Origin of the sequence: Pseudomonas sp. FP2338, from assembly GCF_030687515.1 — a bacterium.
Classification (GTDB): Bacteria; Pseudomonadota; Gammaproteobacteria; order Pseudomonadales; family Pseudomonadaceae; genus Aquipseudomonas; species Aquipseudomonas salomonii.
Genome location: NZ_CP117436.1, coordinates 6,191,298 through 6,247,007, shown reverse-complemented (window position 1 = coordinate 6,247,007; position 55,710 = coordinate 6,191,298). Strand labels below are relative to the sequence as shown.

The window sequence follows — 55,710 nt, the reverse complement described above, 5'->3', positions numbered from 1 at the left end:
CAACGATATAACGGCCCGGCTCGAACATCAGGGTGAGGCCACGGCCTTCGGTGCGCTCGCGCACAGCCTTGATGTAATCGGCGATCAGTGGCGGCTCTTCATCGCGATAACGCACACCCACGCCGCCGCCAAGGTCGATGTGTTGCAGGTAGATGCCGCACTCACCAAGGCGTTCGGTCAGTGCCAACAGGCGGTCGAGCGCATCGAGAAACGGCGGCAGGGTGGTCAGTTGCGAGCCGATATGGCAGTCGACACCCAGCACTTCCAGGTTCGGCAGCTGTGCGGCACGGATGTACACGTCCTCGGCGTCGGCAATGGCGATGCCGAACTTGTTCTCTTTGAGACCGGTGGAGATGTACGGGTGCGTGCCGGCATCGACGTCCGGGTTGACGCGCAGGGAGATCGGCGCGCGAACGCCCATCTCGGCGGCGACCACTTGCAGGCGCTCCAGCTCGTCGGTGGATTCGACGTTGAAGCAATGCACGCCCACTTCGAGGGCGCGACGCATGTCTTCGCGGCTCTTGCCGACGCCGGAGAAGACGATCTTGTCGGCCTGGCCGCCGGCGGCCAGAACACGTTCCAGTTCGCCGCGGGAAACGATGTCAAAACCAGCGCCAAGACGCGCCAGGACATTCAGTACACCCAGGTTGGAGTTGGCCTTGACCGCGTAGCACACCCTGTGTGGAACGCCTTCCAGTGGGTCGGTGAACGAGCGGTATTGAGCTTCGATGTGCGCACGCGAGTACACATAGGTCGGGGTGCCAAACTGCTCGGCAATCGCGGACAGCGCCACGCCTTCCGCGAACAGCTCGCCGTCCCGGTAGTTAAAAGCGTCCATGATGTTCCCTTAGTAAGTGTCGTGCTTATGCGCTTTTGCAGCTTTTTGCGACGACTGTGCCTGGTCGTTCGGGTCTTTGCTGTCATCGGGCAGGTACAGCGGGCCTTTTTGACCACAGGCACTAACGAGGCAAGCGACCGCGACGAGCGCAGCAAGGGAAGAGATCAGGCGCTTCATGGCGAAATCCTTGAATATGCATTAATTGCGCCCGAGTATACCGACCACCCGCCAGCTTGCCTATGCGCCGTAATACCCGTCCGGCGGGGGTTTGCCGAGCATGCCGCGATTCGGCCTACGCTAAATGAGGATATTTCACGCGGTTGCGGGTGATGAAATCGGTATCCTTTGCAATCATCATGGCGCGTCCGTATCGTGCGCCGCTTGAGCGTGACCAGACACTTTTCGAGGTTCCCACAATGAGTTTGACCGAAGCCCGTTTTCACGACCTGGTGGATTCGACCCAGCAGGCGCTGGAAGATATTTTCGACGACAGCGGCCTGGATGTGGACCTGGAAAACTCGGCTGGCGTGCTGACCGTCAAGTTTGAAAACGGCACCCAGCTGATATTCAGCCGCCAGGAGCCGCTGCGTCAGCTGTGGCTGGCGGCGCGTTCGGGTGGTTTTCACTTCGACTACAACGAAGAAGACAACAACTGGCAGTGCGATACCAGCGATGAGCTGTTAAGCGAAATGCTTGCACGCCTGGTCCAGGAACAAGCCGGCGCTGACCTGGACTTCGACGAGATCTGATCGTGACCCAGCCTGCACCTGTACGCCCGCCCAAGCCGCTGTTCAGCAATGTCAGCCCGGCGGTGCCGTCACCTTGTATCAGTTTGTGTCGCCTGGACGAGCAGAAAGTCTGCCTCGGCTGCTACCGGCACGTGGAAGACATCCGTGAATGGCGCTCCGCCGACGATGCCCGGCGCCGGGTGATCTGCGCCGAGGCCGAGCAGCGCAGGGCGCGCGCCTGAGGCCGTCTTGTTTATTTGTGACGCTGTGGTAGTGTCCGGGTACGCCTCAACTCATCGAGGCCCGTGAGAACCCCGCCTTTTCCTGGCGGGGTTTTGCTTTTTTGTGCAGAAAAAAGGAGTCTGCCTGAATCATGACCGCACCTTCCATCATTCTTACCCGTCTTGACGTGCAGCGTCTTGAGCAACTGATCGACCGCATGGACGAGACTCAACCGGGTGTTGTCGCGCTGCAAGCCGAGCTCGACCGTGCCGAAGAAGTGGTTGGCCACGATGAAGTGCCTGCAAGTGTCGTGACCATGAACTCCAGCGTACATTGCCGTGAGCAAGGCAGCGGCAAGGACTACCACCTGACCCTGGTTTACCCCAAGGATGCCAATGCCGACGAAGGTAAAATTTCGATCCTGGCTCCGGTAGGCAGCGCCTTGCTTGGCCTGCAAGTGGGCCAGCACATCGACTGGCCGGCGCCGGGCGGCAAAACCCTCAAGCTTGAATTGCTCAGCGTTGAAGGCCAGCCCAAAGATGGCGGCGCATTTTCCATCTAACAAGAGCCGCTTTAAATCTGGCTCAGCGCCGCATTCAGTGACAACTCCAGCTCGGCCTTGTAACGCAGATACAAGTTGCTCGGGCTTTGCACATCACCGAGCAGGCCCGACAGGTCCAGGTCGGTGATGTAGCAGCGGTAACGCTCGGTCTCCCGGCGTTGCCCGACGATTTCCTGGGCGACTATGGCAAACAGTTGGTCGCCGAACTCCAACTCGGAAAACTCCCGTTGATTGCAGTACAGCGTGATGCCGACCTGGCCGGGTGCGGCTTTGCCGATAATCGCTTGCACGTCATAAAACGGCTTGTTGGCCGGGTTCTGCGGCGCCGGTCGAGGCTCAATGCCGCGCGCGCGTTGATTGCCCGGCGGCAACAGTTGGTAATACAAAATCTGCACTTCACCCAGCGGCTGTTGTGCGTCCAGCGGCGCCAGCGCTTCGCGGCGATAGATGATCGATTGCAGGAAGCGCTGCAGTGGCGCCAGCAGGCTTTGCTCATCATGAAACGGCAAGCGTTGCTGCCACAGCGCGTTGAACTCATCCAGCACATACAGCTGGGCGAAGCCTTCATTGACCCGGTAGAACACCTGCACACAATCAGCCATGCCCATGGGCAGCAGCAGGGCCAATTCGTGGTCTTCCAGGGCCATGGCGTCCAGGTGCAACGGGCTGTAGCTGGCCAGCTCTTCGCTGAGGTAGGCGATCAGCGCATCCTGGTTGGGTAGTGGCACGTGAGTGGCCTGGCCCGGCGTCAGTTCCATCACGTGATAGTGCTGCTGCACCTGCAGCAGGTAGCGATGATTGGACTGGCTAAGCAGCAGGTTCTGCACGGTATCGAAGATTTCTTCCACGCGCTGGGCAATGAACTGCGCACGGTTGTGGCAGAAGCAGCGCACCCGCAGGCGTGGCAGGTGGTTCGGCGGCAGCTGATTGAGGTAGTCGCGCAGGCAGTCGAGCAGTGCGTGAGGGCCGTCGTAGCGGCTGACCAATACCTCGTTCCAACTGTTGAGCGTGACCTGATCCAGCGTCAGCACCAGGTTGTCGCGCACACCGGCGTAGCTCAGGGAGTCAGTGCGCTCGGTGGTCATCAGGATATTCAAGTCGCGGTGATGCTTGAGCGGGTCGACGCCGACGTTGATCAGCAACAGCACCTCTTCCGGTACCGCCGAGCGCAGCAGGCGGTCTTCATCGACGCTGGCCAGGGGCAGGGCGATAGTCTGTTGCAGGCAGCCCAACAGGTTGAACAGCTCGAATTCGGTCATGTCGCTGACGCCTGGGTGCAAGGCCAGGCGTGTGCTGCTGTCGATCACACCGTTGCGATGGCACCAGGTGAGCATTTCCAGCAGATCGCGGCTGCGCTTGATCGGCGCGAAGTGCTCCCATTCCAGTGCCGTGAGGTTGCCGTTGTACAAGCCCCAGTGGTGCTGACCGGGTTCCTTGCGGTTGGGCGATTGCACCAGGGTCAGGGTGTCTTCGGCCAGGTCCGGGGCGATGCCGGGGTTGATGAACTCGACCTTGCCGGCCTTGCGCTCAAACGCGGCATACAGGCGCCGACCCAGTACATTGAGGTCGCGCTTGTTGATCAGGCTGACGGTCTGCTCGGTGCGGGCGAATTGGGTGAGAAAGCGGTAGCTGTAATTGAGTTCGCTGACCAGTGCGCGGCGCTCCGAGGCGACCTGGCGCACTTTCCACTGGCTGCGGCTGTCGAGTAAGGCCAGCTGGCGCTGGTCCCAACCCCATTCATGGGCCAGGCGCTCCAACAATAGCCGCTGCCAGCTGGTGCTGCGCTGGCCGGCGCTGAGCTTGCGATTGACCTTCAGGTACAGCGCACGGCGCACCAGTTCCAGGCGTTCGGGTTCATTGCGGGCCTTGAGGTATTCCTCGATACGGCGGTAGACCACGATGTAGGGGTCCAGCTCATCCAGGTCCATCTGATTGGCAAACACCGCACGTTTGAAGCGCAGGCTCAAGCAGTGCACGTTGGGGTGCTCGCTGGCGTACACCTCGGTCAGCAGCAGCTTGAGCACCGATTTGTAAGGCGACTCGATGCCCTTGAACAGTTGCCACAACCCGGCGCCGATAAATTCGCCCGGCGGGATGTGCGCCAGGTGGCCGAGGTCCAGGGTTTCATCCGCGCGGATAAAACGTTTGGAGATCAGCGCGTGGGTGAATTCGGCGTAGCGGGTTTCTTCATAGACCGGCACCAGCCACCAGATTGGCGTGCGCCCGGCGAGCCAGATGGCGGTGCGGTAGAACTCATCCAGCAACAGGTAATGCTGAGTCGTGCCGCAATCGTCGGAGCTCAGTTGGGTGTCGCGCTCGCCTGAAACAAAGCGCGTCGGCTCGATCAGGAAGAAATGCGCCTCGGCTCCCATGGTCAGAGCCCAGGCTTCCAGCAACTGGCATTTTTTGCGCAGCTCGGCGAGTTCGCTCTCGCCAAGGTCCGCAGCGTGGCAGACCCACACGTCCATGTCGCTCTGGTCCGCCTGGGCCAAGGTGCCGAGGCTGCCCATCAGGAACAAACCATGGATCGGCTGCGGCGGGTTGCCATGGCGCGGCTTATAGGAGAACGAGCGGGTCAGGCGCTGGGCTTCTGTGAGGGCCTGGGCGTCGGGTTCGAAGTTTGACAGACCCGCCGGCGTGCTGCCCGAGACATAGCCGGGCAACAGCGGGTGGTTGACGTGAAAAAACAACGGCAGCAGGGTCAGCACGCTCTGTTGGCGTGGCGTCAGCCCTTCGACGGCCCGGGCCATGCGGCCTGCATTGAGGGCCATGAAGCGCGCGCGCAACTGGGCCAGCACCTTGCGGTCGATGCCTTCGTCCAGGTCGGGGCGGATTTCATGGGTGCGGGTCATGTCTGAGTCGTTGGCTCGCAGAGCCCGACGTGGGCGGCCGTGTAGGAGTTTACAGCCAGAAGCGCAGGAGGTTTAGATGATATGTGGCTTTTTGGCGTCAGAATTTTGTGCCGCCCACAGTAACGCCCTCAGAGTCCGCAGCAGGCGGACTCCATGGGCGAAAGTAAGGTGTCAGGCAGCTTCTTTGGTGTTAGCGGTAGTCAAGATGGTCAGCAGGGTTTGCGCTTGTTCTGCGGCGTCCCGGCCAAGGCTGGTCAGGTAGCCTCCGTCCGGCTGGTCGATAAGGCCTTTGGCATGAAGGCGTTTGGCAGCGGCGATGGCAGTAGACGCGGCGGTCTGGTGGACTTTCAGACCTTCCTTGGTGCTGTCCAGATTGAAGAGTGCAAGGATTTCCAGTTCGGCAACCAACTCAGGGGTATACGACATAAGGACTCCAGACTTTCTAAGAATTTATTAGAGGCTAGCAGGCCATAAGGTGAACGCACTTTGCCGAACTGTCCAGTGTGTTGCCGCTTGTTGGATTTATTGCTTTTCGGGCGGCAATTCCGGCAGAGCACGCAGTGCAGTTTCATACCATTCGGTATTGAAAGCACGGTCCTCTTCCAGCAGCGCGTCGATCTCCACTGCAAGCACGTGGGCCATCAGTTGCAGGATCTCTTCACGTTCGTAGCCCACCAGGGTCAGCTTGTTGAAGGTGGCCTTGGCCGCTGGCGGGGTTTCGCTTTCGATCTGGTTCTCGATGGCTTCGATCAGGGTGGTTTCGGCGAATTCTTCTTCGTCGTTGTCGATATCGGTCGGCTCGCTCATGGCAGGCTCCTCAAGGAAAGGGCGCCAGTCTACCGCCATTCAGGCAACTGATGCTGCTGGTCAGGCGGCCTGCAAGGATCTATAACGCTTGCAGCCAACCCCACACCCGGCATGGAGGCATTCGCAATGCTCAAGCTTTACGGATTTTCGGTCAGCAACTACTACAACATGGTCAAACTGGCGTTGCTGGAGAAAGGCCTGCTATTCGAAGAAGTGCCGTTTTACGCAGGCCAAACCCCTGAAGCCCTGGCCGTCAGCCCGCGCGGCAAGGTGCCGGTGCTGGGGGTCAAACAAGGCTTTATCAACGAAACCAGCGTGATCCTCGAGTACATCGAGCAAACCCAGGAAGGCCCGTCGTTGCTGCCCGCCGACCCGTATCAGCGCGCCCAGGTGCTGGCGTTGTGCCGGGAGATCGAGCTGTACATCGAGTTACCCGCCCGCGCGTGTTTTGCCGAGGCGTTCTTTGGTATGCCGGTGTCGGACGCGATCAAGGAAAAAACCAAGACTGAGTTGTTGCTTGGGGTGGCTTCTTTGGGCCGGCACGGCAAGTTCGCGCCCTATGTGGCGGGAGAGCGCTTCACGATTGCCGATCTGTATTTCATGTACAGCGTGAACCTCGCCTGCGCGGTGGGCGAGAAACTGTTTGGTCTGGATTTGCTGGCAGATTTGCCGAAGGCCAAGGCGTTGCTCGAGCGCCTGCATGAGATGCCCAACGCCAAGAGGGTGGCGGCGGACAGGGAGGCAGCGATGCCTGCATTTATGGCGATGATTGCGGCCAAGAAGTAGATATTTGGCGGCAGGGATGACGCCATCGCGGGCAAGCCCGCTCCCACATTTTGAATTGTGAACCCATTCAAGTGTGGGAGCTGGCTTGCCTGCGATGCTTTTAGCTTTTAGCGGCTGGCGAGCAGTTCTTGGCCGCGCACAACGGCTGCCTTGACCTGCGCCGGCGCAGTGCCGCCCACGTGGTTACGGGCATTCACCGAGCCTTCCAGGGTCAGCACGGCGAACACGTCCTGTTCGATCTGGTCGCTGAACTGACGCAGTTCTTCCAGGCTCATTTCCGCCAGGTCCTTGCCGGTGTCCACGCCGTATTTAACAGCATGGCCGACGATTTCGTGGCAGTCACGGAATGGCAGACCACGACGCACCAGGTAGTCCGCCAGGTCGGTGGCGGTGGAGAAACCGCGCAGCGCCGCTTCACGCATGATCGCGTGCTTGGGCTTGATCGCCGGGATCATGTCGGCAAACGCACGCAACGAGTCACGCAGGGTGTCGGCGGCATCGAACAGCGGCTCTTTGTCTTCCTGGTTGTCCTTGTTGTAGGCCAGAGGTTGGCCTTTCATCAAGGTCAGCAGGCCCATCAGCGCGCCGAACACGCGGCCGCTCTTGCCACGCACCAGCTCCGGTACATCTGGGTTTTTCTTTTGCGGCATGATCGAGCTGCCGGTGCAGAAGCGGTCCGGCAGGTCAATGAACTGGAATTGCGCGCTGGTCCACAGCACCAGCTCTTCGGAGAAACGCGACAGGTGCATCATCGCAATGCTGGCGGCGGCGCAGAATTCGATGGCGAAGTCGCGATCCGAGACGCCGTCCAAAGAGTTGCCGCCCACGGCGTCGAAACCCAGGAGTTGCGCAGTGTATTCGCGGTCGATCGGGTAAGTGGTGCCGGCCAGCGCGGCGCTGCCCAACGGCATGCGGTTGGCGCGCTTGCGGCAGTCCACCAGGCGCTCGTAGTCGCGGCTGAGCATTTCGAACCAGGCCAGCAAATGATGGCCGAAGGTCACGGGCTGCGCGGTTTGCAAGTGGGTGAAGCCGGGCATGATGGTGCCGGACTCACGCTCGGCCTGCTCCAGCAGGCCTTTTTGCAGGCGGGTGATTTCGGCCAGGATCAGGTCGATCTCGTCACGCAACCACAGGCGGATATCGGTGGCCACCTGGTCGTTACGGCTGCGACCGGTGTGCAGTTTCTTGCCGGTCACACCGATGCGATCGGTGAGGCGCGCCTCGATATTCATGTGCACGTCTTCCAGGTCGACGCGCCAGTCGAACGTGCCGGCTTCGATCTCACCGCGGATGGTGGTCAGGCCGTCGATGATGCTGTCGCGCTCGGCGTCGGTCAGCACGCCGACCTTGGCCAGCATCGTGGCGTGGGCGATCGAGCCCATGATGTCGTGGCGGTACAGGCGCTGGTCGAAGGTGACGGAGGCGGTGAAGCGCGCGACGAAGGCGTCGACGGGTTCACTGAAGCGGCCGCCCCAGGACTGGTTGGTCTTGTCGGTGCTCATGGATTCGCTCGTGATCTGCTTAAAAGAGGCGTGGAGGTGTGCCGCCGATAATAACAGGGTTGCCCGCGGAGGCGATGCTGCGGGTGATCGGCATTTTTATTTGCGCCAAGGATGGCTAAGTGCCTTGCCGCCGGACGCATCCGGGACGAGACTGGAGGCAGGCGTTAATTGAAACGATATTTGACGATTGAGCAATATCGTCTCAGCGAGCGTCTACAGTTGCACTGATAGAGCATGAATGCACCAAAGTCGGGTGATGCGGTCATAGCCCAGGCTATCCATTAAAAAAGGGGGGTATTCGGATTGTGTATCAGCAAACCCTACGACGATGCCCAAAGGCAGCAGGTCTTGGGCGCAATTGAACAGGTCCGGGTAAATTTGGGTGCCGCTGCCGGGGCACTTTTTGCCGCTCGCGCTAGTCTTAGCGTGGATCGCTGTGACGCAAGTCACCGCACCTGTCTACGCTATCCTTGTGCGAGACTCACGCAGGAATCCAGCGCAATATGAATGTCCTGATCGTTGATGACGAACCCCAAGCCCGCGAGCGACTGAGCCGTTTGGTCAGTGAACTCGAGGGTTATACAGTCCTTGAACCGAGCGCCACCAACGGCGAAGAGGCGTTGACGCTGATCGACAGCCTCAAGCCGGACGTGGTGTTGCTCGATATCCGCTTGCCGGGCCTTGATGGCCTGCAAGTCGCCGCCCGTTTGAGTGAGCGAGAATCGCCACCTGCCGTGGTGCTGTGCGCCGCACAAGAAGAGTTTTCCACCGAGACCCTGGAAGCCAGCGGTGTCAGCTTTATCGTCAAGCCGGTGACGGGTGAAGCATTGCTCAAGGCGCTCAAGAAGGCCGAGCGCCCGAACCGCTTGCAACTCGCTGCGCTGACCCAGCCGGCAGCCCAAAGTGGCAACGGGCCGCGCAGCCATATCAGCGCGCGGACCCGCAAGGGCATCGAACTGATCCCGTTGGGCCAGGTGGTCTACTTTATTGCCGATCACAAGTACGTGACCCTGCGACACGAGACCGGCGAAGTCCTGCTCGACGAGCCGCTCAAGGCCCTTGAAGATGAATTTGGCGACCGCTTCGTACGCATCCACCGCAACGCACTGGTGGCCCGCGAGCGAATAGAACGCCTGCAGCGCACGCCTTTGGGGCACTTCCAGCTGTTCCTCAAAGGTCTTAACGGCGATGCCTTGATCGTCAGCCGGCGCCATGTCGCCGGCGTGCGCAAGATGATGCAGCAGCTTTAGCCCAAGGGCTGTAGCGAGGTCTGCATTCCTTTATCCCGGTGCGACGTGGCCAGGGAGGCCCCGCACTTGCTGATTCAAATCAAAGCGTGTTTGCCTGAGCTGTTATTATCTGCCGTATCTATTCAGTACGGATTGATCCATGTCCTCTCGCGAAATCCGCATCGCCACCCGTAAAAGCGCCCTGGCCTTGTGGCAGGCCGAATACGTCAAAGCGCGCCTTGAACAGGCCCACCCGGGCCTCAAAGTATCCCTGGTGCCCATGGTCAGTCGCGGCGACAAGCTGCTCGACTCGCCGCTGTCGAAGATCGGCGGCAAGGGCTTGTTCGTCAAGGAGCTGGAAACCGCGCTGCTGGAAAACCAGGCCGACATCGCCGTGCATTCGATGAAAGACGTGCCCATGGACTTCCCCGAAGGCCTGGGCCTTTTTTGCATCTGCGAGCGCGAAGACCCGCGTGATGCGTTTGTTTCCAACACCTACGCGTCCCTGGATGACCTGCCGTTGGGCAGCATCGTTGGCACCTCCAGCCTGCGTCGTCAGGCCCAATTGCTGACCCGTCGCCCGGACCTGCAAATTCGTTTTCTGCGCGGCAATGTCAACACCCGTCTGGCCAAGCTGGATGCCGGCGAATATGACGCGATCATCCTTGCGGCTGCCGGCCTGATCCGCCTGGGTTTTGAAGACCGTATTACTTCGGCTATCAGCGTCGAAGACAGCTTGCCCGCCGGCGGGCAGGGCGCAGTCGGCATTGAATGCCGCACCGCCGACAGCGAAATCCATGCTTTGCTCAAACCCCTCGACCACCACGACACCGAAGTGCGTGTCACTGCTGAACGTGCCCTCAACAAGCACCTCAACGGTGGCTGCCAGGTGCCGATTGCCTGCTACGCGGTGCTTGAAGGTGACAACCTCTGGCTGCGTGGCTTGGTCGGTGATCCGGACGGCGGCACGCTGCTCACCGCCGAGGTACGTGGGCCGCAGCGTGACGCGACGGCCTTGGGCATCCAGGTCGCAGAAGAGCTGCTGGGCAAGGGCGCCGGCGCCATTCTGGAAAAAGTCTATGGCGAGGCCGGCCCGCAGTGAGCGATTGGCGCGTGCTGCTGACGCGGCCCGCCGAAGAGTCGGCGGCCGTGGCTGTGTTGTTGGCCCAAGCCGGTATTTTCAGCAGCAGCTTGCCGTTGCTGGATACCGAAGCTTTGCCCGTCACGCCCGAGCAACAGGCAGTTTTTACTGAGCTGGGCCGCTATAGCGCGGTGATTGTGGTGAGCAAGCCGGCGGCACGCCTGGCTGTGCAGCAATTACAGCAGCTCTGGCCAGCGTTGCCGTGGTTCAGCGTGGGCGCTGCCACCGCGCAGGTACTGGCCGATCACGGTCTCAACGTTCACTATCCGCAAACCGGCGACGACAGCGAAGCCTTGCTTCAATTGCCGGCCTTGCGCGAGGCTGTCGCACGGCCCGGTGCGCGGGTGTTGATCCTGCGTGGTGAGGGCGGCCGAGAGTTGCTGGCTGAGCGTTTGCGTGAGCAAGGTGCTAGTGTCGATTATCTGGAGTTGTATCGTCGTTTCCTCCCGGCTTACCCAGCCGGGGCGCTGATGCAACGCATCCAGTTGGAACGCTTGAACGGCCTGGTGGTCAGCAGTGGGCAGGGTTTTTTACACCTGCAAGCCCTGGCCGGCCCCGATTGGCCGAAGGTGGCGCAGCTGCCGTTGTTCGTGCCCAGCCCTCGCGTGTCTGACATGGCGCGGGCCGCTGGAGCAGAAAAAGTTGTGGATTGTCGCGGCGCGAGTGCCGCGGCTTTGTTAGTGGCGTTGCGCAGCGCTGCCTCATAAGGCATGCGGCGCCCACTCTCTGATACGCAAAGGACGGATACGTGAGCGAAACAGCCTTGCCTAAAGATGAAACCCAACCCGCACTCGATGCGCCGGTTGAGTCACAGGTCGCCGCGCCACGCCGTGGCAATGGCCTGGCGGTTGTGGCCCTGTTGCTCGGTGCTGCAGGCGTTGCCGCCGGCGGTTGGGGGATCTGGCAGGTCCGTGCCCTGCAAGCCAGCAGCCAGCAACAGCTGGGCCAGGTGCAGACCCTTGATGATCAATCCCAATCCCTCAAGCAAAGCCAGCAACAGCTGGCGGCGCGCCTGGCGCAGTTGCCTGGGGCGGACGAGCTTGAGGAGCGCCGCCGCTTGGTCGCTCAATTGCAGGGTGACCAGCAGCGCCTGAGCCAACGCCTGGAAACCGTGCTGGGCGCCAGCCGCAAAGACTGGCGCCTGGCCGAGGCCGAACACCTGATCCGCTTGGCCAGCTTGCGTCTCTCTGCCTTGCAGGACATCAACAGCGCCCAGTCACTGGTCCAGGGTGCCGACGAAATTCTGCGTGAACAAAGTGACCCAGGCGCCTACGCCGCCCGTGAGCAATTGGCCAAGAGCCTTGCCGCGCTGCGCAGTACCGAGCAACCCGACCGCACCGGCCTGTACCTGCAACTGGCCGCACTGCGTGATCAGGTCGTGGCGCTTGCGGCTATCGCACCGGAGTATCAGCTCACCGAACCTGCTTCCGAAGGGCGTTCGACCACCGATACGGAAAATCGCCTGAAACAGTGGTGGGAGCAGATCTCTCGCTACTTCCGTATCGACTTCAACCCTGATGACAACATTCGTCCGTTGCTCGCCGGTCAAGGCCTGAATCAGGTGCGCCTGGCATTGAGCCTGGCGCTGGAGCAGGCGCAGTGGGCCGCGCTTAACGGCGAATCGGCGGTGTACAGCCGCTCGCTGGGTGAGGCGCGCAGCGTGCTGCAGGACAACTTCAACCAGGACAATCCGCAGAGCAAGGCGATGCTGGCGCGCATTGCCGAGCTCGAGCCCAAGGCTGTCTCGGTGGTGACGCCGGACCTGGCCACCAGCCTGGCCGCAGTGCAGGCCTACCTTGAGCGCCGTCATCTGTCTGCCGATGAAGCCAAGGCGTCGGCGGGCACGCCGGCGACCCAGGAGTAGAGCCGATGAAGCGTTTCTATGTGATCCTGGTGCTGGCGATTGCGATCGCCCTGGCACTGGGCGTGGGTATTTCGAAACACACCGGCTACGTGCTGATTACCTACCCCCATCTGCTGCATTACGAGTCAAGCCTGTGGGCCACGCTGGTGGCGGTGTTCGCCGTCGTTCTGGTGATCTACCTGCTGCGTGTGCTGCTCAGCTTGCTCACCACTTCGGGTGGCGTAGTCAACCCATGGTCGCGGCGTAACCGCAGCCGCCGTGTGCAAATAGCTATCGAGCAAGGCCAGATGGACCTCGCCGAAGGCCGCTGGGCCAGCGCCGAACGGCACCTGCACCGCGCCGCTGAAGCCGAGCGCCAGCCGCTGTTGTACTACCTTGGCGCCGCACGGGCTGCCAACGAACAGGGCCGCTATGTGGAGTCCGACGGTTTGCTGGAGCGTGCCCTGGAACGCCAGCCACAGGCGGAACTGGCTGTGGCCCTGAGCCATGCGCAACTGCAGATGGACCGTGGCGACACTGAAGGTGCGCTGGTGACCTTGCAGGCCATGTACGAGCGCCATCCGCATAACGCGCAGGTCTTGCGCCAACTGCAGCGTCTGCATCAGCAGCGGGGCGATTGGCCGTCGGTGATTCGCTTGTTACCCGAACTGCGCAAGGACAAAGTGCTTCCCGCCGCTGAGCTGGCCGAACTTGAGCGCCGTGCCTGGGGTGAAAACCTTGGGCTGGCGGTCGAGCGTGAAGAGCAGGGCGAAGCCGGGTTGCAGTCTTTGGAGCGAGTGTGGGAGCAACTGACCTCCGCCCAGCGCCAAGAACCGCAACTGGTGTTGGCTTACGCTGAACAACTGCGTCGGCTGGGTGCTGACGCCAAGGCTGAAGAAGTGCTGCGTGGCGCCATCAAGCGCGGCTATGACAGCCATCTGATCCGGCTGTACGGTTTGTTGCGTGGCAGTGACCCGGGTCGACAGCTCAAATTTGCTGAAGGCTGGCTCAAAGACCATCCGGGGGATGCCAGCCTGTTGCTGACACTGGGTCGCCTGTGTCTGCAAAACAGCCTGTGGGGCAAAGCACGCGACTATCTGGAAAGCAGCCTGCAAGTGCAGCGTAATCCCGAAGCCTGTGCTGAGCTGGCGCGCTTGCTGGCCCAGCTGGGCGACACCGAGCGCAGCAACCAGTTGTTCCAGGAAGGCCTGGGGCTTCTGGACAGCCGCTTGCTGGCATCACCGTTGCCGGTGCCTGCGCGAGTGTAGGAATTAAAGCCAAGGTTGGCCGGACCTTTCTGAGGGCCAACCTTTCTTTATCGCGTAAACCCTGGGCGCTATAGCGCTACGTAGCAAATTCCTACCGCCAACTGCTTGAAGTCATCCAGCTTCTGACGGCATATCCCTAGGCTGTTGCGGAATTGTCTGCTCTGGCACGTATTGAAAGGAGTCAGGCCTTTACTCTACCGTAAGGGTCTATCTCTTGCGGTACGGATAACAATGTCTTTGGCCCCTTCACGCTCCCTGTTTCTTCTGGCCTTCTTGGCTGGTGCGCTGACGTTGGGTGCGTCTTTTTATCTTGAGTTCGGCGCGCTCTTGCGTCCTTGCTTCCTGTGCCAGGTGCAGCGCATCTTTTTGGCAGCCTTTACGCTGATCAACCTGGTAGCGACCATTCACAACCCGAAACGCTCCGGGGTCTACCTGTACGGGTTGGCCAGCATGGGCTGCGCGTTGCTCGGGGCCATCACGGCGGTACGCCAAGTGCTGCTACAAAATGCCGCGCCGGAGCAGGTCAAGGATTGCTGGCCCAGCCTTCACTACATGATTGAAAACCTGTCGTTATGGCAAGCACTGCAACTGAGTGTAAAAGGCACCGTGGACTGCGTGGAACTCAACTGGACACTGTTTGACCTGAGCCTGCCCGAATGGAGCCTGTTGTTCTTTTTGGCGATGCTGGTGCTCGGCATCATGCAGTTTTCACGATTGTTGGCGGGCCGCCGTTTGCACCCTGCGAGGTACTGAAAATTCGCCGTAATGTGTAGGGCGGGATTAAACACTTGTATGAACTTTCTCTCCTGCGTACCTTGAAGCCATAGTCATGCGGGCATAATCTGGCCCGCACGCGTTATCGAAACCGTTTGTGACATGCGGCCTTGTCCGGCTCCCGCCTCAATGTTTGAGGTGTTGCGCGGGCACAGGCGGCAGCGCCCCTATAGGGAAGAGAGATCACCATGCTGGAAAGTTGTCAGAATGCTCAGGAACGCTGGGGTGGAGTGCACAAGCTGATCGACAGCTGGTTGAAGGCACGTCACGAACTGGTTCGAGCCTTTGATGCTCTTGGCGCCAAGCCCGAGGCACTGGCTGAGAATCGCGAACCGCTGCAGGATTTCTGCGGTGTCTTGGTGGACTACGTGTCGGCCGGCCATTTTGGTGTCTACGAGCAACTGACCAAGGAAGCGGAAGCTTTTGATGATCAGCGTGGCCTTGACCTGGCAGAGACGATCTACCCGCGCATTGATGTGATCACCGAGAAGCTGCTGGCCTTCACCGATCTGTGTGATGCTGGTAATTGTGTTGCTGAAAAATTCAAAGAATTGGGCGCGCTGTTGCATGAGCGCTTCGAGTTGGAAGACTGCCTGATCGAAGTGCTGCACAACGCTCACAAGGAAGAGTCGGCCGCCCAGGCTTGACCCTCTGAGTGAGATAAAAAAACGGTGCGCTTGGCGCACCGTTTTTTATTGGGTCAGTGGCGAGTGCCGAGCAATTCGATCTCGAATACCAGTGGCGTATAGGGTGGGATCAACTCACCCGCACCGTCGGCGCCATAGGCCTGGGCGGAGGGAATGACCAAGCGCCATTTCGCGCCTACCGGCATCTGCTGCAGCGCGCTGCTCCAACCACTGATCACACTGTCCAGGCGAAACCATTGGGGCTGCGTGCTCTTGTCGAAGACTGTCCCATCGGGCAGCCGTCCTACGTAACTTACGTGCACCTCATCACTGGCCAGCGGTTTGCTGCCGTTGCCGGGCGCCAACTCGGTGAGCAGGATGCCATCTGCCAGTTCACGCACGCCGCTGGCGGCTTTTTCCTTGGCTAAGAATTGCTGTTCGGCAGCGAGGGCTTTTTCGCTTTGTGGAACCTCGGCGTCGGCAGCGTTTTGTGCTTCGTGTTCGGCGAGGATCTGTTCGATGCGTGCATTATCCAGCGCCAATGGTTTGCCCTGGTAGGCTTGCTTGAGGCCATCGAGCAAGGCTTGGATCTGCAGGTCGGGAACCTGCTGGCGCAGGCGCTCGCCAAGGCTTGCACCCAAACTGTAGGCAAGGTCGTGTGGGTCTTGGGCAGTGGTTTTTGACGGTGATTGCTCGCCTGCATTGGCCACGCCAATCGCCAAGCCAAGCACTAAAAAAAGATAACGCGACATGCTGCTTCTCCCGCCGAAAGTGCGACGGATTATGCCAGTGTGAGTGGGCAAAAAGTGCCGCCGTTTTTTGTTATATCGATAAGAATTTATTCACGGTGCAACGCAAGGCAAACGATACTGTCAACATGCCCTAGCGGCGGTAAGAGCAGAGGGCTAGTATGAGCCGCACCCAAGTCAGCCAGGAGGTAAACCATGTCGGCCAAACAGAAGCCTGTTAATACCCCGTTGCATTTACTCCAACAACTTTCGGGCAGCTTGCTCGAACATCTGGAAAGCGCATGTTCCCAAGCGTTGGCCGATGCAGAAAAACTGCTCGCCAAACTGGAAAAACAACGCGGTAAAGCGCAAGAAAAGCTGCACAAATCCCGTACCAAACTGCAAGACGCCGCGACTGCCGGCAAAGCCAAGGCACAAGCCAAAGCCAAAGACGCCGTCAAAGAACTTGAGGACCTGCTGGACGCTCTCAAGGATCGCCAAGCTGAAACCCGCACTTACATTTCCCAACTCAAAAAAGATGCTCAGGAAAGCCTGAAACTGGCCCAGGGCGTTGGTCGAGTCAAAGAAGCGGTGGCTAAAGTATTGGGCGCTCGTACACCGGCAAAAGCTGCCGCATCGAAAGCTCCAGCCAAGGCTGCTGCCAAGCCAGCTGCAAAAACTGCTGCTGCAAAACCAGCAGCCAAGCCGGCTGCAAAAACTGCCGCTGCGAAACCAGCGGCCAAGCCAGCTGCAAAAACTGCTGCTGCAAAGCCAGCCGCCAAACCAGCTGCTAAAACTGCTGCTGCGAAACCAGTCGCCAAGCAAGCTGCTAAAACCGCTGCTGCAAAACCAGCGGCCAAGCCAGCTGCTAAAACCGCTGCTGCAAAGCCAGCCGCCAAGCCAGCTGCTAAAACTGCTGCTGCGAAACCAGCGGCCAAGCCAGCTGCTAAAACCGCTGCTGCAAAGCCAGCCGCCAAGCCAGCTGCTAAAACTGCTGCTGCAAAACCAGCGGCCAAGCCAGCTGCTAAAACCGCTGCTGCGAAACCAGCGGCCAAGCCAGCTGCTAAAACCGCTGCTGCAAAGCCAGCGGCCAAGCCAGCTGCTAAAACCGCTGCTGCAAAGCCAGCGGCCAAGCCAGCTGCTAAAACTGCTGCTGCAAAACCAGCGGCCAAGCCAGTTGCCAAACCGGCTGCAGCCAAACCAGCCGCTAAGCCAGCCGCCGCGAAACCGGCCGTCAAGCCAGCCGCCAAACCTGCTGCCGCTAAGCCAGCTGCAAAGCCAGCCGTTGCCAAGCCTGCTCCGGCCAAGCCAGCAACTCCGGCAGCCGCGCCTGCTACCCCGGCAGCGTCCAGCGCTCCAACCGCATCGGCCAGCAGCACGCCTGCACCGGTAGCGCCAAGCACCACCCCAACCAGCGCTTCCTAAGTGCGGGTGGCCACGACGCGCAGCTGCTGCAGCGCGTCGTGGTCAAGGTTGGCGGCTTCGGTCGCCAAGCCTTCAAGCCATTTCGGTTGACTCATTTCCCCAGTCGGCCATGGCTGCGCCAAAGCCTCCAGGCGCGTCAGCAATTCCCGTTCGGCTTCCAGCTCAAGAGCTTTGACTCGCTCGCGTAATGCCGCCAGAGGCACATCCTGTTGCGCCAGGGTTCGCCATTGCATGCGCATCTGTCGTAACGGTTCGACCACCGTCTTTCGCCATGGGCGTGCAAGCTGTTGCAGTGCCTGAATGCGCGCAGGCTCAAGCGCTATGCCGCGCCGTTCCAGCCACGCACCACAGAGCAACAGGCACACATCCTCGCCTTGTTCCTGCAATCGCAGGCAAGCGGCTTCGCACCCAGGGCGGGCGTAAATCGAAAGGGCAAAGCTCCACAGGTCAGCGCACATATTCACACCCAAGCCAGCGGGCAACGAAGCTGGTAGACTCCGCCGCCATTATGATCCGACTTCAAAGCCTAACAATACAGCGTGGCCCGCAACGTCTTCTTGAAGACGCCGAGCTGACCCTGCACGCCGGTCACAAAGCCGGCCTGATCGGTGCCAACGGCGCCGGCAAATCCACGTTGTTCGCCCTGTTGCTGGGTGAGCTGACTCCCGATTCCGGGGACTGCTTGCTGCCGGCCGACTGGCGCATTGCCCATATGCGCCAGGAGATCGACACCCTCGACCGCATTGCGATCGACTACGTGCTCGATGGCGACCTGCGCCTGCGCCAGGTGCAACACGACCTCGCCGAGGCCGAGAAAGCCCAGGACGGCGCCGCACAGGCCCGCCTGCACTCGGAGCTGGACAGTGCCGACGGTTACACCGCCGATGCCCGCGCCCGCAAGATGCTGGCTGGCCTTGGGTTTACCAACGAACAGATGGATCGCCCGGTTGCCGACTTCTCCGGTGGCTGGCGTATGCGCCTGAACCTGGCCCAGGCACTGATGTGCCCTTCGGACTTGTTGCTGCTCGACGAACCGACCAACCACTTGGACCTCGATGCGATCCTGTGGCTGGAAGACTTCCTCAAGAACTATCAGGGCACCTTGTTGCTGATTTCCCACGACCGGGACTTCCTCGATGCCGTGGTCGATAACATCGCCCACGTCGAACAGAAGAAGATCACGCTGTACCGTGGCGGCTACACCGCGTTCGAACGCGCGCGCGCCGAGCGTCTGGCCCAGCAGCAACAGGCCTTCGAAAAGCAGCAGGCGCAACGTGCGCACATGGAAAGCTACATCGCCCGGTTCAAGGCCCAGGCTACCAAGGCCCGCCAGGCCCAGAGCCGGATCAAGGCGCTGGAGCGCATGGAAGAGCTGTCGGCGGCCCATGTCGATTCGCCGTTCGACTTTGTATTCCGTGAGTCGGTGAAGATCTCCAGCCCCTTGCTGGATCTCTCGGATGCACGCCTGGGTTATGGCGACAAAACCATCCTGGAGAAGGTCAAGCTGCAACTCACGCCGGGTGCGCGCATCGGTTTGCTCGGGCCTAACGGCGCGGGCAAATCGACGCTGATCAAGAACCTGTCCGGCGAGCTTGAGCCTTTGGCCGGCCGCCTGACCCGTGGCGAAAACACGGTGGTGGGCTACTTCGCCCAGCATCAGTTGGACTCTCTGGACTCCAAGGCCAGCCCGTTGCTGCACCTGCAGCGTCTGGCGCCGACCGAGCGCGAACAAACGCTGCGTGACTTCCTTGGCGGTTTCGACTTCCGTGGCGCACGCATTGATGAGCCGGTGCTGAATTTCTCCGGCGGCGAAAAGGCCCGTCTTGCCCTGGCATTGATTGCCTGGGACCGGCCGAATCTGCTGCTGCTCGACGAACCGACCAACCACCTGGACCTGGAGATGCGCCTGGCGCTGACCATGGCCCTGCAGGAGTTCAGTGGTGCGGTGCTGGTGGTGTCTCACGATCGCCACTTGCTCAAGAGCACCACCGACAACTTCCTGCTGGTGGCTGACGGCAAGGTTGAAGAGTTCGACGGCGACCTGGATGACTATGCGCGTTGGCTGACCGATTACCGCCTGCGCAACGCGCCCGTGAGTAATGCGCCGGTCAACCCCGACAAAACCGACAAGAAGGCCCAGCGCCAGGCAGCCGCCGCCCTGCGCCAGCAGTTGGCGCCGCACAAGCGCGAAGCCGACAAGCTGGAGGCCGAACTGGGCAAGGTGCATGAGCGCCTGGCCAAGATCGAAACCAGCCTGGGCGACAGCGCCGTCTACGAGGCGGCGCGCAAGGACGAACTGCGCGACCTGCTGGCCGAACAGGCCAAGCTCAAGGTGCGCGAAGGGCAGTTGGAGGAGACCTGGATGGAAGCCCTCGAAGTGCTCGAAACCTTGCAAGCGGAGCTGGAGGCGCTGTCCTGATGGAAGCGTTGCAGTTACCGCTGCCGGCACAATGGATCGCGCCGCTCTGGGTGGGTGTGCAAATCCTGCTGATCCTGCTCGCGGGTTATTTCGCCCAGCGCTTCGTGGCCAAAGTCCTGAATCGCCTGGGTGAACGCTACCCGTTGCCTCCTCAGTTGCTGATGCCACTGCGTGGCGGCCTGCGCTGGCTGATCATGGGCAGTGCGCTGATTTTTGTGCTGGAGCGCCTGGGCGTGTCCGCCACTGTGTTGTGGACGGCGCTGTCGGGGTTTGTCGCAGTCGCGGCCGTGGCGTTTTTTGCCATGTGGTCGGTACTGTCCAACCTGCTGTGTGCGATTTTGATCTTTACCGTCGGGCCGTTTCGCCTCGGTGATATCGTCGAGCTGGTGGATACGGTCGACAAGCCGGGTGTAAAAGGCCGGGTGGTGGCGATCAACCTGCTCTACACCACACTCATCGAGGTGGAGGAGGCTGGCACTGACAATGCGATGGTGCAGGTGCCAAACAGCCTGTTCTTCCAGCGCTCGGTGCGACGTTGGCCAGGTACCCACGTGTTTCCAGGCGACCGCTAGCATTCACATCGTGTAAAAATCTATAGCCAGTCTTCGGTCGGCGGAGTTAGCTTAAGCCTTACTCGCAAACTCCCTCCTGAGGTGTGTAATGGCGCTCGACACATGGCTGGCCTTTTTCCTGGCCAGTTGGATCATTTCCCTTTCACCTGGCGCCGGTGCCATCGCTTCGATGTCCAGCGGCCTGCAATACGGTTTCCTGCGCGGCTACTGGAACGCCATTGGCCTGCAACTGGGCCTGGCGATGCAGATCGCCGTGGTCGCGGGTGGCCTGGGTGCCATTCTTGCGGCGTCTTCGACCGCGTTTTATGCGATCAAGTGGTTTGGTGTGGCGTACCTGGTGTACTTGGCCATCAAACAGTGGCGCGCCCTGCCGATGGACATGAGCGAGGATGCGACGATACGCCCGATCGGCAAGCCAATGGCGATGATATTCCGTGGCTTCCTGGTCAACGCGAGCAACCCCAAGGCGTTGGTGTTCATGCTGGCGGTTCTGCCGCAGTTCGTGAACCCGCAGGCGCCGCTGCTGGTTCAGTACCTGGTCCTGGGTGCAACCATGATCAGCGTCGACATGATCGTAATGGCGGGGTACACGGGGCTTGCGTCGAAAGTCTTGCGGCTGCTGCGTACGCCCAAGCAGCAGAAGCGCATGAATCGCACGTTTGCAGGCTTGTTTGTGGGGGCGGCGGGGTTTTTGGCCAGCTTGCACCGCGCCACGGCTTGATTGACGAAACCGGCTCAAAAATGTGGGCGCTGGCTTGTCGAGTCGTCGCACCGCTGCGATAGCATCACCGAGGTGTAACTGACGCACCGCAGTGTCTGCATCGCAGGCAAGCCAGCTCCCACATTTGTTATGTGTTGGCGTTGAGATGACGGCTCAACGAAGAATCTTCGGCGCTTCATCCCTAGGCAGGTTATTGCGCAGTGCAGGCTTGCCCGGGTCTTCGTAGCCACCACCCAGTTGCTCCGCGAGTTGGAGCGCCACATCCTCACCCAGCGCTTTCGACACTTCCCGCACTACACGCGGCCGGTTCAGGCTCACGCGCACGTCACGGTTGTTCACCAGCTTGGTGTCCTGGCCCTCACCCATGGCGGTAAACGCCGAGGTGATCTCGAAGGTTCGCGTGTTGATCAGGCTGAAATCGGCCACCAGCGTCAGGCCCAGCACCGCCGAGTAGCTGTTGGTGTGGTCCAGGGCGTTGATGTCCTGGGTGAAATCGATGTCTGACAGGGTGCCGAACAGCACATAGTCCGCGCCCTTGAAGTTACCGGCCTTGATGCGCTTGATCACGTCATAGACATCACCTTTGGCGTCGGCGGTGTAAGGCGTGCCCTGCACCAGCTGAAACTGGTGCGACTTGAGGATCTCGCCCTTGATATCACCGCTGAATTTACGCAGCTCGGCCTGTTCGATGTAGCTGGTACGGCTCTCGTACTCGCTGTAGCTCGAAGCTCCGCTGGCGCTGTAGCCACTGGCCTGGAAGTTGTTGCTGGCCGACACCGCGTGGATGTACTCCTCGACTCGCGCCTCGTACGCCAGGTCGGTGACCGCGATCTTCGGGGCGGCCGAGACGCCAAAGGCGCACAGCAGGCCGATCATGCCGATCCATGCACGCATTGCTTAGCGCTCCGTGGTCTTGCGGATTTCTTTCTCGTCCATCCATTCGGCCAGGCCGCTTTCAACATCGATCAGTTGCAGGCTGAACTTGTAGAACACGTCCTTGTAGTCCGAGCTGCGCTTGACGATGGAGCTGATGGAACCTTCCAGGCGGTACTTGGCGGCAACCATGTTGCCGGTTTTGCTCACCGTGGATTTCTTGTACAAGCCGCTCTGGTTTTGCAGCTTGAGTTGGTCGACCTGGCTTTGCATGTCGGTGTTATCGCTGGCGAAACGCGCGGTGCCGGTTTTCATCAGTTGGGTCTTGATCGACGTGGTGATCTCGCGGGTATCGATGTACTCGCTGGTCTTGTTCTTCACGTCGTACACCTGCACCACTGGGCGGCCCTGCAGGATGCCGGACTGGGCCAGGGAACGGGTCATGCTCTCGGCGATCATCTGCAGGTCGGTGGAACCGAACTCGTTGGTCACCAGTTCCACAGCCTTGGAGTCGCCGTAGCTGATGTTCTTGCCGCCGAGTACCGGCGAGGTGTTGGAGCAACCGCTGGCCAGAAGGGCAACGACGGCGAGAATCGAGAAGCGTGCAAACATGGGGAAATCTCTCTGAATACGGTTAGCGCAGCGGCTCAAGGGGTTTTCACTTCGAGACGGAAGTCAGCGGCCTGGGGCAGGTTGGCGATGGCCGGCAGGAAAGTCGCCTGGTTGGCGTACAGGTTCAGCACTTTCCAGGTTTCTTCATCGCCTACCGGGAAGCCGTCGGCGCCCAGCCAGGCGAAGCGGTAATACATCATCTGGTTGCTGCTGGTGATGTTGCTCAGCTGCACCTTGGCGGTCAGGAAGCCATTTTCGCGGGCCACGCGGATGGCGCCGACGGCGATGCCCTTGAACTTGCCCATCACCACGATCTTGCTGGCGGCACTGCCGGGTTCCGGTGGCGGCGCAGTGGCGCAGCCGGCGAGCAGGACCAGCGCCAGGGCGCCGAGGATAAAATGACGCATAACGTGCTCCTTAAGGTTGTTTGAGGGCGATAGCCTGGGTGGAAGTGCTCGGGACCACATGAGCTGCAAGGCCGCCGGCGAACACCTGGTTACCGACCACGCGCAGGGTGATCACCTGATAGCGCTGGTCAGCCTTGACCGTCACCCGCGTGCCGCCCAGGGCATTGGGCAGGCTGACCTGGTGCTCGCCGTGCTTGAGGCGCAGGCGTGTCACCTGGGTCATGTCCGGCAGCGTGCGCCAGGTGCGGGTGTCGGCGCCTTCGGTCACTGCCGAGGCGATGCCCAGCACCAGGCCCGCCATTGGGTTGGTCTTGTTCAGGTTGTTTTGCGTCACGCCACGGCTGACGGCCCGCACGGTGGTGCGCAGGATGATCCCCGGCATGTCGTCACGCAGCGCGCGGCGGGACATGGCGGTGGTGCTATTGAGCACGGTGAGGTTCTGCTGCTTGCCGTCGACGCCGATCTGGCCGAAAGCCTGGGTGGAGGTATCGGCCTTGATCACCGGGAATGAGAGCGGGGTGATCACAAAATGGCCGTCAATCGGAATCGGCAGCGGCAGGCGGATCGAATCTCGCGCCGGTGCCAGGCCGCTCTGCACCACGATCAGTACGTCGGTCTCGTCGGCGCCGACCTTGGACTTGTCCAGGTCCAGCAACGCCTGTTCCAGCAGCGGCGTATTGGGGCGCAATTCGGCGGCCTTGCGATAGCCCGGTGCGGCCAGGTCTCTTTCACCCAGGGCTTCGTAGACGAAGCCTGCCAGGTAATGGCTGAACGCACTCTGGTAGCTGTTCTTGAGGCCGACCACTTCCGGCGCGTCCAGTGCTTCAACCGGGTAGCCGCGCAGGTCCTTGACCTGGGTAGTGACGCCCTGGCGCTCGGCTTCGTTCTCGCGCTTGAGGTATTCCTTGTCCCGCAGGTCGGCGATCACGGCTTCACGTTCGTGGGTCTTCTTGATTTCGGTACGGGCGCCGTCGAAATCATTCAGGGCCAGCAGGTTCAGGGCCATCTGCGTGGTCAGCATGACTTTTTCGTAGTCATAACCTTCGTAGCGACGCACCTTGTCGTTAACCAGGAAACTGCCGAACTGGGCGAGGTACTTATCGCTGTCGAACTTGACCGACTCTTCCCACTTGAACACTTGCAGGTCGGCGCTGCGCCAGGCGGTCTGGCTGCCGGTGAGGTCGCCTTTGGCGCGCAACAATTCGCCCTTTTCAAAGAAGTAGAGCAGGTCCTTGTCTTCGCCGGTGTTGTTCTTTTCCAGCAGGGTCAGGGCGCCGTCGACGTTACCGGTGGCCAACTGCTGGTTGGTGGCTTGCAGCTCGGTGTCGTAGCTGCGAAACATTGAACAACCGGAGAGCAAGGTAACCGCCGCCAGTGTGAGCGGGGTTAAGGCGCGAAATGCCATGCAAACTTCTTCCCTGAGAGTGATCGGCTGACGTGCAAATTCCTCATAAAAACGAGGAAATAAATTCCCTTTAGCAATAAGAGGGCGCGGCATTATAGGCGTCATTGCTGGCAAAACAATGGCTTTTTGCTGCTGCAAATCACGTTCATATGCCATTACTTGCCCCTTGAATGCACAGGGCTCACCTGCGCCAAATCACTAACACCTTGAGTCAAACCCTTTAAAATTTAACAATGTGTTACTTCGTATTTCCCTTTGAGATTCATTCATGATTGCCCCCATCCGTTTTCTCGCCTGGTTGCTGCTGCCAGCCTTGATGTCGTGCAGCTTCAACCTGCTGGCCGCGACTGCCGAGGGCGCGCCACAAGCCCTGCATCTGTTGGACTACATTGGTGCTGACTACCCGCCGACGGTGGCGGCGGGCAAGGTTATCGATGAATCGGAATACCGCGAACAAATAGAGTTTCTCGGCGTGTTGCAGGGCCTGGTGGCTGAGCTACCGCAAAGGCCGGAGCGCGCGGAGTTGGTCAAGGGTGTCGACGAATTGTTAGCGGCTGTATCCGCTCACCAGGACGGCGCACTCGTCGCCCGCCAAGCCCGCCAGTTGGGCGCCAAGTTGGCGGTGGCTTATGAAGTCAGCCAGGCGCCGGCCATCACGCCAGACCCTGCGCGGGGTGCGCCGCTGTACGCCCAGCACTGTTCGGTGTGCCACGGTACTGCCGGTGCGGGTGATGGCCCGGCGTCCACGGGCATGACGCCGCCGCCAGCGAACCTGCGCGATGCGGTACGTCTGGACCGCCTGAGTCTCTACGCGATTTACAACACGTTGGGCCTGGGTGTTGAAGGCACCGACATGCCGTCCTTCGCCGATCAGTTGGACGATCGTCAGCGCTGGGACCTGGCTACCTACATTGCAGGCTTCACCGCCGACCCGGCTGCCGCCAAAAGCGAACAGCCTTTCAACCTTGCCGACCTGGCACGCCAGACCCCCAACGAGGTGCTGGCAGCCAGTGGCCCAGCCGCTGCCGCGACGTTCCGCGCCCAGCGTGCGCAGCCGCCGCAGGTCAAGCGTGGCCCGGCGCAGTTGCTCGACTACACCGCAACCACGTTGGACAAGAGCCTCGCCGCGTTCCGCAACGGCGATCACGAACAGGCCTATGACCTTTCAGTTGCAGCGTACCTGGAAGGTTTCGAGCTGGTAGAAAGCTCCCTGGATAACGTCGACGCCAACGTGCGAAAAGACACCGAGAAAGCCTTGATGGCCTACCGGCAGTCGTTGCAGGACGGCCTGCCGGTCGAGCAGGTGCAACAGCGCCTGGACGTGGCCAAGGGCAAACTCACCGAATCCGCCGGATTGTTGGGCAGTGATGGCCTGAGCTGGTCGCTGAGCTACATCTCCGGTTTGCTGATCCTGCTGCGCGAAGGCCTTGAGGCAATCCTGGTACTGGCGGCGATCCTGGCGTTCCTGCGTAACACCGGCCAGCAATCGGCGGTGCGCAGTGTCAACGTCGGTTGGGGCTTGGCGCTGCTGGCCGGCTTGGCGACCTGGGCGTTGGCGGCGTATGTGATTGACGTGAGCGGCGCCCAACGCGAATTGCTTGAAGGCTGCACGGCGCTGTTCGCCAGTGTGATGGTGCTATGGCTGGGCGTATGGATGCATGACCGACGCCACGCGGCGGCCTGGCAGGATTACATCAAGAGCAGCCTGGTCGGTGGCGGTGGCCGTTTCGGTTTTGCGATGCTGGCGTTTTTCTCGGTATACCGCGAGCTGTTCGAGGTGATCCTGTTCTACGAAACCCTGTGGCTGCAGGCGGGTCCTGCCGGGCACAACGCGGTATTGGCCGGCGGCGCCACGGCGTTGGTGCTGCTGGTAGGTTTGGCGTGGGTGATCCTGCGCGGTTCGGCGAAACTGCCGCTGGCGTTGTTCTTCGGCATCAATGCGGCGCTGCTGTGCGCGCTGTCGGTGGTGTTCGCCGGGCATGGCGTCAAGGCATTGCAGGAAGCGGGCATCTTCGGCACACGGCCGGTGGCGTTCTTTGACTTCGACTGGCTGGGCATTCATGCCGATGCGTACTCGTTGAGTGCGCAGGCTGTGGCGATCCTGGCGATTGTGGTGCTGTACGGTCGCAGCCGCCTGGCCGAGAAACGCCGAGTGGTGGCATAAGCATGCGCGTGTGGATCGATGCAGACGCCTGCCCACGGGCGGCCAAGGACCAAGTGGTGAAGTTCGCCCTCAAGCGCCAGTTCGAAGTGGTGCTGGTGGCGGGCCAGAGCCAGATCAAGCCGAGCTTTGCCTGTGTGAAGCTGATCGTGGTGCCCAGCGGCCCGGACGCGGCGGATGACTATCTGGTGGAGCACGCCGTGGCCGGTGAGCTGGTGATCTGCAGCGACGTGCCGTTGGCCGACCGCCTGGTGAAGAAGGGCGTTACGGCCCTCGACCCGCGCGGCAAGGAGTTCAGCCCGGCGAACATGAGTGAGCGACTGGCGGTGCGCAACCTGTTCACTGACCTGCGTGAACAGGGCCAGATGGGCGGCGGCCCGCCGCCCCATGGTGAAAAGGACAAGCAGGCGTTTGCCAACGCGCTGGACCGTATCCTCACCCGGTTAATGCGCCAGGCCTGACCTTGCAGTGGGTGGGTTTGTTGCAGAAACTGGTCTTGTTGTGACGGGCAAGCCTGCTCGCCACCCCGCTTAATAGAGGGTTAATCATTCTCGTGGGTCAGTTCCAGCACGCGATCCACCAGTTTGTTGATGCCTGACGCGACTTCGCTGATGCGCTTGCCGAGCATGTAGGCCGGTGTACTCACCAGCCTGCGGGCCTTGTCTTCGACGATGTCCTCGACAGCGCACTCCTGATGAGTGGCACCCATCTTGTCCAGGGCGGCCGCCGTGTCGGGGCAGTTGCCGATGGTGCAGGTCACGCCGGGGCCGTAGATCTTTGCAGCCAGGGCCGGCGAGATGCAGATCAACCCAACAGGCTTGCCGGCTTCGGCAAAGGCTTCGGCCAGCTCCAGCACGTGCGGGTTGACGCTGCAACCGGCGCCCTCCACGGCAAAGTTCGAGAGATTCTTCGCTGCGCCAAACCCGCCGGGTACGATCAGTGCGTCGAACTCGTCGGCGTTGGCTTCACGAATGTCCTTCACCTCACCTCGAGCGATGCGCGCCGATTCCACTAGCACATTGCGTGACTCGGGCATCTCTTCACCGGTGAGATGGTTGATGACGTGCAACTGCGCAATATCTGGCGCAAAACATTGAACCTGAGCGCCGCGCTGATCCAGGCGCAGCAGCGTGATCACGCTTTCGTGGATCTCTGCGCCATCGTACACGCCGCAGCCGGAAAGGATCACTGCAATCTTTTTGCTCATGGGCATCTCTCCTATTTTGTGGCGTTAAATGTCTACTAATTTGTCACCTGTTGCCAATGGGATCTCCTGCCGCTACACCTAATCTTGATGTAACAAAAAAACATCGGACTAGCCCATGGACTTCGTGCCTTACGCGGTACCGTTTTTCATTGCCCTGATCGTGGTCGAGCTGCTGGCCGATCGTTGGCGCGGCGAACGCAATTATCGGGTGGCGGACGCCATCAACAGCCTCAGCACCGGTGTGCTGTCCACCACCACCGGGTTGTTGACCAAAGGCGTGGGCCTGCTGACCTATGTGTTTGCCCTCAAGCACCTGGCGTTGATCGAGCTGCCGGCCCAGAGTGTGTGGACCTGGGTGTTCGCCTTTGTGTTCTACGACTTCTGCTACTACTGGCTGCACCGCTGCGGCCATGAGCGCAACATCCTGTGGGCCGCACACTCGGTGCATCACCAGAGCGAGGACTACAACCTCACCACCGCCCTGCGCCAGACCAGCACCGGCTTTCTGCTGAGCTGGATCTTCTACCTGCCCCTGGCCGTGCTGGGTGTACCGCTGGTGGTGTTTATCAGCGTGGCCTCGCTTAACCTTCTGTATCAATTCTGGGTGCATACCCGCCATGTGCCCAAGCTTGGCTGGTTCGAGTGGTTCTTTGTCACGCCGTCCAACCATCGGGCCCACCATGCGCAGAATGCTCTCTACATGGATCGCAACTATGGCGGGGTGTTCATTATTTGGGACCGCCTGTTCGGCAGCTTCCAGGAAGAAGACGATAACGAGCCGGTGATCTTCGGCGTGACCACGCCGTTGGCCAGTTGGAACCCGCTATGGGCCAACCTGCAGTTTTATGCACAGTTGTGGAGTGATGCGCGGCGCACTGAGAGCGGGTGGGACAAGCTGCGCATCTGGTTCATGCGCACTGGCTGGCGCCCGGCGGACGTGAAAGCCAAGTACCCGATGGCCAAACCCGACTTGAGCCAGTTCCGTAAATTCGAGGTGCCACTGGATGCGCGCCAGCAGGTCTACATTGCGCTGCAATTTGCGGCGTATGTGGGGTTCGGCAGTTATTTGATGAATTTCGGTGAAGGGCTGCCCACGGCGGCGCTGGTGCTGGGCTGGAGTGCGATGGCGTCGGGGCTGTTCACCTTGGGCGTGGCCCTGGAGAACCGCCCGTGGGCGCTGAAAGCCGAGCTGGTGCGCCTGGGGCTGAATGTGCCGCTGGTGTGGCTGGCGCCGCTGGTCGGCTTGTGGCCGGCCAGCAGCCTTGGCTGGCTGGGCCTGCTGAGTTACAGCTTGCTCAGTGCGATCGGCCTCTACTGTTGCAGAAGCCGGCTTACTCGACTGGCGTCTTAGGCGTTTGCTCCGTGGCCTGCTCGGCAGCCAGCCGGGCCTTGGCCTCGGCACAGGCTTCGCGGGCGATTCGCGCGTTCTTGAAGCGCCGGCGCAGCCACAGGCCAAGGCCCAACAGCAGCAATGCCCCCAGCACCCACAGCTCGTATTTCTTGACGCTGCCGAGCATGCCTTCCAGCACTGCGCCGAAGTGGTAGGCCGCAGCGCCCAAGGCCGCGGCCCAGATGGCGGCGCCGATGCCGTTGAGGATCAAGTAGCGAGCCGGCGGGTAGCCCGACAGGCCAATCGCCACCGGCATCACGGTGCGCAATCCATAAACGAAGCGGAAGCTCAGCACCCAGATATCCGGGTGCTTGCGGATGTGCTCCAGGGCCTTGTCGCCCATCAATTGCCAGCGCGGCTTGCGTGCCAGCAGCTTGCGCCCGTGTTTGCGCCCCAGGAAATACCACAGCTGGTCGCCGGCGTAGCTGCCAAAAAAGGCAACGACCACCACCAGGTTGATATCCATATAGCCACGGAACGCCAGGAAGCCTGCGAGAACCAAAATGGTTTCGCCTTCAAAGAAGGTGCCCAGGAAGAGCGCAAAGTAGCCGAAGTCATGCAGAAATTGTTGAAGCATGGTCTGGGGTGCTGGCGAAATGAACGCGCAGCCTACGCCTTCGTGAACATTCATGAAAGTATCGAGATGTGTCACGAAGTGAACAATTCCTACATAAACGACGAATGCGACTACAGGTCGCATCGATAAGCACAACTGTCATTCCTTCGTCATAATGGCCGCTTATAACTGCAACGCTCGCCCGTAAACGCGGGCTCAGGAGTCTGTCGTGAGCTTTACCCCTGCCAATCGCCTGTTCCCCGCCACCCGTCTGCGACGCAATCGCCGTGATGATTTTTCGCGCCGCCTTGTACGTGAAAACGTACTGACGACGAATGATCTGATCCTGCCGGTGTTTGTGCTGGACGGCGAAAATCGTCGGGAAGCCGTGGCGTCGATGCCGGGTGTGGAGCGCTTGACCATTGATTTGCTGCTTGAAGAGGCGGCTGGTTGGGTTGAACTGGGGATTCCGGCGTTGGCACTGTTCCCGGTGACGCCGTCTGAACTCAAGTCCCTCGACGCCGCCGAAGCCTGGAACCCGGATGGCATCGCCCAGCGCGCCACCCGTGCCTTGCGTGAGCGGTTCCCGGAACTGGGTGTGATCACCGACGTGGCGCTGGACCCGTTCACCACCCACGGTCAGGATGGCATTCTCGACGAAGACGGTTATGTTCAGAACGACATCACTGTCGATGCGCTGGTCAAGCAGGCCTTGTCCCATGCGGCGGCAGGCGCCCAGGTGGTGGCGCCGTCGGACATGATGGATGGCCGTATCCAGGCGATTCGCGAAGCCCTGGAACTGGCCGGCCACGTCAATGTGCGCATCATGGCCTACTCGGCCAAGTACGCCAGCGCCTATTACGGCCCGTTCCGCGATGCGGTGGGTTCGGCGTTGAACCTGGGCAAGGCCAACAAGGCTTCGTACCAGATGGACCCGGCCAACAGCCATGAAGCCCTGCACGAAGTGGCGGCCGACCTGGCCGAAGGCGCCGACATGGTGATGGTCAAGCCCGGGATGCCGTACCTGGACATCCTTTATCGGGTCAAAGAGGAATTCAAGGTGCCGACCTTTGTCTATCAGGTCAGCGGTGAATACGCCATGCACATGGCCGCGATCCAGAATGGTTGGTTGAGTGAAGGGGTGATCCTCGAATCCCTGACTGCCTTTAAACGTGCGGGGGCTGATGGCATTCTGACCTACTTCGCCGCCCGCGCCGCCCAATTGCTTAGAGAGCAACAATAGCCCTCACAGGAACACTCGATGAATACCGAAGGACTCTCCGAAGTGGCTGTAAAAGACGCTCACCCGGTGGTTGAACAAATCGCCGAAACCCCACCGGAGCTGGAGCCGGCTGCGCCTGCCGTGGTGGTTGAGGCGCCTGCGCCGGCCCCGGTGGCGGCGGTGACCAACCTGGATGACAGCAGCCTGTACATCCATCGTGAGCTGTCACAACTGCAATTCAACATCCGCGTGCTGGAGCAGGCGCTGGATGAGTCCTACCCACTGCTGGAGCGGCTTAAATTCCTGCTGATCTTCTCCAGCAACCTGGACGAGTTCTTCGAGATCCGCGTTGCCGGCCTCAAAAAGCAAATCACCTTTGCCCGCGAACAAGCCGGTGCCGACGGCCTGCAGCCGCATCAGGCCCTGGCGCGCATCAGCGAGCTGGTGCACGGCCATGTGGACCGCCAATACGCAATCCTCAACGACATCCTGCTGCCGGAACTGGAAAAACATCAGGTCCGCTTCATCCGTCGTCGTCACTGGACCACCAAGATCAAGACCTGGGTGCGTCGCTACTTCCGTGACGAAATTTCACCGATCATCACCCCGATCGGCCTCGACCCGACGCACCCGTTCCCGTTGCTGGTGAACAAGAGCCTCAACTTTATCGTCGAGCTGGAAGGCATCGATGCTTTCGGGCGCGATTCGGGCCTGGCGATCATCCCGGCGCCGCGTCTGTTGCCACGGATCATCAAGGTACCGGAAGAAGTAGGGGGCGCTGGCGATAACTATGTATTCCTCTCGTCGATGATCCACGCGCACGCCGATGACCTGTTCCAGGGCATGAAGGTCAAGGGCTGCTACCAGTTCCGCCTGACCCGTAACGCTGACCTGGCGCTGGATTCCGAAGACGTCGAAGACTTGGCCCGTGCCCTGCGCGGCGAGCTGTTCTCGCGGCGCTATGGCGATGCGGTACGTCTGGAAGTGGCGGATACCTGCCCCAAACACCTGTCGGACTACCTGCTCAAGCAGTTCAACCTGGCCGAGTCCGAGTTGTATCAGGTCAATGGCCCGGTGAACCTGACACGTCTGTTCAGCATCACCGGCCTGGACAGCCACCCGGAGCTGCAATACACGCCGTTCACGCCACAGATTCCGAAACTGCTGCAAAACAGCGAGAACATTTTCAGCGTGGTGAGCAAGCAGGACATCCTGTTGTTGCACCCGTTCGAGTCGTTCACGCCAGTGGTCGACCTGCTGCGCCAGGCCGCCAAAGACCCGCATGTTCTGGCGGTGCGCCAGACTCTGTACCGCTCCGGCGCCAACTCGGAAATCGTCGATGCACTGGTAGACGCCGCACGAAACGGCAAGGAAGTCACGGCGGTGATCGAGCTGCGTGCGCGGTTTGACGAAGAGTCCAACCTGCAACTGGCCAGCCGCCTGCAAGCGGCCGGCGCGGTGGTGATCTACGGCGTGGTGGGCTTCAAGACCCACGCCAAGATGATGCTGATTCTGCGCCGCGAGGCCGGTGAGATTGTGCGTTACGCCCACTTGGGCACCGGCAACTACCACGCCGGCAACGCCAAGCTCTACACCGACTACAGCTTGCTCACCTCTGACGACGCCTTGTGTGAGGACGTCGGCAAGTTGTTCAGCCAGTTGATCGGCATGGGCAAGACCTTGCGCATGAAGAAGCTGCTGCACGCGCCATTCACGCTCAAGAAGGGCATGCTCGACATGATTGCCCGCGAAACCCAGTTCGCCCTCGACGGCAAGCCGGCGCACATCATTGCCAAGTTCAACTCGCTGACCGATCCGAAGATCATCCGCGCGTTGTACAAGGCCAGCCAGTCCGGTGTGCGCATCGACCTGGTGGTGCGTGGCATGTGCTGCCTGCGTCCGGGCATTGTGGGTGTGTCGCATAACATCCATGTGCGCTCGATCATCGGCCGCTTCCTGGAGCACACGCGGGTGTTCTACTTCCTCAATGGCGGCGAAGAGCAGATGTTCCTCTCCAGTGCTGACTGGATGGAGCGCAACCTCGACAAGCGTGTGGAGACCTGCTTCCCGGTGGAAGGCAAGAAGCTGATCATGCGGGTCAAGAAGGAGCTGGAAAGCTACCTCACCGACAACACCCACAGCTGGAGCCTGCAATCGGACGGGCGCTACGTGCGTAACACGCCGACCGGCAACCAGAACCCGCGCAGTGCGCAGGCGACGTTGCTGGAGAAGCTGGGTAGCCCGATTCTTGCGGTGAACTGAAACTGGTGTGGGAGCGGGCTCTTGTGGCGAGGGAGCTTGCTCCCGCTGGAGTGCGCAGCACTCCCAAGATCTTTGGGGCCGCTACGCAGCCCAGCGGGAGCAAGCTCCCTCGCCACAGAAAGCCGCTCCCACATTTTTTTGCGGTGTTCTTTAACGCAAGTTCAGGCTGAACCCAACCCGCGTCAACCACTCCGCTTCCTGGGCAAAGTCTGCCTGGGTCAGCTGGTTTTCATCCAGCCAGCCTTTGGGGAATACCACGTCCAGGCTGTCGCCATGGGCGCGCAAGGTCACTTGAGGCATTTCCTGGGTGCCACGGATGTGGTGGAACAGGATCGCAAAGCGCAGCAACACGCACAGGCGGATCAGCTTGATGCCTTCGTCGCCGAATTCGGCAAACTTGTCCTTGGGAATGTTGCGGCGATGGCCACGCACCAGCAGGGCGAGCATCTGTTGGTCTTCGCGGGAGAAACCGGCGAGGTCCGAGTGCTCGATCAGGTAGGCGCCGTGCTTGTGGTAATGATAGTGGGCGATGTCCAGGCCCACTTCATGCACCTTGGCCGCCCAGCCCAGCAGCTCGCGCCAGACGCCGTCTTCCAGGTCCCAGTCCTCGGCCACCTGGTCAAAGGCGTGCAGGGCTTTGCGTTCCACACGGGCCGCTTGTTCCAGGTCGACGTGATAACGCTCCATCAACGAGGTGAGGGTGCGCTCACGCACGTCTTCGTGGTGATGGCGGCCCAGCAGGTCATACAGCACGCCTTCGCGCAGGGCGCCGTCGCAGTGGTCCATGCGTTGCAGTTCGAGGGCGTCAAAAATCGCTTCAAGAATCGCAAGGCCGGCCGGGAAGATGGTGCGACGGTCGGGCTTGATGCCGTCGAAGTCGATTTTCTCGGCATCGCCCAGCTTGAACAGTTTGCGCTTGAGCCAGGCCAGGCCTTCGGCGTTAACTTCACCGGTGCCATGGCCGCCGGCTTTGAGGGCCAGGCCGATGGCGCGGATGGTGCCGGAGGAGCCGATGGCTTCATCCCAGGTCAGGCGGTGCAGTGCGTGCTCGATGCTCATGATCTCCAGCCGCGCCGCCGTGTAGGCCTGGGCGTAGCGGGCCGGGGTGATCTTGCCGTCCTTGAAGTAGCGCTGGGTAAAGCTCACGCAGCCCATTTGCAGGCTCTCGCGCAGCAAGGGCTCGAACCTTTGCCCGATGATGAACTCGGTGCTGCCGCCGCCGATATCCGCCACCAGGCGCTTGCCGGGCGTGTCGGCCAGGGTGTGGGACACGCCGAGGTAGATCAGGCGCGCTTCTTCGCGGCCGGAGATCACTTCTACCGGGTGCCCGAGAATTTCTTCGGCGCGGCGGATGAATTCGACACGGTTACGCGCCTCACGCAGGGCGTTGGTGCCGACAATTCGCACGGCGCCCAATGGCATGCCGTTGATCAGTTGGGCAAAACGCTTGAGGCAGTCGAGGCCACGCTGCATTGATTCTTCATTGAGCTGGCGCTGGTCGTCGATGCCGGCAGCCAGTTGAACCTTCTCGCCGAGCCGCTCAAGGATGCGGATTTCGCCGTTCTGGGCCTTGGCCACGACCATGTGAAAGCTGTTGGAGCCCAGGTCGATGGCGGCGATCAGGGACAGATTCTTGGCTTGGGATTGCGGCATGGTTTGGGGGTCTCGGTCGATAACCCGACCATCGTGCCACGATCGACCGCTGGCGCCAACGCGTTGTGCTTCGGGAATCTTCCTGTCGGTGCAGGAGGCAATGCCTATTTGGGATGTAGGGCGATTCTCCTTTGCTCTGGCGAATAAACTTTAGTCCAGGGAAGAGATGTTGAATTCATGCTTATAAAAAGCCTCTCGGGACTTTCCTTACAGGGGTTCGTAATTGTTCTGTTCAAATTCTTAGTTATGACTACTTATGCAGTAGAAAACGGTGGCGACGTTTTTATTGTATTCAGACAACACTTAGCGTGCTCTCCTATTCTTTTTCAGGTCGCTAACAAGCGAGACTGCCCGTCGGCAATGATGCCGTGGTGTTATTTGTTTGTGGCCTTTTATGTCAAGGAATGTCGTGTTTGAGAAGCGGAGCTTTTCAGCCTTTAATAAGTAATACCTGTTAACTTCTAATGACGGGTAAAACATGAAAAAAGTATTTGGTTTGGCCGTGGGAATTGCGTGCCTGGCCGCCAGTGTAGGCGCCTCTGCAACAACCAACCCGAGCGGCAACCTGATCGTCAAGGGCACCATCACCCCGGCGGCCTGCAATATCAGCGTGACCGCCGGCGGGGTTATTGACTATGGCACGATTCGCGCTGCTGAATTGTCCCAGACAAATTTCAACCCACGTGAGGAGCGCTCGACCGCGCTGGTCGTCAATTGTGGTCAAACGCCTGCCAGGTTTGGCCTGACCGTGACTGACTTGCGGGCCGCCAGTAAAGTCGCTGGCATATTGGGCGCAGGCTATACCGAGGCCCAGAACTATGGCTTGGGTGCGCCTGGCGGCAGGCGCACCGGCGGCTATTCGGTCACCCTCAGGAACCTGACGTCCAACGGTGTGGCGCTTTCGCCGATCGTACGCTCGAGCACCTCGGCCGCCTGGCAAGCCAGCGATGGCAAGGTGACACAGGCACCCAGCCAGCACTCCTGGCGTAACGGCGCAACCTATGCGCCAGCGGCGATCTCCCAGCTCTCCGGTGTTATTGCCGTCAAAGCTGTGATCAATCGCGCGAGTGACCTGAACCTCACCGGTAATGTGGAACTGGATGGTCACGCGACGCTGGTTCTGAATTACATCTAAACGTTTGAGCAACAGTCGATAGCGAGGCGGAGGTAGTCAGGGGACCTCTTATTAGTTATCGACTGTTTGCATTTGGCTGTGCAATGACAAGTGTTCATTTGTTTGTAAAGGTTCCAGGGAGAACTCGGTGAGCGGTCTTTCAAAAATAATTTTTTTCATATCCTATTCTATGGCTTTGCTGCTGTATGGCGTAGCCCATGCCGACGGTATGTTGCCTGAAACAACGGTTGTCATTCTTTATGAAGAGAATGGCGAAGCCACGATTAACATCAAGAATACCGACCCGACCCCCGCGTTACTGCACTCCGTCATAGAAAATGTGCCCGAGGATCTTGAAACTCTGTTGATTGTCACGCCGCCCATTGCTCGCGTGGAGCCAGGGGAAACGCAACTGGTGCGGTTTATCAGTACGCTGAAGACGCCGCTCAAGACTCAGCGTTTGAAGCGCGTGTCCTTCGAGGGGATTCCCCAGGCGCGTGAGCCCGGTGGTGCGACCATTGGTATCACCCTGCGTCAGAACTTGCCGCTGATCCTGCACCCGGCAGGTTTGCCCCGGCACCAGGCACCTTGGGAACTGCTCAAGTGGAAGCGCCAGGGGGATCGCTTGAGCCTGCATAACGACAGTGCCTATGTGGTGCGCATGGGGTTGGAAGTGCAGCTTAATCCGCTGAAAAAAACCGGCTTGTTGCCCCGCACTTATATCCTGCCGGGTGAGGTGTTGACGCTCAATACCGAAGGGCCTGTGGCCGAGGTGTCCTCGGTGGTGCTGCAGCCGGCCACGACCTTTGGGTTTGCTGTCGATGCCTACCAGGCAAATGTACTGGGTCATGAGAGTTAAGCATTCGATGAATGGCGTGACGGGCCGCCGCCCTGTGCTTTTCATGGGGCTGGCATTCTTGTGGGGTGCCCCCGGTTTTGCTTTGGCAGTCGAGTTGGGCGAGGGCTTTGACCTGGCTGTCTTGGCCAGCTATGGCATCGACCCGAAGGTCTCCGACTACTTTCGCAGTGCGGCGCGGTTTCGTGAGGGTATGCAAGTAGTAGGGCTGCGGGTCAACGGGAATTCCCTGGGGTTGGTCGAGGCTCGTTTCGATTATCAGGGGCAGTTGTGTTTTACCCAGGGTTTGCTGGAAAAAGCTGGCCTTAAAGTGCCCTCGGCGATCGTGCAATCGGGCATCTCGGCCGATCAGGCCTGTCACGATTTCATCGGTGAGTTCCCCGCGACCATCGTCAGGCTGCAGCCGGGCAGCGAAGAAGTGGTGCTGGTTGTGCCTACCCAGTCCTTGCGTGATCCTGAATGGGAAGTGGGAAGTTTTTCCGAGGGCGGCGCGGCGGCGTTGTTCAACTACGATGTGCTCGGGTTTCAGACCCAGTCGGGCAGTGGCCCCAGCCGGTTCGTTTCGGCTTATACCGAGGCGGGATTCAACCTGGGTAATTGGGTGGTCCGCAGCCGGCAGTTCTTTATTTCTGATAATGGCAAAAGCAGCAGCGAGCATGTGCAGGCCTACGCCCAGCGTGATATCGCGGCGTTGCAGTCAACGTTCCAGGTGGGCCAGATCTCTACCCGAAGCCCGGTGTTCGGTGGGATTCAGCTATCGGGGTTACAGCTGTTTCCTGATGGTGTCTCCCGCGCCGGCGCCAATCATGGTGTGGTGGTGGAGGGTTTGGCCCACAGCCAGGCGCGTGTGGAGGTGCGCCAGTCCGGTGCGCTGATCCATACCACGTTAGTGCCCGAGGGGCCGTTCAGCCTGACAGGTTTGCCTTTGCTCAATGGCACCAGTGACCTGGAAGTCAGCGTTATCGGCACGCGGGGCGGCACACGCAGTTTCGTGGTCCCGGCGGCTTCCTTTGGTACGGCTATTGCCGTAACCCCAGGCTTTGACTTCGCCCTTGGCAAGGTACGCGAACAACTGAGCGGGGGCAGGGAGGCGCCAACTGTCGTCATGGGCAGCGGCACCTGGGGGCTTGGCCGGCAGTCCTCGCTGGGGTTTGGTTTATTGAGTACAGATAGGTACCAGTCGGCCGGCGGCACTTTGAGCAGTGTGTTTTTCCAGCGGGTTACCGTCAGTGCCCGGCAAAACATCTCGCGCGATGGTGAGGCGGGTGTGAACGGCAGCCGCAGTGCCGTATCCCTGAGCAGCCCGTTGGTGGCGGGTGTTGAGATGAGCCTCAGTGCGACGACCCAGAGCCAAGGCTATCGCGATGTCCTTGAAGCGGGCCGGCGCTTGGCAAAAGACGATCTGCAAACGCGTTTCCAGAATCAGTACACGGCGGGGCTCAGTTGGTCTGAGCCGACCCTGGGGGCCTTTTCGCTCAGCTACACGCGCAGTACGCAGTTTGATGGCCAGCTTGCCGAGCATGTATTTGCCTCGTGGAACAAGGGTTTCAGGCAGGTGGATATAGCGTTGATCGCCGACTCGCAGGTGGGTGTCTCGCGGCGGCGCAAGGTCGCAAGCCGTGAACGTGGTACGCGTGAAGAGTTATCGCCAGAAGGGCTGTCCTTGCGCCTGCAGGTCACGGTGCCCTTTGGTGAGAGTCGCCGCCTGACGTCCTACGCCAGTCGCCGCAATGGCCGCGCCGATATGGGCACGGCGTTGTCCGAGCGGGTCAATGAATATGTGAACTACGAAGTGGGGGTTGAGCGGGACCTGCAGGAGCGCCAGCAAGCGGTTCGCGCGAATGTGGACGTGTTGCCGCGCTATACCCGTGTGGGCCTGGGCGTGAACCGCACGCCCACGAGCACCAGCTACAGCGGGCAACTGCAGGGTGCCGTGGTGGCTCACGAGCGCGGCCTGACCTTTTCCCCCTACGCAGTGCAGGACACCTTTGGTGTGCTTTCGGTGGGCGAAGTGTCAGCGGCCAAGGTGTCGACCCCACAAGGTCCGGTATGGACCGATTACCGTGGGCATGCGGTGATTCCCGGCTTGCCGGCCTATACCACCAGCCACCTGGAGGTGCAGACCCAGTCCTTGCCCAAGCGTGTCGATCTCAAGAATGGCACCAAAATTCTCGCCGTCGGGCGCGGATCATTCAATACCGTGGATTTCCAGGTGGTGAATGTTCGTCGGGTATTGCTTGAGGTGCGCGATGAGCAAGGTGCACCTCTGCCCCAGGGCTCTGCGGTGTTTGGCCCGGACAACACCTACCTGACCAATGTGGTGGGTGAGGGCCTGATCTTTTTGAACAACATGGATGACGGGCAAATCCTCAGCGTTTCGCCGCCGGGCTCTACCCGCGCGTGCCTGCTGCATCTGACCCTTGAGTCGCAATCCCCAGAGGACAAGCTCTATGAAACGGCTTCGGCGGTCTGTCGTGCCCAATGAATCAGTGCAACACACCCTCCGTCGACTTTGCCTGGGCGTTAGCTTGTTGTTCATGCTCGCGATAGCGGCCCCGGAGGTTTCGGCGAATGACTGCCGCCTTTCCCTCAGCCAGCCGAGGGTCGACTACGGCGTGCTCAGGCGCGCGGAATTGTTGGGCGAGCCGCTCGCGAGCCAGCCCATCATCCTGGGCAGGCGAACGCTGCAGCTGAGTGTCGTATGTGCCGAGCCAGGGGCTGTCGCCTTGCGCTTTACGGGGGTTCCGGCGGGGACGCAAGGCTATCGATTCGGCCGCCAGGGTAGCTTCACCCTGGCCCTCAGGCATGCCCAGGTCGATGGTCGCGCCGTCGAACTTAACTCGGCGCAATCAACAGACATGTCTACTTCGGGGCTTTTATTGCCCGGCCACGTATTGATCGCCAAAGCCAGTGGTCTGCCGCTGACCGGCACACGCTTTTCAGCGCTGGTAGAGATCGACACTTACCTGCCACCCGATGCCTTTTCAGTGCGACACGAGACCGTCTTTGAAGGGCAGGGGCACTTTGAATGGTTGCCCGGCGGTTAATCGATCAGCCCGGTTGCTCCACCGAGCCGATGAAATTGGCGAACTCCGGCGTCTTTGGGTTGGCGAACAAGGTCTTGGGGTCGCCCACTTCATGCACCTTGCCCTGGTGCATGAACACCAGCTTGTCCCCGACTTCCCGGGCAAAGCGCATTTCGTGGGTCACCATGATCAGGGTCATGCCGTCCTTGGCCAATTGGCGCACCACACTGAGCACTTCATTGACCAGCTCCGGGTCCAGTGCCGAGGTGATTTCATCGCACAGCAGCACCTTGGGCGACATGGCCAGCGCACGGGCTATGGCCACCCGTTGCTGCTGGCCGCCGGACAGGCGATCAGGGAAGGCGTCAAACTTTTCCCCCAGCCCGACCCGCTCCAGCATCTGCCGGGCAAGCTGGGCGGCCTTGGCCTTGGGCACTTTCTGCACCACTTGTGGCGCGAGCATGACGTTCTCGCCCACGGTCAGGTGTGGGAACAGGTTGAACTGCTGGAACACCATCCCGACTTTCTGCCGCAGGCTGCGCAGGTCGGCACGGGCGGCGTCGAGGTATTCGCCGTCGACCTCAATCACGCCGTCGTTGATCGATTCCAGACCATTGAGGGTCCGCAGCAAGGTCGACTTACCCGAGCCGCTGCGGCCGATGATCGCCACCACCTGGCCTTCTTCAACGGTCAGGTCGATGCCTTTGAGAACGTGGTGATCGCCGTAATACTTATGCAGGGCGGAAATTCTAAGCAGAGGCATGCAGTCTCCTTTCCAGGTAGCGCGCACTGAGGGACAAGGGGTAGCAGAGCAGGAAGTAACCGAGCGCCACCAGGCCGTAGACCATAAAGGGCTCGAAGGTAGCGTTGGCGAGCATGCCGCCGGTTTTGGTCAATTCGGTAAAGCCGATGATCGAGGTCACGGCGGTGCCTTTGACCACTTGCACCGAGAAGCCCACGGTGGGCGCCACGGCAATGCGCAGGGCTTGAGGCAGGATCACGTAGCGCAATTGTTCAAACGGGGTAAGGGCCAGGCTGGCCGAGGCTTCCCATTGCCCGTGGGCAATCGACTCGACGCAGCCGCGCCAGATCTCGGCCAGGTAAGCGCTGGTGAACAGGGTCAAGGCAATCGCCGCCGCCAGCCAGGGCGAGATATCCACACCCAGCAGCGCAATGCCGAAAAACACCAGGAACAGCTGCATCAGCAGCGGCGTGCCCTGGAACAGCTCGATATAGGTGCGCGCGACATTGCGCGGGAAGGCTTTACGGCTGATGCGCAGGGTCATCACCAACAACCCGATAACGCCGCCGCCGACAAACGCCACCAGCGACAGCAGCAAGGTCCATTGCAGGCCAGTGGCGAGGTTGCGCACGATGTCCCAGAAAGAGAAATCACTCATCGGCTGTTCCTCATTACGTAGCGACGGCCGATCCAGTTGAGCAACTGGCGAATCATCAGCGCCATGCACAGGTACACCAGGGTGGTCAGTGCATAGGTTTCGAAGGCACGGAAGTTGCGCGACTGGATAAAGTTGGCGGCAAAGCTCAGCTCTTCGGTGGCGATCTGCGAACACACCGCCGAGCCGAGCATCACGATGATGATCTGGCTGCTCAAGGCCGGCCACACCTTGCCCAGTGCCGGCAGCAGCACCACATGGCGGAACGCCTCGAAACGCGTCATCGCCAATGCCGCTGCGGCTTCCAACTGGCCGCTGGGGACTGCCTGGATGCCCGCGCGAATGATCTCGGTGGAGTACGCCCCCAGGTTGATCACCATCGCCAGTACGGCAGCTTGCCACTCGGTGATCTTCAGCCCCAGGGACGGCAGGCCGAAGAAGATGAAAAACAACTGCACCAGAAACGGCGTGTTGCGGATCAACTCGACATACACCCCGAAGATCCAGGAAAACGGCTGGATCTTCCATGCCCGCACCACGGCGCCGACGGTGCCCAAGGCCACGCCGAGGATCGTGCCGATAGCCGTCAGCTCAAGGGTGAACAGCGCGCCGCGTAGCAGCAGGTCGGTATTGGCCAGCACCGGCACAAAGTCAAATTGATACGCCATGAATCAGCTCCGCATCACAGATCGGCAGGCAGCGGCTCTTTAAGCCATTGCATCGCGTTCTTTTCCAGGCTGCCATCGGCCTTGGCCGCGACCAGTATCTGGTTGACCTTCTCCAGCAACGCCGGCTCGTTTTTGTTCACGCCCACGTACACCGGCGAATCCTTGAGCTTCACTTTCAGTGCCAGCCCGCGTTTGTTGCTGCGCTCGCTGATCGCGACCATCACCACGTTGCCGCTGGCGATCAGGTCGACCTGGCCGGCCAGGTAGGCGGCGATGGTGGAATTGTTGTCTTCGAAGCGCTTGATCGTGGCTTCCTTGGGCGCCACGGCGGTCAGCTCGATGTCTTCGATGGCGCCGCGCGTCACGCTGATGGTCTTGCCCTTGAGGTCATCGGTGGTGTGGATGGCCGCATCAGGCGGGCCGAACACGGCCAGGTAGAACGGCGCGTAGGCCTTGGAGAAGTCGATGACCTTTTCGCGCTCGGCATTCTTGCCCAGGCTGGAAATCACCAGGTCGACCTTGCCGGTAGTGAGGAACGGGATACGGTTGGTGCTGTTGACCGGGGTCAGTTCCAGCTTGACCTTGAGCCGGTCGGCCAGCAGCTTGGCGGTGTCGATGTCCAGGCCACGGGGTTTCATGTCCGGGCCAACCGAGCCGAACGGCGGGAAGTCCTGGGGCACGGCCACCTTGAGGGTGCCACGGGCGACGATATCGTCCAGACCGTTGGCATGGGCGGGCGCCTGGCTCAGCATCAGGCTGGCAAACAGGGCAGTGAGCAGGGCGCTGTAGCGCTTGGTCATGGCAACTCTCCGGGGAAGGGCGCGGGAATATTCTGTTTCGAGCCATTGCACGGCCCATGCCATCACCGCACCAATGGCCTGGAACGCTGGGATTTGTTGAGTTCTGGTGGTCTTACTGGTCTGAACAGTGCGCAGGGTTTTCGCACCTTTTTCGAGCGCCGATAAAACCCCGCGAGCCCCTTTGGGGCGTGGCTTGCCGCCGGCTGCGAATAGCTTTACAACTAGCCGCTCCGTTGACTGCAACCTTGAGTTTTTTATGAATTCCATCGCCCAAGCCGTACCGGAAGCGGCCCTGCAGGCCATCCGCAAACTGATCAAGGAACAGGGCTTTGCAGCGGGTGACGCGTTGCCGTCCCAGCGCGACCTGGCGGTACAGTTGGGCGTGAGTCGGGCGTCGTTGCGCGAGGCGCTGTCGTCTTTAAGTGCTCTGGGCGTGGTGAGTGTGCAGCCGGGTAAAGGCGTGTTTGTGCAAGAGGTGCAAGAAGCGCCGGGGTTTGCCTGGCCCTTCGCCGCCCAGGCCACGCCGCTGGATATCTTCCAGTTGCGCTACGCCCTGGAAGGGTTTGCCGCGGGGTTGGCGGCGGTAACATTGAGCCCCGATGAGCTGGACAGCCTGCAAGACAATGTCGAGGCCATGCGCAAAGTACTCAAGGCCGGCGACTTCGAAGCCGCTGCCCGGCTGGACTTCGAGTTCCATCAACGGATCCTGCTGGCCAGCGGTAACCAGGCGATGGTGAGCATCCTGAGTGCCAGTGCCGAGGTGTTCCTGGAGAGCCAGAAGCTACCGTTCATCCGGCCGGAACGGGCCATGGAGACCTGGCAAGAGCACCGCAGGATCCTGCGTGCCCTGGCCCGACGCGCCAGTGCGGCGGCGCAGAAAACCATGCAGGAACACGTGCGCAATGCGGCGTTGCGCACCGGCATTGCCTTCGTGACGCCCGTGACGCCGTGAGTGAGCTATACCCAAACTCATGCAGCGCCATAGCAAGACTCAATCAGAGGCGGCTTCCTGAACGGGGGAAGGGCGGCTATGATGGGCCACGTTTTTTTTGCTTACAATCCGGAGACATCCATGAGCAACGATCTTATCAAGCACGTCACCGACGCGACCTTTGAGGCCGAAGTACTCAAGGCTCAAGGCCCGGTACTGGTTGACTACTGGGCTGAATGGTGTGGCCCTTGCAAAATGATCGCCCCTGTTCTGGACGACATTGCGACCACTTACGAAGGCAAGCTGACCATTGCCAAGCTGAACATCGACGACAACCAGGAAACCCCGGCCAAGCACGGCGTGCGTGGTATCCCGACCCTGATGCTGTTCAAGAACGGCAACGTCGAAGCCACTAAAGTGGGCGCGCTGTCGAAGTCCCAGCTGCAAGCTTTCCTCGACGCGAACATCTAAGCGTCGTCAAAAAAGCCCCGCAAAATAGCGGGGCTTTTTCGTGAAACAGGGCTAGACGCTCCGAAATTCAGGTGGTACATTCGGCCCCGCACTGGTTTCTCCACTGCCCCCTGCAAGCCGTCGCCGACGCATTCCTTTTCGATTAGTACGCGATCCTGTCGCCTTCTCTGCGGCGCGGCCTCATTAAGCCAAAAGCTTAATTTCCCCCCTCCATAAATGATTACGTCATTCCTATATGAATCTGACTGAACTCAAGCAAAAGCCGATTACCGACCTGCTCCAATTGGCCGAAGAAATGGGCATAGAAAATATGGCCCGTTCGCGCAAGCAGGACGTGATTTTCTCCCTGCTCAAAAAGCACGCGAAAAGCGGCGAGGAAATCTCCGGTGATGGCGTGCTGGAGATTCTCCAGGACGGCTTCGGCTTCCTCCGCTCTGCAGACGCTTCCTATCTTGCCGGCCCAGACGATATCTACGTCTCGCCGAGCCAGATCCGTCGCTTCAACTTGCGCACCGGTGACACCATCGTCGGCAAGATCCGTCCTCCGAAGGAAGGCGAGCGTTATTTCGCCCTGCTCAAGGTCGACACGATCAACTTCGATCGTCCTGAGAACGCGAAGAACAAGATTCTTTTCGAGAACTTGACGCCGCTGTTCCCGACCGTGCGCATGAAGATGGAAGCCGGTAACGGTTCCACCGAAGACTTGACCGGTCGTGTCATCGACCTGTGCGCCCCGATCGGCAAAGGCCAGCGCGGCCTGATCGTTGCTCCGCCGAAAGCCGGTAAGACCATCATGCTGCAGAACATCGCAGCGAACATCGCGCGTAACAACCCGGAAGTTCACCTGATCGTATTGCTGATCGATGAGCGCCCGGAAGAAGTGACCGAAATGCAGCGCACCGTGCGCGGCGAAGTGGTTGCCTCGACGTTCGATGAGCCGCCAACCCGCCATGTGCAGGTTGCCGAAATGGTGATCGAGAAGGCCAAGCGCCTGGTTGAACACAAGAAAGACGTGGTCATCCTGCTCGACTCCATCACCCGTCTGGCGCGCGCCTACAACACCGTGATCCCAAGCTCCGGCAAGGTCCTCACCGGTGGTGTCGATGCCCACGCCCTGGAGAAACCGAAGCGTTTCTTCGGTGCTGCGCGCAACATCGAAGAAGGCGGCTCGCTGACCATTATCGCCACCGCGCTGGTTGAAACCGGCTCGAAGATGGATGAAGTGATCTACGAAGAGTTTAAAGGTACCGGTAACATGGAACTGCCTTTGGACCGTCGTATCGCTGAAAAGCGTGTGTTCCCTGCGATCAACATCAACCGTTCCGGCACCCGCCGTGAAGAGTTGCTGACCGCCGACGACGAACTGCAGCGCATGTGGATCCTGCGCAAGCTGCTGCACCCGATGGACGAAGTCGCCGCCATCGAGTTCCTGATCGACAAGCTGAAAACCACCAAGACCAACGACGAGTTCTTCCTGTCGATGAAGCGTAAGTAATACGACGCTTCAGGTCCAAAAAATGGCGCCCTTCGGGGCGCCATTTTTTTTGCATCGGAAAAGTGAGATTTGTGCGGTAATAGTGTCAGTTAAGAAACAAAAGGCTGAGCGTGGCTACGCTCATCTCCATTCGAATCAGGCTGATCTACGATTTATGACCGCTCTTGCTTACCGAAGAGACATTGATGGCCTGCGCGCCATTGCTGTCCTTGCTGTCGTGCTGTTCCATTTTGGTGTTCCTGGTATTACTGGCGGTTTTGTCGGCGTTGATGTGTTCTTCGTGATTTCAGGCTTCCTGATCACCTCGATCATCTGGCGCGAGCGTGAAGCAGGGCGTTTCAGCTTTGTCGATTTTTGGGCGCGACGGGCACGGCGTATCCTGCCTGCGTTGCTTGTGATGATGTTCACCTCGTTGGTGGCCGGCTGGTTCCTGATGGCGCCCAAAGATTACTCAGAGCTTGGGCGCTCGATACACAATCAGGTTATTTTCATCTCCAATCTGTTCTTCATGCGTCAGGACGGCTACTTCGACACGGCCTCCGATATGAAGCCGATGTTGCACACCTGGTCGCTCTCGGTTGAAGAGCAGTTCTACATCGCCTTTCCACTCTTGCTGGCGCTGTTGTCGAGCCGGCTGAAGCAGTGGCGCAGCGCTTTGTTTGTGTTGCTGCTGGTGTCGTTTGCGGCGAGCGTATGGGCCGTGGCCCATGAGCCGGACAAAGCGTTCTTCCTGCTGCCCATGCGTGCCTGGGAATTGCTGGCCGGGTCCATGTTGGCGGTGATGCCGGCGCGGGCAGGGCGGGTAAGTCCGCTGTTGGCGCAAGCGGTCAGTCTGTTCAGCCTGGGCCTGATTCTGGTGGCGGTATTGGGTTACGACGCCAGCACTGCGTTTCCTGGCGCTGCGGCCTTGTTGCCGGTATTGGGTGTGGTGGGGTTGATTTGGGCCAACGGCCAACACGCCACCTGGGTCGGGCGCTTGCTGGGCAGTCGCGTGCTGGTTGGCATTGGGCTGATTTCCTATTCGTGGTACCTGTGGCACTGGCCGGTGCTGGTGTTTGGCAAGTACGCGAGTATTTTTGGCCTGTCGTCCTGGGCGCTGGCGGGTCTGTTCGTCTTGAGCCTGGTGTTGGGGTACGTGTCCTGGCGGTTCGTCGAGGGGCCGTTTCGTGAGCGGCGCCTGCTGGCGGGTCGTCGGGCGATCCTGATCGCGGGCCTTGTCGGGCTCGCCGGCCTGGGCCTGATCGGCAAAGGCCTGGTGTGGTCGGATGGGTTTGCATCGCGGCTGTCGCCCCAGGCGTTGCAATTTGCCCAGGCGCGCACCTGGAGCCCTACGCTCATGAGCTGCCTGTCGGATGACAAGAAAGACCCACACCGCAAACTTTGCCATTTTGGCCCGCAGGCCAGTGCTGCCCGCGCGTTGGTCTGGGGCGACAGTCATGCCTCGGCACTCATTCCTGCGTTGAATGATGGCTCACGCAAGTACGACTTCGGCATCACTCAGGCCGGTTACGCCGGGTGCCTGCCGTTCGACCGCAAAGAAAACACCCCGGGCTGCCGGGCGTTCAACGAGCGTGTCACCCAGTTGTTGAGCAAGGAACCGTTCAGTGATGTGGTGCTGGTAGCCCGCTGGAGCCTTTACGTTTATGGCCAGCGCTCCGGCGACACCGGCGCTTCCCTTCATGACCCGCAGACGGGCAAGTACGACCGCGCCGTCGCTGAACGACTGTTTGCCGAGGGTGTGAGTGCGCTGGTACAGCAACTGCGTGCCAGCGGGCACAGGGTGTGGCTGGTCAAGGAGGTGCCGTTGCAGGCGTTCAACGTGCCTTACCGGCTCAGCCGCCTGGCGATGCTGGGGCGCCCGACCGACCGCGAAGGCTTGCCCCTGGCCGAGCACGTCGAGCGCCAAGCCTTCATCAGCAGCGTGTTTGAGCGCATCGCCGCAGCGGACCCCGGTGTCCAGCTCATGGACCCGGCGCCCAAGCTGTGCGAGACGAACGGTTGGTGTCGGGTCGAGCGCGATGGCCAGTCGCTGTATACCGATGACAACCACCTCTCAGCCGTGGGCACGCGTTATGTGGAAGGGTTCCTTGAGCCCTTCTTCCACGCCATGCGTAATGAGGCCGTTGAGTCGGGTGTGAGTCGCAATGACGTGCAATAAGCTGCCAGCGCTCTTAAGAGCAGGTAGGATGTACGCCTATTTTACGGGTGGCATGGTTAATGAAATTCAAGGATCTTCGGGATTTCGTGCAGCAACTTGAGCAGCGCGGAGAGTTGAAACGTATCCAGGTGCCGATTTCCCCGGTGCTGGAAATGACTGAGATTTGCGACCGTACCTTGCGCAACAAGGGCCCGGCGCTGCTGTTCGAAAACCCGACCGGCTTTGATATCCCGGTGCTCGGCAACCTGTTCGGCACGCCCGACCGCGTTGCGTTCGGCATGGGCGCCGAGTCGGTCAGCGAGCTGCGCGAGATCGGCAAGCTGCTGGCCTTCCTCAAGGAGCCCGAGCCACCCAAGGGCTTGAAAGACGCCTGGTCGAAGCTGCCGATCTTTCGCAAGATCATTGCCATGGCGCCCAAAGTGGTCAAGGACGCGGTGTGCCAGGAAGTGGTCATCGAAGGCGATGACGTCGACCTGGCCATGTTGCCGGTGCAGACCTGCTGGCCGGGCGACGTCGGCCCGCTGATCACCTGGGGCCTGACCGTCACCAAAGGCCCGAACAAGGATCGCCAGAACCTGGGGATCTACCGTCAGCAAGTGATCGGCCGCAACAAGGTGATCATGCGCTGGCTGAGCCACCGTGGCGGCGCGCTGGACTTCCGTGAGTGGTGCGAAAAACACCCTGGCAAGCCGTTCCCTGTGTCCGTGGCCCTGGGCGCCGACCCGGCGACCATCCTCGGCGCCGTGACGCCGGTACCCGACAGCCTGTCCGAATATGCCTTCGCCGGCCTGCTGCGCGGCAACCGCACCGAGCTGGTGAAGTGCCGTGGCAACGACCTGCAAGTGCCGGCCACCGCCGAAATCATCCTCGAAGGCGTGATTCATCCGGGCGAAATGGCCGATGAAGGCCCTTACGGCGACCACACCGGCTACTACAACGAAGTCGACAGCTTCCCGGTGTTCACCGTCGAGCGCATCACCCACCGGATCAAACCGATCTACCACAGCACCTACACCGGCCGTCCACCGGATGAGCCCGCTATTCTCGGTGTGGCGCTCAACGAAGTGTTCGTGCCGATCCTGCAAAAGCAGTTCCCGGAAATCACCGACTTCTACCTGCCGCCCGAGGGCTGCTCGTACCGCATGGCCATCGTGACCATGAAGAAGTCGTACCCAGGCCATGCCAAGCGGGTAATGCTCGGTGTGTGGTCGTTTTTGCGACAGTTCATGTACACCAAGTTCGTTATCGTCACCGACGACGACATCAACGCACGGGACTGGAACGACGTGATCTGGGCCATCACCACGCGCATGGACCCCAAGCGCGACACGGTGATGATCGACAACACGCCGATCGACTACCTCGACTTTGCTTCGCCGGTATCGGGCCTGGGCTCGAAGATGGGCCTGGATGCCACCCACAAATGGCCGGGTGAGACCACCCGCGAGTGGGGTCGGGTGATCGTCAAGGATGACGCTGTGACCGCACGTGTTGATGCGATCTGGAAAGAATTGGGAATAGATTGATGCGTGTAACCCTGCAACCTTCCGGCGCCGTACTGGAGCTGGTCCCTGGCGAGCGAATCCTTGAAGGCGCGCGCCGCCTGGGCTATGAATGCCCACAGGCGTGTCGCAATGGCGCGTGTCATGTGTGTGCCGCGCTGCTGGTGGAGGGCCGGGTGCAGCAAGCCGGTGAGGTACGCGACCATGGTGAGTTCTACACCTGCATCGCCGAGCCGTTGGAAGATTGCATTGTGTTGTGGGATGGCGTGCTGGCGCCGGGAGAGTTGCCGTTGCGCAAGTTGTCGTGCCAATTAAGTGAATGCGTGGACGTCGGCGGCGATGTATGGCGCGTGCGCCTGCGCGCTCCGGCGGGTAAAGCGGTGCGTTACCACGCCGGGCAATACCTGATGATCGAGCGCGACAATGGCGATAAATCGGCGTTTTCCCTGGCCTCGGCGCCCCATGCCGGACGCGAGCTGGAACTGCATGTGCTGGTGCGCGAGGACAGTGCGCGCAATTTGATCGAGCAGTTGCAACGTAACCAGATGGCGCGTGTTGAGCTGCCGTTTGGTGATACTCACTTGGCCGAGCTGCCGGACGGGCCGCTGGTGCTGATCGCCGCCGGCACTGGCATGGCGCAGATGCACAGCCTGATCGAGCATTGCCGTGCCTCGGGTTTCAAGCACCCGGTGCACCTGTATTGGGGCGTGCGCCGCCCGGAAGACTTCTACGAGATTGAACACTGGGAGCAATGGCAGCAACTGCCCAACCTGTTCCTGCACAAAGTGGTCAGCGACCTGTGCGGTTGGGAAGGGCGCTGCGGGCTGCTGCATGAGGCCGTGTGTGAAGACATCAGCGACCTCAAGGCGGTGCACGTCTACGCCAGTGGTTCGCCAGCGATGATCTACGGCACGCTGGACGCATTGGTCGACGCCGGCATGGATGCACACCAGATGCGCGCCGATGTGTTCGCCTACGCGCCGCGCCCTTGAAGCCTTGAGCTGAACCAGTGTGGGAGCTGGCTTGCCTGCGATAGCGGTGGGTCAGCTAGCACACCTGCAACTGATACACCGCTATCGCAGGCAAGCCAGCTCCCACATGGGTATGCGGCGTTCCTAGAAACGCACGCCTGCCGTCAGCATCGCCGCATTGAACCCCAGCAACACCAACTCGCTGGCCACGGGGCCGAAGTGAACCCCCACAGACGGAATGATCGCCGGTGCCACGCCATAACGGTTGAGCGGGATTTTGTCGCGGTACTTACCGCGATAGCCCTGTAGCGCGCCAGCGGTCACCTTCATATAGAACGGCGAGTCGCCAATATCGTAGCGCTTGCCGGCGTAGACGTAATACGAGCGCTGGCTGAACGAGTTGCGAAACGTCGCCCCGCCATACACCAACCCCGACGCCTCGTTACGTTCCAGGTTGATCAAATCCTGATTGTTATTGTGCTTTGGGTCCGGAGAAAAATGCCGGGTGTAGACACTGGTCTGGGCGTACCAGAAACCTTTGTCGTCATTGGCGGCGGCCTCGGAAGCCAGAGCAGTGGTGGTTTGCAGCAATAGCAGCAGACCGGAAAACAGGTATTTCATGGTTCGACCTCGATAGTCGTTTGAAGAGGCGGCTAATGTGGGTCGCTAAACACCTGCAGTTTGGCGGCTTGTGTTGGGCATGACCTGAACCAGCGCTGAAAACACGGCCGCCTATGCTTATGCAATTAAGATATTTTAAATGTAGGAATAATCTCATTAGGCTATAAGTCAACGGACTACCGCCTTATCGTCAATAACCAGTAACTGACCGCTACCGCCCGCCAGCCGGACCGATCGTGTGAACTCAGAGCATTGAAGCTTTGATTTTTTGATTGCCAGGCTTGAATGGCAGGGGAGCGGTATGGGGAGCTACAAGAAACATGCGTACACAGCTATTTTGTCGGCCAATTTGCTGACTGCTGTGGGATTCAATCCGGTGCGGGCTGACGAAACAGCCACCGATGCACCCAAACTCGACACCGTGATCGTCACCGGCACCCGCGCCCAAGAGCGCACCGCCAGTGCTTCGTTGTCGCCCATCGATGTCATTTCCGGTGACACATTGCGCAGCACCGGCTCCGATGAGCTGGGCGCGGTGTTGGCACGTCTGATTCCTTCCATCAACTTCCCGCGGCCCAGCCTGGTGGACGGTGCCGAACTGGTACGCCCGGCGCAGTTGCGCGGCTTGTCGCCGGATCAGGTATTGGTGCTGGTCAACGGTAAACGCCGCCACACCAGTGCCTTCGTCAACCTGGGCGGCGCGGTGGGGCGCGGTTCGGCACCGGCGGATTTGAATGCGATCCCGTTGTCGGCGGTCGACCATATCGAAGTGCTGCGCGATGGCGCGTCGGCGCGCTATGGCTCGGACGCGATTGCCGGGGTGATCAACGTGATCCTCAAGCACGACGACCACGGCGGCTCTGTCTCGACCAAGTTTGGCGAGTACAAGAAGGGTGATGGCATCCAGCGCAACGTCAGCGGCAACACCGGGTTTGCCTTGGGTGACAATGGCTTTATCAACGTTTCGGGCGAAGGCGCCGACAACGACTACACCAACCGCGCCGGCGACGACTTCCGCCCTGGCAGCGTGGGTTCCACCACCTATGGCCAGCGCGTGTTCCGTCAGGGCGAGCCGGCCACCAATGAAGGCAAATTCCAGTTCAACTCCGAATATTCCTTTAATGATGCGGCCGAGTTCTACATCTTCGGCGGCTACAGCAAGCGCCGTGGTGAAACGGCGGCGTTCTATCGGGCGAGCAATGCGTCCAACAACATCCCGGCGCTCAACCCCAATGGCTACCTGCCGCTGATCAAGGGCAATCTGGAAGACACGTCCTTGGTGGTCGGCCTGCGCGGCTTGCTGGCCTACGATTGGCACTACGACCTGTCGGCCAACTACGGCAAGAACCAGTACGAACTGGGCACCGAAACCATCAACACCTCACTCGGCCTGGCCACGCCACGCAAATTTAACAACGGCACCCTGAGCAACGATCAGCGCCAGGTCAGCCTGGACCTGTCCCGTGAGTTCGACGTGGGCTTTTTGCCGTACCCGGTGTCGGTGGCCTTTGGCGGCGAATACCTGCGCCAGGGTTATCAAATTGAAGCGGGCGAACCGGCGTCCTACTACCAGACCGGCAGTTCGGGCCTGGGTGGGTTCCGTGATGCCGACGCCGGCAGCACCTCGCGGCACAACTGGGCTCAGTACCTGGACCTGGAAACCAACTTCACCGAAAAGCTCAGCGCCTCGGCCGCCGTGCGTCATGAGGACTACAGCGACTTCGGCTCCAATGTCAGCGGCTCCCTGTCGGCGCGTTATGACTTCACCCCGCAAGTGGCCCTGCGTGGCAGCATTTCCAATGGTTTCCGTGCGCCGTCCCTGGCCCAGCAGAACTTTGCCTACACCTCGTCGCAGCTGATCGGCAACACTATCCAGGAAGCCGGCACCTTCCCGGCCAACAGCCAGGTTGCCCGCCTGTTGGGCGCCGAAGACCTCAAAGCCGAGAAATCACGCAACTACAGCCTCGGCCTGGTGCTGGAGCCTGCCGATGACCTGACCGTGACGCTCGACGTGTACCGCATCGACATCCGCGACCGCATCAGCCTGTCGTCCAACCTCAATCTCAACCCGGCCACCATCGCCTACTTGCAGGCTAATGGGGTCGGCAATATCAACTACACCAGCGCCCGTTATTTCACCAACGCCACCGACACCAGCACCGACGGTGTCGACCTGGTGGCCAACTATCGCTACCCGTTCGATAACGGCATCCGCTGGAACAGCACCGTGGGCTACAACTACAACCACACCAAAGTCACCGACGTGAAGCCCAACCCGGCGATTCTGGACAGCCTGGGCGCCAACCTGGTGCGGGTAGACCGCCGTGAGCGCATCGGTTTGCTGGGTGATACCACGCCGCAACACAAGCTCAGCCTGGGTAACGACTTCACCTACGGTCGTTGGGCGCTGCACAGTAACCTGGTGCGCTATGGTGAATTCACCAGCTACCAGGCCGACAAGGTCAATGACCAGACCTTCAAGGCCGCCTGGGTGCTGGACCTGTCGGCAGACTACAAGCTCAAGAACTGGACCTTCACCCTGGGCGGCGACAACATCACCGATAAATACCCGGAGAAGGTCAATGCCTACGCCAGTAGCGGCGGCAACCTCGCCTACAGCACTTTTTCGCCGTACGGTTACAGCGGCGCGTTTTATTACGGTAAAGTTGCTTACAACTGGTAACACGCAGGGGACCTAAGCGATCCGCCATGACCGTTATTGAAACCGATCTGTTGCAATTGGCTTACCCTCCGCGGCTCGATCTGGGGCCGCAACTGACTCACGAGCAATTAATGAGTTCGATGCAGGCCACCATGGCCAGGCATAAGGGCGGGCCGGTCTGGCTATTCGCTTATGGTTCGCTGATCTGGCGTCCCGAATGCTCGTCGACCCAGCGCATGCGCGCACGGGTTCACGGTTATCACCGGGGTTTGTACCTGTGGTCACACGAGCATCGAGGCACGCCGGAGTCGCCGGGGTTGGTGTTCGGCCTGGATCGTGGCGGTTCTTGCAGCGGGTTTGCCTACCGTTTGCCGGAAGACCAGCTTGAGGCCTCGCTGTATGCCTTGTGGCAGCGCGAGATGCCTTACCCGTCATACCGGCCGCACTGGCTCAGCTGCCGCCTGGAAGATGGCAGTCAGGTGCAGGCGCTGGGGTTTGTGTTGGAGCGGCACTTGCCCAGCTATGCCGGCAACCTGCCCGATATCGTGCTTAACCACGTGTTGGAAAGTGCTTGCGGGCGTTACGGCACCACTCGCGATTATGTCGAGCAGACCGTAAACGCCCTGCGTAGCCACGCCATGCCAGATAAAAACCTGGAGGCGCGGCTCAAGCGTTGTGCCAAGGACTGCGGCGGGAATTAACGCGCCGAGCTGACGCTGTTGGTGTGCCACAGCGTTGGGATCAGGAATGCAATCGCCAACAGGCACGCGCCCACCAGCAACACAAAACCACCGTCCCAGCCGAAATGGTCCACGGTGTAGCCCATGGCCGCACTCGCTGCCACCGAACCACCCAGGTAACCAAACAAGCCAGTGAAGCCTGCGGCCGTGCCCGCGGCTTTTTTCGGCGCCAGTTCCAGCGCCTGCAGGCCGATCAGCATCACCGGGCCGTAGATCAGGAAGCCGATGGAGAACAGCGCAATCATGTCGACCATCGGGTTGCCTGGCGGGTTGAGCCAGTAAACCAGGGTCGCCACGGTGACCAACGCCATGAACACGATGCCGGTCAGGCCACGGTTGCCACGGAAGATCTTGTCCGACATCCAGCCGCACAGCAGCGTGCCGGGAATGCCCGCCCACTCGTAGAAGAAGTACGCCCACGAGGTTTTATCCACGTCGAAGTGCTTGGCTTCCTTGAGGTAGGTCGGTGCCCAGTCCAGCACGCCATAACGCAGCAGGTAGACGAACACGTTGGCGAAGGCGATGTACCACAGCATTTTGTTGCGCAGCACGTACTTGACGAAGATTTCCTTGGCGCTGAACTCGTCTTCGTGGCTGGCGTTGTAGCCTTCCGGGTAGTCGTTCTTGTACTGCTCGATGGGCGGCAGGCCGACCGATTGCGGGGTGTCGCGCATGGTGATGAAGGCAAATGCCGCCACGGCCAATGCCACGGTCGCCGGCACATAGAACGCCGCATGCCAGTCGTTGAACCAGGCCATGCCCAGCAGGAACAGCGGGCCGATCAGGCCGCCGCCGACGTTGTGCGCCACGTTCCACACCGACACCACGCCGCCGCGTTCTTTCTGCGACCACCAGTGCACCATGGTGCGCCCACTCGGCGGCCAGCCCATGCCCTGGGCCCAGCCGTTGATGAACAGCAAAATGAACATCATGGTCACGCTGGACGTCGCCCAAGGTGCGAAACCGAAAATGAACATCACCCCGGCCGATATCAACAGGCCAAAGGGCAGGAAGTAGCGCGGGTTGGAGCGGTCGGACACCAGGCCCATCAGGAACTTGGACAAGCCGTAGGCAATCGCGATGGCCGACATGGCCAGGCCCAGCTCGCCACGGGTGTAACCCTCGTCGATCAGGTACGGCATGGCCAGCGAGAAGTTTTTACGCAGCAGGTAGTAGCCCGCGTAGCCAAAGAAAATACCGGCGAAGATCTGCCAGCGCAGCCGTCGATAGGTACTGTCTATTTTTTCTTCAGGCAGGGGCGCCTGGTGTGCGGCAGGACGAAAGAAAGCAAACATTCAAGAGCTCCAAATTTCTTGTTTTGACTGCGGATGCGAATGTTACAGTTTCGTTACCGAAAATAGCATCGCCTCTTATCTGCAAACACAGGAAACTGGAGCGATTGCATGTTCTCTTACGAACATGTCGCGAATAGATAAGTGTGAGTCGGTATCGGGTCTTAAGACCGAAGAGATCAACTGTGGGAGCTGGCTTGCCTGCGATAGCGGTC

At 60.4% G+C, this 55,710-nt stretch carries 53 protein-coding genes (1 of these 53 cut by a window edge); 32 read left to right on the top strand and 21 right to left on the bottom strand.

Annotated features, from left to right (window positions below):
- Both lysA and PSH96_RS28445 read right to left on the bottom strand, forming a co-directional pair.
- Nucleotides 1–838, bottom strand: the 5' portion of a protein-coding gene (gene lysA / locus PSH96_RS28450) for a diaminopimelate decarboxylase (protein WP_236368776.1). Its footprint begins 410 nt before the window's first position; 838 of the gene's 1,248 nt are visible here — the first part of the coding sequence; the start codon lies at nt 836–838; its stop codon lies off the left edge, out of view.
- A 9-nt stretch (nt 839–847) separates the two neighbouring features.
- Complete coding sequence (locus PSH96_RS28445; RefSeq protein ID WP_017134995.1) at nt 848–1,015, bottom strand: lipoprotein; 168 nt, start codon at nt 1,013–1,015, stop codon at nt 848–850.
- 239 nt (nt 1,016–1,254) lie between these two features.
- Between PSH96_RS28445 and cyaY the strand changes: the two genes are divergently transcribed.
- The 3 genes from cyaY to rnk all read left to right on the top strand — a co-directional run bounded on the left by cyaY (nt 1,255) and on the right by rnk (nt 2,350).
- Nucleotides 1,255–1,587 carry an iron donor protein CyaY gene (gene cyaY, locus PSH96_RS28440; protein ID WP_083356147.1) on the top strand — a complete coding sequence of 111 codons (333 nt, stop codon included), beginning with the start codon at nt 1,255–1,257 and terminating at the stop codon, nt 1,585–1,587.
- Nucleotides 1,588–1,589: 2 nt separating this feature from the next.
- Complete coding sequence (locus tag PSH96_RS28435) at nt 1,590–1,808, top strand: DUF1289 domain-containing protein (RefSeq protein WP_056860802.1); 219 nt, start codon at nt 1,590–1,592, stop codon at nt 1,806–1,808.
- A 131-nt stretch (nt 1,809–1,939) separates the two neighbouring features.
- Nucleotides 1,940–2,350: a nucleoside diphosphate kinase regulator gene (rnk, locus tag PSH96_RS28430; RefSeq protein ID WP_138813336.1), complete on the top strand. Its 411-nt coding sequence runs from the start codon at nt 1,940–1,942 to the stop codon at nt 2,348–2,350.
- A gap of 11 nt (nt 2,351–2,361) precedes the next feature.
- Here rnk and PSH96_RS28425 read toward each other — a convergent pair whose 3' ends face one another.
- From PSH96_RS28425 to PSH96_RS28415, 3 genes are all read right to left on the bottom strand, one after another.
- The gene (locus PSH96_RS28425; RefSeq protein ID WP_305456580.1) at nt 2,362–5,202 is read right to left on the bottom strand and encodes a class I adenylate cyclase; all 2,841 of its coding nucleotides are present in this window, start codon (nt 5,200–5,202) and stop codon (nt 2,362–2,364) included.
- Between the two features lie 171 nt (nt 5,203–5,373).
- On the bottom strand, nt 5,374–5,628 hold the full coding sequence (locus PSH96_RS28420; protein WP_056860800.1) for a TIGR02647 family protein: 255 nt from the start codon (nt 5,626–5,628) through the stop codon (nt 5,374–5,376).
- Nucleotides 5,629–5,724: 96 nt separating this feature from the next.
- Nucleotides 5,725–6,009, bottom strand: a complete 285-nt coding sequence (locus PSH96_RS28415; protein WP_056860799.1) for a hypothetical protein — start codon at nt 6,007–6,009, stop codon at nt 5,725–5,727.
- A 126-nt stretch (nt 6,010–6,135) separates the two neighbouring features.
- Between PSH96_RS28415 and PSH96_RS28410 the strand changes: the two genes are divergently transcribed.
- Nucleotides 6,136–6,795, top strand: a complete 660-nt coding sequence (locus PSH96_RS28410; RefSeq protein WP_305456576.1) for a glutathione S-transferase family protein — start codon at nt 6,136–6,138, stop codon at nt 6,793–6,795.
- A 107-nt stretch (nt 6,796–6,902) separates the two neighbouring features.
- Here PSH96_RS28410 and argH read toward each other — a convergent pair whose 3' ends face one another.
- Entirely contained in the window at nt 6,903–8,297 is a 1,395-nt protein-coding gene (gene argH, locus PSH96_RS28405; RefSeq protein WP_065931876.1) for an argininosuccinate lyase, read from the bottom strand.
- Between the two features lie 503 nt (nt 8,298–8,800).
- Between argH and PSH96_RS28400 the strand changes: the two genes are divergently transcribed.
- From PSH96_RS28400 to PSH96_RS28370, 7 genes are all read left to right on the top strand, one after another.
- Complete coding sequence (locus PSH96_RS28400; RefSeq protein WP_305456573.1) at nt 8,801–9,547, top strand: LytTR family DNA-binding domain-containing protein; 747 nt, start codon at nt 8,801–8,803, stop codon at nt 9,545–9,547.
- Between the two features lie 139 nt (nt 9,548–9,686).
- On the top strand, nt 9,687–10,628 hold the full coding sequence (gene hemC, locus PSH96_RS28395; RefSeq protein WP_305456570.1) for a hydroxymethylbilane synthase: 942 nt from the start codon (nt 9,687–9,689) through the stop codon (nt 10,626–10,628).
- Nucleotides 10,625–11,374: a uroporphyrinogen-III synthase gene (locus tag PSH96_RS28390; protein WP_305456569.1), complete on the top strand. Its 750-nt coding sequence runs from the start codon at nt 10,625–10,627 to the stop codon at nt 11,372–11,374. Before hemC ends, PSH96_RS28390 begins: the two co-directional genes overlap by 4 nt.
- A gap of 41 nt (nt 11,375–11,415) precedes the next feature.
- Nucleotides 11,416–12,531 (top strand): uroporphyrinogen-III C-methyltransferase, encoded by a 1,116-nt coding sequence (locus PSH96_RS28385; RefSeq protein ID WP_236368766.1) that lies wholly within the window; start codon nt 11,416–11,418, stop codon nt 12,529–12,531.
- Between the two features lie 5 nt (nt 12,532–12,536).
- A complete protein-coding gene (locus tag PSH96_RS28380) occupies nt 12,537–13,778 on the top strand; it encodes a heme biosynthesis protein HemY (RefSeq protein WP_305456566.1) in 1,242 nt (413 codons plus the stop codon).
- Nucleotides 13,779–14,009: 231 nt separating this feature from the next.
- Nucleotides 14,010–14,531, top strand: coding sequence for a disulfide bond formation protein B (locus PSH96_RS28375; RefSeq protein ID WP_305456564.1), 522 nt, complete (start codon nt 14,010–14,012; stop codon nt 14,529–14,531).
- 209 nt (nt 14,532–14,740) lie between these two features.
- The gene (locus PSH96_RS28370; protein ID WP_058421163.1) at nt 14,741–15,199 is read left to right on the top strand and encodes an Rsd/AlgQ family anti-sigma factor; all 459 of its coding nucleotides are present in this window, start codon (nt 14,741–14,743) and stop codon (nt 15,197–15,199) included.
- Nucleotides 15,200–15,252: 53 nt separating this feature from the next.
- Here the strand turns inward: PSH96_RS28370 and PSH96_RS28365 are convergent, their stop codons facing one another.
- Nucleotides 15,253–15,930 carry an FKBP-type peptidyl-prolyl cis-trans isomerase gene (locus PSH96_RS28365; RefSeq protein ID WP_305456560.1) on the bottom strand — a complete coding sequence of 226 codons (678 nt, stop codon included), beginning with the start codon at nt 15,928–15,930 and terminating at the stop codon, nt 15,253–15,255.
- 192 nt (nt 15,931–16,122) lie between these two features.
- Between PSH96_RS28365 and PSH96_RS28360 the strand changes: the two genes are divergently transcribed.
- Complete coding sequence (locus PSH96_RS28360) at nt 16,123–17,331, top strand: AlgP family protein (RefSeq protein WP_305456557.1); 1,209 nt, start codon at nt 16,123–16,125, stop codon at nt 17,329–17,331.
- Here PSH96_RS28360 and PSH96_RS28355 read toward each other — a convergent pair.
- Nucleotides 17,328–17,789: a TIGR02444 family protein gene (locus PSH96_RS28355; protein ID WP_305456554.1), complete on the bottom strand. Its 462-nt coding sequence runs from the start codon at nt 17,787–17,789 to the stop codon at nt 17,328–17,330. The genes PSH96_RS28360 and PSH96_RS28355 overlap by 4 nt on opposite strands.
- 50 nt (nt 17,790–17,839) lie before the next feature.
- Here PSH96_RS28355 and PSH96_RS28350 point away from each other — a divergent pair, with 50 nt between their 5' ends.
- From PSH96_RS28350 to PSH96_RS28340, 3 genes are all read left to right on the top strand, one after another.
- A complete protein-coding gene (locus PSH96_RS28350; RefSeq protein WP_305456552.1) occupies nt 17,840–19,750 on the top strand; it encodes an ATP-binding cassette domain-containing protein in 1,911 nt (636 codons plus the stop codon).
- Entirely contained in the window at nt 19,750–20,322 is a 573-nt protein-coding gene (locus PSH96_RS28345) for a mechanosensitive ion channel family protein (protein ID WP_236368755.1), read from the top strand. The genes PSH96_RS28350 and PSH96_RS28345 overlap by 1 nt, the downstream gene beginning before the upstream one ends.
- An 88-nt stretch (nt 20,323–20,410) precedes the next feature.
- Nucleotides 20,411–21,043, top strand: a complete 633-nt coding sequence (locus PSH96_RS28340; RefSeq protein WP_056860784.1) for a LysE family transporter — start codon at nt 20,411–20,413, stop codon at nt 21,041–21,043.
- 153 nt (nt 21,044–21,196) lie between these two features.
- Here PSH96_RS28340 and PSH96_RS28335 read toward each other — a convergent pair whose 3' ends face one another.
- The 4 genes from PSH96_RS28335 to PSH96_RS28320 are packed head-to-tail and all read right to left on the bottom strand — an operon-like array spanning nt 21,197 to nt 24,340.
- Nucleotides 21,197–21,937 carry a penicillin-binding protein activator LpoB gene (locus PSH96_RS28335; RefSeq protein WP_305456546.1) on the bottom strand — a complete coding sequence of 247 codons (741 nt, stop codon included), beginning with the start codon at nt 21,935–21,937 and terminating at the stop codon, nt 21,197–21,199.
- Nucleotides 21,938–21,940: 3 nt separating this feature from the next.
- Nucleotides 21,941–22,528 carry a penicillin-binding protein activator LpoB gene (gene lpoB / locus PSH96_RS28330; RefSeq protein WP_056860782.1) on the bottom strand — a complete coding sequence of 196 codons (588 nt, stop codon included), beginning with the start codon at nt 22,526–22,528 and terminating at the stop codon, nt 21,941–21,943.
- 35 nt (nt 22,529–22,563) lie between these two features.
- Nucleotides 22,564–22,935, bottom strand: a complete 372-nt coding sequence (locus PSH96_RS28325) for a YcfL family protein (RefSeq protein ID WP_017135235.1) — start codon at nt 22,933–22,935, stop codon at nt 22,564–22,566.
- A 10-nt stretch (nt 22,936–22,945) separates the two neighbouring features.
- Nucleotides 22,946–24,340 (bottom strand): COG3014 family protein, encoded by a 1,395-nt coding sequence (locus PSH96_RS28320; protein WP_305456543.1) that lies wholly within the window; start codon nt 24,338–24,340, stop codon nt 22,946–22,948.
- 268 nt (nt 24,341–24,608) lie between these two features.
- On the opposite strand from PSH96_RS28320, the gene PSH96_RS28315 reads away from it, so the two are divergent.
- Together PSH96_RS28315 and PSH96_RS28310 are read left to right on the top strand one after the other, a co-directional pair.
- Nucleotides 24,609–26,504, top strand: coding sequence for an FTR1 family protein (locus PSH96_RS28315; protein WP_305456540.1), 1,896 nt, complete (start codon nt 24,609–24,611; stop codon nt 26,502–26,504).
- A gap of 2 nt (nt 26,505–26,506) precedes the next feature.
- Complete coding sequence (locus tag PSH96_RS28310) at nt 26,507–26,962, top strand: YaiI/YqxD family protein (protein WP_305456538.1); 456 nt, start codon at nt 26,507–26,509, stop codon at nt 26,960–26,962.
- 80 nt (nt 26,963–27,042) lie between these two features.
- Here PSH96_RS28310 and elbB read toward each other — a convergent pair whose 3' ends face one another.
- Nucleotides 27,043–27,708 carry an isoprenoid biosynthesis glyoxalase ElbB gene (gene elbB, locus PSH96_RS28305; RefSeq protein WP_305456535.1) on the bottom strand — a complete coding sequence of 222 codons (666 nt, stop codon included), beginning with the start codon at nt 27,706–27,708 and terminating at the stop codon, nt 27,043–27,045.
- Between the two features lie 115 nt (nt 27,709–27,823).
- Between elbB and PSH96_RS28300 the strand changes: the two genes are divergently transcribed.
- Nucleotides 27,824–29,059 (top strand): sterol desaturase family protein, encoded by a 1,236-nt coding sequence (locus PSH96_RS28300; protein ID WP_305456533.1) that lies wholly within the window; start codon nt 27,824–27,826, stop codon nt 29,057–29,059.
- Here PSH96_RS28300 and PSH96_RS28295 read toward each other — a convergent pair.
- A complete protein-coding gene (locus PSH96_RS28295; protein WP_305460198.1) occupies nt 29,040–29,675 on the bottom strand; it encodes a DedA family protein in 636 nt (211 codons plus the stop codon). The two genes, PSH96_RS28300 and PSH96_RS28295, sit on opposite strands and share 20 nt — an antisense overlap.
- 208 nt (nt 29,676–29,883) lie before the next feature.
- On the opposite strand from PSH96_RS28295, the gene hemB reads away from it, so the two are divergent.
- Complete coding sequence (hemB, locus tag PSH96_RS28290; protein ID WP_061434559.1) at nt 29,884–30,897, top strand: porphobilinogen synthase; 1,014 nt, start codon at nt 29,884–29,886, stop codon at nt 30,895–30,897.
- Between the two features lie 18 nt (nt 30,898–30,915).
- A complete protein-coding gene (ppk1, locus tag PSH96_RS28285) occupies nt 30,916–33,138 on the top strand; it encodes a polyphosphate kinase 1 (protein WP_305456530.1) in 2,223 nt (740 codons plus the stop codon).
- Nucleotides 33,139–33,288: 150 nt separating this feature from the next.
- Here ppk1 and ppx read toward each other — a convergent pair whose 3' ends face one another.
- Complete coding sequence (ppx, locus tag PSH96_RS28280; protein ID WP_056860774.1) at nt 33,289–34,791, bottom strand: exopolyphosphatase; 1,503 nt, start codon at nt 34,789–34,791, stop codon at nt 33,289–33,291.
- Nucleotides 34,792–35,269: 478 nt separating this feature from the next.
- Between ppx and PSH96_RS28275 the strand changes: the two genes are divergently transcribed.
- The 4 genes from PSH96_RS28275 to PSH96_RS28260 all read left to right on the top strand — a co-directional run bounded on the left by PSH96_RS28275 (nt 35,270) and on the right by PSH96_RS28260 (nt 39,808).
- Entirely contained in the window at nt 35,270–35,926 is a 657-nt protein-coding gene (locus PSH96_RS28275) for a DUF1120 domain-containing protein (protein ID WP_305456526.1), read from the top strand.
- Between the two features lie 169 nt (nt 35,927–36,095).
- Entirely contained in the window at nt 36,096–36,764 is a 669-nt protein-coding gene (locus PSH96_RS28270; RefSeq protein ID WP_305460196.1) for a fimbria/pilus chaperone family protein, read from the top strand.
- The gene (locus tag PSH96_RS28265; RefSeq protein ID WP_305456523.1) at nt 36,754–39,246 is read left to right on the top strand and encodes a fimbria/pilus outer membrane usher protein; all 2,493 of its coding nucleotides are present in this window, start codon (nt 36,754–36,756) and stop codon (nt 39,244–39,246) included. Before PSH96_RS28270 ends, PSH96_RS28265 begins: the two co-directional genes overlap by 11 nt.
- Nucleotides 39,212–39,808 carry a hypothetical protein gene (locus PSH96_RS28260; RefSeq protein ID WP_305456520.1) on the top strand — a complete coding sequence of 199 codons (597 nt, stop codon included), beginning with the start codon at nt 39,212–39,214 and terminating at the stop codon, nt 39,806–39,808. Before PSH96_RS28265 ends, PSH96_RS28260 begins: the two co-directional genes overlap by 35 nt.
- Nucleotides 39,809–39,812: 4 nt before the next feature.
- On the opposite strand, the gene PSH96_RS28255 is transcribed toward PSH96_RS28260, so the two are convergent.
- The 4 genes from PSH96_RS28255 to PSH96_RS28240 are packed head-to-tail and all read right to left on the bottom strand — an operon-like array spanning nt 39,813 to nt 42,652.
- Nucleotides 39,813–40,550, bottom strand: coding sequence for an amino acid ABC transporter ATP-binding protein (locus tag PSH96_RS28255; RefSeq protein ID WP_017135248.1), 738 nt, complete (start codon nt 40,548–40,550; stop codon nt 39,813–39,815).
- Entirely contained in the window at nt 40,537–41,187 is a 651-nt protein-coding gene (locus tag PSH96_RS28250) for an amino acid ABC transporter permease (RefSeq protein WP_305456517.1), read from the bottom strand. Before PSH96_RS28250 ends, PSH96_RS28255 begins: the two co-directional genes overlap by 14 nt.
- Nucleotides 41,184–41,852, bottom strand: a complete 669-nt coding sequence (locus PSH96_RS28245) for an amino acid ABC transporter permease (RefSeq protein ID WP_056860770.1) — start codon at nt 41,850–41,852, stop codon at nt 41,184–41,186. The genes PSH96_RS28250 and PSH96_RS28245 overlap by 4 nt, the downstream gene beginning before the upstream one ends.
- Nucleotides 41,853–41,866: 14 nt before the next feature.
- Nucleotides 41,867–42,652, bottom strand: a complete 786-nt coding sequence (locus PSH96_RS28240; RefSeq protein WP_056860769.1) for a transporter substrate-binding domain-containing protein — start codon at nt 42,650–42,652, stop codon at nt 41,867–41,869.
- Nucleotides 42,653–42,908: 256 nt separating this feature from the next.
- Between PSH96_RS28240 and PSH96_RS28235 the strand changes: the two genes are divergently transcribed.
- The 6 genes from PSH96_RS28235 to PSH96_RS28210 all read left to right on the top strand — a co-directional run bounded on the left by PSH96_RS28235 (nt 42,909) and on the right by PSH96_RS28210 (nt 50,201).
- Entirely contained in the window at nt 42,909–43,604 is a 696-nt protein-coding gene (locus PSH96_RS28235; RefSeq protein ID WP_305456513.1) for a FadR/GntR family transcriptional regulator, read from the top strand.
- A 120-nt stretch (nt 43,605–43,724) separates the two neighbouring features.
- Nucleotides 43,725–44,054, top strand: a complete 330-nt coding sequence (gene trxA / locus PSH96_RS28230) for a thioredoxin TrxA (protein ID WP_003213989.1) — start codon at nt 43,725–43,727, stop codon at nt 44,052–44,054.
- A 235-nt stretch (nt 44,055–44,289) separates the two neighbouring features.
- Nucleotides 44,290–45,549: a transcription termination factor Rho gene (gene rho / locus PSH96_RS28225; RefSeq protein ID WP_003176825.1), complete on the top strand. Its 1,260-nt coding sequence runs from the start codon at nt 44,290–44,292 to the stop codon at nt 45,547–45,549.
- Nucleotides 45,550–45,703: 154 nt separating this feature from the next.
- A complete protein-coding gene (locus PSH96_RS28220) occupies nt 45,704–47,707 on the top strand; it encodes an acyltransferase family protein (RefSeq protein ID WP_305456510.1) in 2,004 nt (667 codons plus the stop codon).
- A 59-nt stretch (nt 47,708–47,766) separates the two neighbouring features.
- Nucleotides 47,767–49,233: a 4-hydroxy-3-polyprenylbenzoate decarboxylase gene (gene ubiD, locus PSH96_RS28215; RefSeq protein ID WP_069787108.1), complete on the top strand. Its 1,467-nt coding sequence runs from the start codon at nt 47,767–47,769 to the stop codon at nt 49,231–49,233.
- The gene (locus PSH96_RS28210; RefSeq protein WP_305456507.1) at nt 49,233–50,201 is read left to right on the top strand and encodes a CDP-6-deoxy-delta-3,4-glucoseen reductase; all 969 of its coding nucleotides are present in this window, start codon (nt 49,233–49,235) and stop codon (nt 50,199–50,201) included. The genes ubiD and PSH96_RS28210 overlap by 1 nt, the downstream gene beginning before the upstream one ends.
- A gap of 123 nt (nt 50,202–50,324) precedes the next feature.
- On the opposite strand, the gene PSH96_RS28205 is transcribed toward PSH96_RS28210, so the two are convergent.
- A complete protein-coding gene (locus tag PSH96_RS28205; protein WP_056860764.1) occupies nt 50,325–50,801 on the bottom strand; it encodes a hypothetical protein in 477 nt (158 codons plus the stop codon).
- A gap of 301 nt (nt 50,802–51,102) precedes the next feature.
- Between PSH96_RS28205 and PSH96_RS28200 the strand changes: the two genes are divergently transcribed.
- Entirely contained in the window at nt 51,103–53,484 is a 2,382-nt protein-coding gene (locus PSH96_RS28200) for a TonB-dependent siderophore receptor (protein WP_305456504.1), read from the top strand.
- A gap of 26 nt (nt 53,485–53,510) precedes the next feature.
- The gene (locus PSH96_RS28195) at nt 53,511–54,164 is read left to right on the top strand and encodes a gamma-glutamylcyclotransferase (RefSeq protein ID WP_017135258.1); all 654 of its coding nucleotides are present in this window, start codon (nt 53,511–53,513) and stop codon (nt 54,162–54,164) included.
- On the opposite strand, the gene glpT is transcribed toward PSH96_RS28195, so the two are convergent.
- Nucleotides 54,161–55,498, bottom strand: coding sequence for a glycerol-3-phosphate transporter (gene glpT, locus PSH96_RS28190; RefSeq protein WP_053258586.1), 1,338 nt, complete (start codon nt 55,496–55,498; stop codon nt 54,161–54,163). The genes PSH96_RS28195 and glpT overlap by 4 nt on opposite strands.
- Nucleotides 55,499–55,710 lie beyond the last annotated feature (212 nt).

What these genes read in the sequence shown, in the direction of transcription:
- rho (WP_003176825.1), top strand. Translation starts at nt 44,290, where the DNA reads ATGAATCTGACTGAACTCAAGCAAAAGCCGATTACCGACCTGCTCCAA.
- lpoB (WP_056860782.1), bottom strand. Translation starts at nt 22,528, where the DNA reads ATGTTTGCACGCTTCTCGATTCTCGCCGTCGTTGCCCTTCTGGCCAGC.
- PSH96_RS28325 (WP_017135235.1), bottom strand. Translation starts at nt 22,935, where the DNA reads ATGCGTCATTTTATCCTCGGCGCCCTGGCGCTGGTCCTGCTCGCCGGC.
- PSH96_RS28245 (WP_056860770.1), bottom strand. Translation starts at nt 41,852, where the DNA reads ATGGCGTATCAATTTGACTTTGTGCCGGTGCTGGCCAATACCGACCTG.
- rnk (WP_138813336.1), top strand. Translation starts at nt 1,940, where the DNA reads ATGACCGCACCTTCCATCATTCTTACCCGTCTTGACGTGCAGCGTCTT.
- PSH96_RS28415 (WP_056860799.1), bottom strand. Translation starts at nt 6,009, where the DNA reads ATGAGCGAGCCGACCGATATCGACAACGACGAAGAAGAATTCGCCGAA.
- PSH96_RS28270 (WP_305460196.1), top strand. Translation starts at nt 36,096, where the DNA reads ATGGCTTTGCTGCTGTATGGCGTAGCCCATGCCGACGGTATGTTGCCT.
- PSH96_RS28195 (WP_017135258.1), top strand. Translation starts at nt 53,511, where the DNA reads ATGACCGTTATTGAAACCGATCTGTTGCAATTGGCTTACCCTCCGCGG.
- PSH96_RS28400 (WP_305456573.1), top strand. Translation starts at nt 8,801, where the DNA reads ATGAATGTCCTGATCGTTGATGACGAACCCCAAGCCCGCGAGCGACTG.
- PSH96_RS28320 (WP_305456543.1), bottom strand. Translation starts at nt 24,340, where the DNA reads ATGGCATTTCGCGCCTTAACCCCGCTCACACTGGCGGCGGTTACCTTG.
- PSH96_RS28370 (WP_058421163.1), top strand. Translation starts at nt 14,741, where the DNA reads ATGCTGGAAAGTTGTCAGAATGCTCAGGAACGCTGGGGTGGAGTGCAC.
- PSH96_RS28205 (WP_056860764.1), bottom strand. Translation starts at nt 50,801, where the DNA reads ATGAAATACCTGTTTTCCGGTCTGCTGCTATTGCTGCAAACCACCACT.
- PSH96_RS28210 (WP_305456507.1), top strand. Translation starts at nt 49,233, where the DNA reads ATGCGTGTAACCCTGCAACCTTCCGGCGCCGTACTGGAGCTGGTCCCT.
- glpT (WP_053258586.1), bottom strand. Translation starts at nt 55,498, where the DNA reads ATGTTTGCTTTCTTTCGTCCTGCCGCACACCAGGCGCCCCTGCCTGAA.
- PSH96_RS28300 (WP_305456533.1), top strand. Translation starts at nt 27,824, where the DNA reads ATGGACTTCGTGCCTTACGCGGTACCGTTTTTCATTGCCCTGATCGTG.
- elbB (WP_305456535.1), bottom strand. Translation starts at nt 27,708, where the DNA reads ATGAGCAAAAAGATTGCAGTGATCCTTTCCGGCTGCGGCGTGTACGAT.
- PSH96_RS28340 (WP_056860784.1), top strand. Translation starts at nt 20,411, where the DNA reads ATGGCGCTCGACACATGGCTGGCCTTTTTCCTGGCCAGTTGGATCATT.
- ubiD (WP_069787108.1), top strand. Translation starts at nt 47,767, where the DNA reads ATGAAATTCAAGGATCTTCGGGATTTCGTGCAGCAACTTGAGCAGCGC.
- PSH96_RS28350 (WP_305456552.1), top strand. Translation starts at nt 17,840, where the DNA reads ATGATCCGACTTCAAAGCCTAACAATACAGCGTGGCCCGCAACGTCTT.
- PSH96_RS28345 (WP_236368755.1), top strand. Translation starts at nt 19,750, where the DNA reads ATGGAAGCGTTGCAGTTACCGCTGCCGGCACAATGGATCGCGCCGCTC.
- PSH96_RS28445 (WP_017134995.1), bottom strand. Translation starts at nt 1,015, where the DNA reads ATGAAGCGCCTGATCTCTTCCCTTGCTGCGCTCGTCGCGGTCGCTTGC.
- PSH96_RS28240 (WP_056860769.1), bottom strand. Translation starts at nt 42,652, where the DNA reads ATGACCAAGCGCTACAGCGCCCTGCTCACTGCCCTGTTTGCCAGCCTG.
- PSH96_RS28310 (WP_305456538.1), top strand. Translation starts at nt 26,507, where the DNA reads ATGCGCGTGTGGATCGATGCAGACGCCTGCCCACGGGCGGCCAAGGAC.
- PSH96_RS28425 (WP_305456580.1), bottom strand. Translation starts at nt 5,202, where the DNA reads ATGACCCGCACCCATGAAATCCGCCCCGACCTGGACGAAGGCATCGAC.
- PSH96_RS28235 (WP_305456513.1), top strand. Translation starts at nt 42,909, where the DNA reads ATGAATTCCATCGCCCAAGCCGTACCGGAAGCGGCCCTGCAGGCCATC.
- PSH96_RS28335 (WP_305456546.1), bottom strand. Translation starts at nt 21,937, where the DNA reads ATGCGTGCATGGATCGGCATGATCGGCCTGCTGTGCGCCTTTGGCGTC.
- PSH96_RS28255 (WP_017135248.1), bottom strand. Translation starts at nt 40,550, where the DNA reads ATGCCTCTGCTTAGAATTTCCGCCCTGCATAAGTATTACGGCGATCAC.
- PSH96_RS28295 (WP_305460198.1), bottom strand. Translation starts at nt 29,675, where the DNA reads ATGCTTCAACAATTTCTGCATGACTTCGGCTACTTTGCGCTCTTCCTG.
- argH (WP_065931876.1), bottom strand. Translation starts at nt 8,297, where the DNA reads ATGAGCACCGACAAGACCAACCAGTCCTGGGGCGGCCGCTTCAGTGAA.
- PSH96_RS28365 (WP_305456560.1), bottom strand. Translation starts at nt 15,930, where the DNA reads ATGTCGCGTTATCTTTTTTTAGTGCTTGGCTTGGCGATTGGCGTGGCC.
- PSH96_RS28375 (WP_305456564.1), top strand. Translation starts at nt 14,010, where the DNA reads ATGTCTTTGGCCCCTTCACGCTCCCTGTTTCTTCTGGCCTTCTTGGCT.
- PSH96_RS28315 (WP_305456540.1), top strand. Translation starts at nt 24,609, where the DNA reads ATGATTGCCCCCATCCGTTTTCTCGCCTGGTTGCTGCTGCCAGCCTTG.
- PSH96_RS28355 (WP_305456554.1), bottom strand. Translation starts at nt 17,789, where the DNA reads ATGTGCGCTGACCTGTGGAGCTTTGCCCTTTCGATTTACGCCCGCCCT.
- trxA (WP_003213989.1), top strand. Translation starts at nt 43,725, where the DNA reads ATGAGCAACGATCTTATCAAGCACGTCACCGACGCGACCTTTGAGGCC.
- PSH96_RS28250 (WP_305456517.1), bottom strand. Translation starts at nt 41,187, where the DNA reads ATGAGTGATTTCTCTTTCTGGGACATCGTGCGCAACCTCGCCACTGGC.
- PSH96_RS28260 (WP_305456520.1), top strand. Translation starts at nt 39,212, where the DNA reads ATGAAACGGCTTCGGCGGTCTGTCGTGCCCAATGAATCAGTGCAACAC.
- cyaY (WP_083356147.1), top strand. Translation starts at nt 1,255, where the DNA reads ATGAGTTTGACCGAAGCCCGTTTTCACGACCTGGTGGATTCGACCCAG.
- PSH96_RS28380 (WP_305456566.1), top strand. Translation starts at nt 12,537, where the DNA reads ATGAAGCGTTTCTATGTGATCCTGGTGCTGGCGATTGCGATCGCCCTG.
- PSH96_RS28265 (WP_305456523.1), top strand. Translation starts at nt 36,754, where the DNA reads ATGAGAGTTAAGCATTCGATGAATGGCGTGACGGGCCGCCGCCCTGTG.
- hemC (WP_305456570.1), top strand. Translation starts at nt 9,687, where the DNA reads ATGTCCTCTCGCGAAATCCGCATCGCCACCCGTAAAAGCGCCCTGGCC.
- PSH96_RS28410 (WP_305456576.1), top strand. Translation starts at nt 6,136, where the DNA reads ATGCTCAAGCTTTACGGATTTTCGGTCAGCAACTACTACAACATGGTC.
- PSH96_RS28420 (WP_056860800.1), bottom strand. Translation starts at nt 5,628, where the DNA reads ATGTCGTATACCCCTGAGTTGGTTGCCGAACTGGAAATCCTTGCACTC.
- ppx (WP_056860774.1), bottom strand. Translation starts at nt 34,791, where the DNA reads ATGCCGCAATCCCAAGCCAAGAATCTGTCCCTGATCGCCGCCATCGAC.
- PSH96_RS28275 (WP_305456526.1), top strand. Translation starts at nt 35,270, where the DNA reads ATGAAAAAAGTATTTGGTTTGGCCGTGGGAATTGCGTGCCTGGCCGCC.
- ppk1 (WP_305456530.1), top strand. Translation starts at nt 30,916, where the DNA reads ATGAATACCGAAGGACTCTCCGAAGTGGCTGTAAAAGACGCTCACCCG.
- PSH96_RS28220 (WP_305456510.1), top strand. Translation starts at nt 45,704, where the DNA reads ATGACCGCTCTTGCTTACCGAAGAGACATTGATGGCCTGCGCGCCATT.
- PSH96_RS28360 (WP_305456557.1), top strand. Translation starts at nt 16,123, where the DNA reads ATGTCGGCCAAACAGAAGCCTGTTAATACCCCGTTGCATTTACTCCAA.
- PSH96_RS28200 (WP_305456504.1), top strand. Translation starts at nt 51,103, where the DNA reads ATGGGGAGCTACAAGAAACATGCGTACACAGCTATTTTGTCGGCCAAT.